At 60.5% G+C, this 57671-nt stretch carries 44 protein-coding genes (1 of these 44 running past the window's edge); 31 read left to right on the forward strand and 13 right to left on the reverse strand.

Translation table 11 applies throughout. From position 1 onward, the window contains the following. Positions 1 to 36 precede the first annotated feature (36 nt). The 4 genes from purH (at position 37) to NK667_RS24080 (ending at position 6628) form a co-directional block, all read left to right on the forward strand. Entirely contained in the window at positions 37 to 1644 is a 1608-nt protein-coding gene (purH, locus tag NK667_RS24065) for a bifunctional phosphoribosylaminoimidazolecarboxamide formyltransferase/IMP cyclohydrolase (protein WP_054044029.1), read from the forward strand. 149 nt (positions 1645 to 1793) lie between these two features. Beyond that, positions 1794 to 3089: a phosphoribosylamine--glycine ligase gene (purD, locus tag NK667_RS24070; protein ID WP_054044030.1), complete on the forward strand. Its 1296-nt coding sequence runs from the start codon at positions 1794 to 1796 to the stop codon at positions 3087 to 3089. Between the two features lie 99 nt (positions 3090 to 3188). Then, entirely contained in the window at positions 3189 to 5966 is a 2778-nt protein-coding gene (locus NK667_RS24075; protein ID WP_054044031.1) for a hybrid sensor histidine kinase/response regulator, read from the forward strand. Between the two features lie 65 nt (positions 5967 to 6031). Next, positions 6032 to 6628: a MarC family protein gene (locus NK667_RS24080; protein WP_054044032.1), complete on the forward strand. Its 597-nt coding sequence runs from the start codon at positions 6032 to 6034 to the stop codon at positions 6626 to 6628. A gap of 88 nt (positions 6629 to 6716) precedes the next feature. Here the strand turns inward: NK667_RS24080 and NK667_RS24085 are convergent, their stop codons facing one another. The 5 genes from NK667_RS24085 to cobG form a co-directional block, all read right to left on the reverse strand. Beyond that, positions 6717 to 13787 (reverse strand): TcdA/TcdB pore-forming domain-containing protein, encoded by a 7071-nt coding sequence (locus NK667_RS24085; protein WP_413786159.1) that lies wholly within the window; start codon positions 13785 to 13787, stop codon positions 6717 to 6719. Between the two features lie 306 nt (positions 13788 to 14093). Then, positions 14094 to 15791, reverse strand: coding sequence for a precorrin-3B C(17)-methyltransferase (cobJ, locus tag NK667_RS24090; RefSeq protein WP_054616352.1), 1698 nt, complete (start codon positions 15789 to 15791; stop codon positions 14094 to 14096). Further along, the gene (locus NK667_RS24095) at positions 15791 to 16525 is read right to left on the reverse strand and encodes a precorrin-2 C(20)-methyltransferase (RefSeq protein WP_161807680.1); all 735 of its coding nucleotides are present in this window, start codon (positions 16523 to 16525) and stop codon (positions 15791 to 15793) included. The genes cobJ and NK667_RS24095 overlap by 1 nt, the downstream gene beginning before the upstream one ends. Further along, a complete protein-coding gene (locus NK667_RS24100; RefSeq protein ID WP_054044035.1) occupies positions 16522 to 17148 on the reverse strand; it encodes a precorrin-8X methylmutase in 627 nt (208 codons plus the stop codon). Before NK667_RS24100 ends, NK667_RS24095 begins: the two co-directional genes overlap by 4 nt. After that, positions 17141 to 18442 carry a precorrin-3B synthase gene (cobG, locus tag NK667_RS24105; RefSeq protein WP_054616354.1) on the reverse strand — a complete coding sequence of 434 codons (1302 nt, stop codon included), beginning with the start codon at positions 18440 to 18442 and terminating at the stop codon, positions 17141 to 17143. The genes NK667_RS24100 and cobG overlap by 8 nt, the downstream gene beginning before the upstream one ends. Positions 18443 to 18586: 144 nt before the next feature. Between cobG and NK667_RS24110 the strand changes: the two genes are divergently transcribed. The 9 genes from NK667_RS24110 (at position 18587) to NK667_RS24150 (ending at position 27540) form a co-directional block, all read left to right on the forward strand. Next, positions 18587 to 19795 (forward strand): bifunctional cobalt-precorrin-7 (C(5))-methyltransferase/cobalt-precorrin-6B (C(15))-methyltransferase, encoded by a 1209-nt coding sequence (locus tag NK667_RS24110; protein WP_054616355.1) that lies wholly within the window; start codon positions 18587 to 18589, stop codon positions 19793 to 19795. Then, positions 19788 to 20885, forward strand: a complete 1098-nt coding sequence (locus tag NK667_RS24115; RefSeq protein WP_054616356.1) for a cobalt-precorrin-5B (C(1))-methyltransferase — start codon at positions 19788 to 19790, stop codon at positions 20883 to 20885. The genes NK667_RS24110 and NK667_RS24115 overlap by 8 nt, the downstream gene beginning before the upstream one ends. Continuing rightward, a complete protein-coding gene (locus tag NK667_RS24120) occupies positions 20882 to 21616 on the forward strand; it encodes a cobalt-precorrin-6A reductase (protein WP_054616357.1) in 735 nt (244 codons plus the stop codon). Before NK667_RS24115 ends, NK667_RS24120 begins: the two co-directional genes overlap by 4 nt. 254 nt (positions 21617 to 21870) lie before the next feature. Continuing rightward, on the forward strand, positions 21871 to 22182 hold the full coding sequence (locus tag NK667_RS24125) for a hypothetical protein (RefSeq protein ID WP_054616358.1): 312 nt from the start codon (positions 21871 to 21873) through the stop codon (positions 22180 to 22182). Between the two features lie 48 nt (positions 22183 to 22230). Further along, entirely contained in the window at positions 22231 to 22629 is a 399-nt protein-coding gene (locus tag NK667_RS24130; RefSeq protein WP_054616359.1) for a DUF2946 domain-containing protein, read from the forward strand. A 48-nt stretch (positions 22630 to 22677) separates the two neighbouring features. Further along, positions 22678 to 23157 carry a copper chaperone PCu(A)C gene (locus tag NK667_RS24135; RefSeq protein ID WP_054616360.1) on the forward strand — a complete coding sequence of 160 codons (480 nt, stop codon included), beginning with the start codon at positions 22678 to 22680 and terminating at the stop codon, positions 23155 to 23157. Positions 23158 to 23177: 20 nt separating this feature from the next. Beyond that, the gene (locus NK667_RS24140) at positions 23178 to 23606 is read left to right on the forward strand and encodes a DUF2946 domain-containing protein (protein ID WP_054616361.1); all 429 of its coding nucleotides are present in this window, start codon (positions 23178 to 23180) and stop codon (positions 23604 to 23606) included. Positions 23607 to 23849: 243 nt separating this feature from the next. Continuing rightward, the gene (locus tag NK667_RS24145) at positions 23850 to 25925 is read left to right on the forward strand and encodes a TonB-dependent copper receptor (RefSeq protein WP_054616362.1); all 2076 of its coding nucleotides are present in this window, start codon (positions 23850 to 23852) and stop codon (positions 25923 to 25925) included. Positions 25926 to 26163: 238 nt separating this feature from the next. After that, on the forward strand, positions 26164 to 27540 hold the full coding sequence (locus NK667_RS24150) for a PepSY-associated TM helix domain-containing protein (RefSeq protein ID WP_054616363.1): 1377 nt from the start codon (positions 26164 to 26166) through the stop codon (positions 27538 to 27540). Positions 27541 to 27579: 39 nt separating this feature from the next. Here the strand turns inward: NK667_RS24150 and NK667_RS24155 are convergent, their stop codons facing one another. After that, on the reverse strand, positions 27580 to 27849 hold the full coding sequence (locus tag NK667_RS24155) for a hypothetical protein (protein ID WP_054044045.1): 270 nt from the start codon (positions 27847 to 27849) through the stop codon (positions 27580 to 27582). Positions 27850 to 28211: 362 nt separating this feature from the next. On the opposite strand from NK667_RS24155, the gene NK667_RS24160 reads away from it, so the two are divergent. From NK667_RS24160 to ureC, 15 genes are all read left to right on the forward strand, one after another. Next, the gene (locus tag NK667_RS24160) at positions 28212 to 30332 is read left to right on the forward strand and encodes a TonB-dependent receptor (protein WP_054616364.1); all 2121 of its coding nucleotides are present in this window, start codon (positions 28212 to 28214) and stop codon (positions 30330 to 30332) included. 117 nt (positions 30333 to 30449) lie between these two features. Further along, the gene (locus NK667_RS24165) at positions 30450 to 31238 is read left to right on the forward strand and encodes an ABC transporter ATP-binding protein (RefSeq protein ID WP_054616365.1); all 789 of its coding nucleotides are present in this window, start codon (positions 30450 to 30452) and stop codon (positions 31236 to 31238) included. Further along, positions 31235 to 32182: an ABC transporter substrate-binding protein gene (locus tag NK667_RS24170; RefSeq protein ID WP_054616366.1), complete on the forward strand. Its 948-nt coding sequence runs from the start codon at positions 31235 to 31237 to the stop codon at positions 32180 to 32182. The genes NK667_RS24165 and NK667_RS24170 overlap by 4 nt, the downstream gene beginning before the upstream one ends. Continuing rightward, the gene (locus NK667_RS24175) at positions 32179 to 33189 is read left to right on the forward strand and encodes a FecCD family ABC transporter permease (protein WP_054616367.1); all 1011 of its coding nucleotides are present in this window, start codon (positions 32179 to 32181) and stop codon (positions 33187 to 33189) included. The genes NK667_RS24170 and NK667_RS24175 overlap by 4 nt, the downstream gene beginning before the upstream one ends. A gap of 353 nt (positions 33190 to 33542) precedes the next feature. Further along, a complete protein-coding gene (gene urtA, locus NK667_RS24180) occupies positions 33543 to 34808 on the forward strand; it encodes an urea ABC transporter substrate-binding protein (protein ID WP_054044050.1) in 1266 nt (421 codons plus the stop codon). Positions 34809 to 34970: 162 nt separating this feature from the next. Then, positions 34971 to 36473 carry an urea ABC transporter permease subunit UrtB gene (gene urtB / locus NK667_RS24185; protein ID WP_054616368.1) on the forward strand — a complete coding sequence of 501 codons (1503 nt, stop codon included), beginning with the start codon at positions 34971 to 34973 and terminating at the stop codon, positions 36471 to 36473. After that, on the forward strand, positions 36473 to 37552 hold the full coding sequence (gene urtC / locus NK667_RS24190) for an urea ABC transporter permease subunit UrtC (RefSeq protein ID WP_054044052.1): 1080 nt from the start codon (positions 36473 to 36475) through the stop codon (positions 37550 to 37552). Before urtB ends, urtC begins: the two co-directional genes overlap by 1 nt. Continuing rightward, positions 37549 to 38418 carry an urea ABC transporter ATP-binding protein UrtD gene (gene urtD, locus NK667_RS24195; protein WP_054044053.1) on the forward strand — a complete coding sequence of 290 codons (870 nt, stop codon included), beginning with the start codon at positions 37549 to 37551 and terminating at the stop codon, positions 38416 to 38418. Before urtC ends, urtD begins: the two co-directional genes overlap by 4 nt. Positions 38419 to 38547: 129 nt before the next feature. Continuing rightward, complete coding sequence (gene urtE, locus NK667_RS24200; protein WP_007950600.1) at positions 38548 to 39246, forward strand: urea ABC transporter ATP-binding subunit UrtE; 699 nt, start codon at positions 38548 to 38550, stop codon at positions 39244 to 39246. 30 nt (positions 39247 to 39276) lie between these two features. Beyond that, on the forward strand, positions 39277 to 40116 hold the full coding sequence (locus tag NK667_RS24205; protein ID WP_054616369.1) for an urease accessory protein UreD: 840 nt from the start codon (positions 39277 to 39279) through the stop codon (positions 40114 to 40116). A gap of 219 nt (positions 40117 to 40335) precedes the next feature. Further along, positions 40336 to 40638 carry an urease subunit gamma gene (ureA, locus tag NK667_RS24210; protein ID WP_033055605.1) on the forward strand — a complete coding sequence of 101 codons (303 nt, stop codon included), beginning with the start codon at positions 40336 to 40338 and terminating at the stop codon, positions 40636 to 40638. Positions 40639 to 40647: 9 nt separating this feature from the next. Further along, positions 40648 to 41181, forward strand: coding sequence for a GNAT family N-acetyltransferase (locus tag NK667_RS24215; RefSeq protein ID WP_054616370.1), 534 nt, complete (start codon positions 40648 to 40650; stop codon positions 41179 to 41181). 5 nt (positions 41182 to 41186) lie between these two features. Continuing rightward, positions 41187 to 41723, forward strand: a complete 537-nt coding sequence (locus NK667_RS24220; protein WP_054616371.1) for a GNAT family N-acetyltransferase — start codon at positions 41187 to 41189, stop codon at positions 41721 to 41723. Next, positions 41720 to 42028, forward strand: coding sequence for an urease subunit beta (locus NK667_RS24225; protein ID WP_054616372.1), 309 nt, complete (start codon positions 41720 to 41722; stop codon positions 42026 to 42028). The genes NK667_RS24220 and NK667_RS24225 overlap by 4 nt, the downstream gene beginning before the upstream one ends. 169 nt (positions 42029 to 42197) lie before the next feature. Then, the gene (gene ureC, locus NK667_RS24230; RefSeq protein WP_054616373.1) at positions 42198 to 43898 is read left to right on the forward strand and encodes an urease subunit alpha; all 1701 of its coding nucleotides are present in this window, start codon (positions 42198 to 42200) and stop codon (positions 43896 to 43898) included. A 55-nt stretch (positions 43899 to 43953) separates the two neighbouring features. Here the strand turns inward: ureC and NK667_RS24235 are convergent, their stop codons facing one another. After that, on the reverse strand, positions 43954 to 49098 hold the full coding sequence (locus NK667_RS24235) for a dermonecrotic toxin domain-containing protein (RefSeq protein WP_054616374.1): 5145 nt from the start codon (positions 49096 to 49098) through the stop codon (positions 43954 to 43956). Positions 49099 to 49458: 360 nt separating this feature from the next. On the opposite strand from NK667_RS24235, the gene NK667_RS24240 reads away from it, so the two are divergent. After that, complete coding sequence (locus tag NK667_RS24240) at positions 49459 to 50583, forward strand: sensor histidine kinase (protein ID WP_054044060.1); 1125 nt, start codon at positions 49459 to 49461, stop codon at positions 50581 to 50583. 137 nt (positions 50584 to 50720) lie between these two features. Here the strand turns inward: NK667_RS24240 and NK667_RS24245 are convergent, their stop codons facing one another. Both NK667_RS24245 and NK667_RS24250 read right to left on the reverse strand, forming a co-directional pair. Beyond that, complete coding sequence (locus tag NK667_RS24245; protein WP_054044061.1) at positions 50721 to 51026, reverse strand: chaperone modulator CbpM; 306 nt, start codon at positions 51024 to 51026, stop codon at positions 50721 to 50723. Positions 51027 to 51053: 27 nt separating this feature from the next. Beyond that, positions 51054 to 52001: a DnaJ C-terminal domain-containing protein gene (locus NK667_RS24250; RefSeq protein ID WP_054044062.1), complete on the reverse strand. Its 948-nt coding sequence runs from the start codon at positions 51999 to 52001 to the stop codon at positions 51054 to 51056. Positions 52002 to 52298: 297 nt separating this feature from the next. On the opposite strand from NK667_RS24250, the gene NK667_RS24255 reads away from it, so the two are divergent. Next, positions 52299 to 53573, forward strand: coding sequence for an Hsp70 family protein (locus NK667_RS24255; protein WP_054044063.1), 1275 nt, complete (start codon positions 52299 to 52301; stop codon positions 53571 to 53573). A 132-nt stretch (positions 53574 to 53705) separates the two neighbouring features. On the opposite strand, the gene NK667_RS24260 is transcribed toward NK667_RS24255, so the two are convergent. The 3 genes from NK667_RS24260 to NK667_RS24270 all read right to left on the reverse strand — a co-directional run bounded on the left by NK667_RS24260 (position 53706) and on the right by NK667_RS24270 (position 56174). Then, positions 53706 to 54719 carry an AI-2E family transporter gene (locus NK667_RS24260; RefSeq protein ID WP_054616375.1) on the reverse strand — a complete coding sequence of 338 codons (1014 nt, stop codon included), beginning with the start codon at positions 54717 to 54719 and terminating at the stop codon, positions 53706 to 53708. 290 nt (positions 54720 to 55009) lie between these two features. Further along, on the reverse strand, positions 55010 to 55315 hold the full coding sequence (locus tag NK667_RS24265; protein ID WP_054044065.1) for a PsiF family protein: 306 nt from the start codon (positions 55313 to 55315) through the stop codon (positions 55010 to 55012). A 64-nt stretch (positions 55316 to 55379) separates the two neighbouring features. Further along, positions 55380 to 56174: an AraC family transcriptional regulator gene (locus NK667_RS24270; protein ID WP_054616376.1), complete on the reverse strand. Its 795-nt coding sequence runs from the start codon at positions 56172 to 56174 to the stop codon at positions 55380 to 55382. Between the two features lie 98 nt (positions 56175 to 56272). Between NK667_RS24270 and NK667_RS24275 the strand changes: the two genes are divergently transcribed. Continuing rightward, positions 56273 to 57160: a DMT family transporter gene (locus tag NK667_RS24275; protein WP_054616377.1), complete on the forward strand. Its 888-nt coding sequence runs from the start codon at positions 56273 to 56275 to the stop codon at positions 57158 to 57160. A gap of 96 nt (positions 57161 to 57256) precedes the next feature. Here NK667_RS24275 and NK667_RS24280 read toward each other — a convergent pair whose 3' ends face one another. Beyond that, positions 57257 to 57671, reverse strand: the end of a protein-coding gene (locus NK667_RS24280; RefSeq protein ID WP_054616378.1) for an esterase/lipase family protein. 476 nt of this gene lie beyond the right edge of the window; 415 of the gene's 891 nt are visible here — the last part of the coding sequence; its start codon lies beyond the right edge, outside the window — the gene reads right to left on this strand; it ends in the stop codon at positions 57257 to 57259.

A 57671-nucleotide genomic window follows, 5' to 3' on the forward strand; every position in this document is an offset into this window, starting at 1 on the left:
TTTTTGCTGACTCCTTTGCTTTTGATGGAAATTGAAATGACCGACCAGACTACCCGCCTGCCGATCCGCCGCGCCTTGATCAGCGTCTCCGACAAGACCGGGATCCTCGAATTCGCCAAGGAGCTTGAAGCCCTGGGTGTCGAGATCCTCTCCACCGGCGGGACGTTCAAGCTGCTGCGCGACAACGGCGTTGCCGCAGTGGAAGTCGCGGATTACACCGGTTTCGCGGAAATGATGGACGGTCGGGTCAAGACCCTGCACCCGAAAATCCACGGAGGGATCCTCGGTCGTCGCGGTATCGACGACGCGATCATGAACGAGCACGGCATCAAGCCGATCGACCTGGTTGCGGTCAACCTGTACCCGTTCGAAGCCACCATCAACAAGCCAGGCTGCGACCTGCCGACCGCCATCGAGAACATCGACATCGGCGGCCCGACCATGGTCCGCTCGGCGGCCAAAAACCATAAAGACGTGGCCATCGTGGTGAATGCCAGCGACTACGCCAATGTCCTGGAAAGCCTCAAGGCCGGCGGCCTGACCTACGCTCAGCGTTTCGACCTGATGCTCAAGGCCTTCGAACACACCGCTGCCTACGACGGCATGATCGCCAACTACATGGGCACCGTGAACCAGGCCGCTGAAACCCTCAGCACCGAAGGTCGCAGCGAGTTTCCGCGCACCTTCAACAGCCAGTTCGTCAAGGCTCAGGAAATGCGCTACGGCGAGAACCCGCACCAGAGCGCGGCGTTCTACGTGGAAGCCAAGCCGGCCGAAGTCGGTATCGCCACCGCGACCCAACTGCAAGGCAAAGAGCTGTCGTACAACAACGTGGCCGACACCGATGCTGCGCTGGAATGTGTGAAGAGCTTCGTCAAGCCAGCCTGCGTGATCGTCAAGCACGCCAACCCGTGCGGCGTTGCCGTCAGCCCGGACGCCGAAGGCGGCATCCGCCAGGCTTACGAACTGGCTTACGCCACCGACACCGAATCCGCATTCGGCGGCATCATCGCCTTCAACCGTGAACTGGATGCCGAGACCGCCAAGGCGATCGTCGAGCGTCAGTTCGTCGAAGTGATCATCGCCCCGTCCGTCAGCGAAGAAGCCCGCGCGATCGTTGCCGCCAAAGCCAACGTGCGTCTGCTGACCTGCGGCGAGTGGTCGGCTGACCGCGCCGCTGCCTGGGACTACAAACGCGTCAACGGCGGTTTGCTGGTACAGAGCCGCGACATCGGCATGATCGGCAGCGAAGACCTGAAAGTCGTGACCAAGCGTGCCCCGACCGAACAGGAAATCAACGACCTGATCTTCGCCTGGAAAGTCGCCAAGTACGTCAAATCCAACGCCATCGTCTACGCCAAGAACCGCCAGACCATCGGTGTCGGCGCCGGCCAGATGAGCCGCGTGAACTCCGCCCGCATCGCCGCGATCAAGGCTGAACACGCCGGTTTGCAGGTGGCAGGCTCGGTGATGGCTTCCGACGCGTTCTTCCCGTTCCGCGACGGCCTGGACAACGCAGCCAAGGTTGGCATCACCGCAGTGATCCAGCCAGGCGGCTCGATGCGTGATGCAGAAGTGATTGCCGCAGCTGATGAAGCCGGCATCGCCATGGTGTTCACCGGCATGCGCCACTTCCGTCACTGATACACCGCTCCCCCTGTAGGAGCTGCCGCAGGCTGCGATCTTTTGATCTTGATTCTAAAAAACAAAATCAAAAGATCGCAGCCTCGTTTCACTCGACAGCTCCTACGCGGGTTTGCAGCGCCACCCACAGTTTTTTGAGGTTTTTTGAAATGAATGTTTTGATCATTGGCAGCGGTGGCCGTGAACACGCCCTGGCCTGGAAAGTGGCTCAGGATCCGCGCGTGCAGAAGGTTTTCGTTGCTCCGGGCAACGCCGGCACCGCCATTGAAGCCAAGTGCGAGAACGTCGCCATCGACGTGCTGGCCCTTGAGCAACTGGCTGATTTCGCCGAGAAGAACGTTTCCCTGACCATCGTCGGTCCGGAAGTCCCACTGGTTGCCGGCGTTGTTGATCTGTTCCGCGCCCGTGGCCTGGATTGCTTCGGTCCGACCGCAGGCGCTGCCCAGCTGGAAGGTTCGAAAGCGTTCACCAAGGACTTCCTGGCACGCCACAAGATCCCGACCGCCGACTACCAGAACTTCACCGAGATCGAGCCGGCCCTGGCCTACCTGCGCGAAAAAGGCGCACCGATCGTGATCAAGGCCGACGGTCTGGCCGCCGGTAAAGGCGTTATCGTCGCCATGACCCTGGCTGAAGCCGAAGACGCCGTGCGCGACATGCTCGCCGGCAACGCTTTCGGCGACGCCGGTTCCCGCGTGGTGATAGAAGAATTCCTCGACGGCGAAGAAGCCAGCTTCATCGTGATGGTCGACGGCAAGAACGTACTGCCGATGGCCACCAGCCAGGACCACAAACGTGTTGGCGATGGCGACACCGGCCCGAACACCGGCGGCATGGGTGCCTACTCCCCTGCCCCAGTCGTGACCGCTGAAGTCCACAAGCGCGTCATGGACCTGGTGATCTGGCCGACCGTGCGCGGCATGGCCGATGAAGGCAACGTCTACACCGGCTTCCTCTATGCTGGCCTGATGATCGACAAAGCCGGTAACCCAAAAGTTATCGAGTTCAACTGCCGTTTCGGCGACCCTGAAACCCAACCGGTGATGCTGCGTTTGCAGTCGAGCCTGGTGTTGCTGGTTGAAGCGGCCCTGGCGCAAGCCCTGGACAAAGTTGAAGCGCAATGGGATCCACGTCCGAGCGTCGGCATCGTGCTCGCCGCTGGCGGCTATCCTGGCGACTACGCTAAAGGCGTGGCGATCAACGGTCTGGACGCAGCCGCGGCACTGGAAGGCAAAGTCTTCCACGCCGGCACTGCGCTCAAGGACGGTCAGGTTGTAACAGCCGGTGGTCGGGTGCTTTGCGCCACGGCCATGGGCGCCAGCGTTGATGCGGCACAGCAGCAGGCTTACAAGCTGGCGGCCAAGATCGACTGGGAAGGCAGCTTCTATCGCAAGGACATTGGCTACCGCGCCATTGCCCGCGAGCGTGGCGAAAATCAGGAATAAGGCATCCTTTCGGCCAGGCAAGGGCTTGATGCCCTTGCCGGACTATTCCGGCGCCGCGCATAGTTATATTCTGGCATCAACCTACGAAGGGATTTCGCCGTGCGCTGGCTCAGGATTGCCATAGGACTTACCGTCACTCTGTTGACCTTGCTCTGCATGCTCCCGGCCCAGGCCGCGCAAGGCAGTGGCTGGTCGGTATTGCTCGACGAACAGGGCGACCTGGCGTTGAGCGATATCCGCTCCGCACGCTTCATCAATCAATTCAGCCCCATCGAACTCGACCGCCTCACCGCAGCCGAGCCCGACGGTGCGTTATGGCTGCGTTTCAAGCTGGCACCCGGCAAACACGAACAATTGCTGCGGGTGTTCGCCCCCGACCTGTCGCACCTCAACCTGTATGTGCTGGACGGCGACACGCTGGTCGAGCAACTGAACACCGGCACCCAACAACCTCAAGTTGATCGGCCATTGCCCAGCAGCGACTTCATGTTGCCGCTGCCCCAAAGCGACAAAACCCTCGATGTCTACGTCCGGCTGGTTTCCGAGCACCAGTTGCGGCCGTATATCACCCTGCAATCAGCAGTGATGACTGCGGCCAACCAGAACCTCACGCTGATCTACGGCCTGCTGTTCGGCTGTCTCGCCATGCTGATCCTGCACAACATCGTGCGTTACGCCTATACGCGCTCGCGCAGCAGCCTGTGGCTCGCCGCGTGCGAACTCCTGCTGATGCTCAGCCTGATCCTGCTGTTGAACCTGGCCGGGCCGTGGCTGCCGAACTGGCATGCGATCCAGACGCCGGGCGCCTATCTCGCCCTGTTGCTGACCGCGCCGTGCGGCCTGATGTTCGCCTATCGTTTCTTTGCGCCGCTCGGCGCGCATCCGCTGAACAAACTGCTGATCGGGGACATTCTGTTCACCGTAGTCGCCGGCCTGCTGCTGTTGTTCGTCAACACCCTGCCGCTGAACATCATCACTTACGCTCTGGTCGCACTGGCGGGCCTGAGCATGTTGTTCGTCAGCGCCTTTCACTGGCAAAAAGGCTATCGCCCGGCCCGATTGTTCGTGGCGGCAATGGTGGTGTTCAACATCGGCGCGCTGATCATATTGCCTGCGCTGCTGGGGTTGACCCTTGTGGCGCCGCAAGGCCTGATCATTACGCTGTTGGCCTTCATCTGCATCAGTGGCTTGTTGATGAGCATCGCCTTGGGCGAACGTCAGCGCAGCATCACCGAAGACCGTTTCAGCGTCAGCCGCGACCTGGCCGCGAGCAATGCCGAGATCAACGCCAAGGCCGAATTCCTGGCCAAGATCAGCCACGAAATCCGCACGCCGATGAATGGCGTATTGGGCATGACTGAACTGCTGCTGGGCACGCCGCTGTCAGTCAAGCAACGCGACTACGTGCAAACCATCCACAGCGCCGGCAACGAATTGCTGACCCTGATCAACGAGATTCTCGACATCTCCAAGCTCGAGTCCGGGCAGATCGAACTGGACGACGTGCAGTTCGACCTCAATGCCCTGATCGAAGATTGCCTGAGTATCTTCCGCGCCAAGGCCGAGCAGCAGAACGTCGAACTGATCAGTTTTATCCAGCCGCAAGTGCCGCGCGTGATCAGCGGTGATCCGACCCGTCTGCGCCAGACCCTGCTGAGCCTGCTGGAAAATGCCCTGAAGAAAACCGACGAGGGCGAGATCCTGATCGTCGTCGCCCTAGACGACCGCAGTGCCAAACCGCGCCTGCGCATCGCCGTGCAGGACAGCGGCGTGCCGATGGAAGCCGAGGAGCGCGATGCGCTGATGCACGCCGAACTGCACAGCAAGCATTTCCTCTCGGCGACTCGCCTGGGTGGCAACCTGGGGCTGGTGATCGCCCGGCAACTGATTCGCCTGATGCAAGGGGAATTCGGGATCAAGAGCGGCACCAACCAGGGCAGCACTCTGTGGCTGACCTTGCCACTGGACCCGGACCGCCTCGAACACCCGACTTCCGATCTCGACAGCCCGTTGCAAGGCGCTCGCGTGCTGGTGGTGGACGACAACGACACTTGCCGCAAAGTGCTGGTGCAACAGTGCAGCGCCTGGGGCCTGAACGTCAGCGCCGTACCGTCCGGCAAGGAAGCCCTGGCCCTGCTGCGCACCAAGGCGCATCTACGCGATTACTTCGACGTGGTCCTGCTGGACCAGAACATGCCCGGCATGACCGGCATGCAACTGGCGGCCAAGATCAAGGAAGACCCGAGCCTCAATCACGACATCCTGCTGATCATGCTCACGGGCATCAGCAATGCGCCGAGCAAGATCATTGCCCGCAACTCGGGGATCAAGCGCATCCTCGCCAAACCGGTGGCCGGCTACACCCTCAAGACCACCCTGGCGGACGAACTGAACCAGCGCAACAAAGGCCTGGCCGTGTCGCATCACCTGCCGGTCGGCCCCACCCTGCCGGTCAAGGTGCCGAGCGATTTCCGCATCCTGGTGGCCGAAGACAACAGCATCTCGACCAAAGTCATTCGCGGCATGCTGGGCAAGCTCAACCTGCAACCGGACACCGCCAGCAATGGCGAAGAAGCGTTGCAGGCGATGAAAGCCCAGCGCTATGACCTGGTGCTGATGGACTGCGAAATGCCGATCCTCGACGGTTTCTCCGCGACCCAGCAATTGCGCGCGTGGGAAGTCGGCAACCAGCGGATTCGTACGCCGGTGGTGGCATTGACCGCACACATCCTCGCCGAGCATAAAGAGCGCGCACGCCAGGCCGGCATGGACGGGCACATGGCCAAACCGGTCGAGTTGTCGCAGTTGCGCGAACTGATCGAACACTGGGTTGCCCAGCGTGATCAACAGAACCGAGCGGCGGCGCAAACGTCCTGAGCCGACAGACGCAGTAGCGCCTGATAGACTCCCCCTCGACTTCCCCCGCCAGTGAGCTAGCACCCATGCTCCACGTGTTGTTCAGCGTTTACCTGAAGATGCTGGTGCTCTACAGCCCGTTCTTCGTTTTGTCCTGTTTCATCAGCCTGACCCGCGGTTATTCGCGCAAGGAACAACGCCGCCTTGCCTGGAAAGTGGCGGTCGCGACACTGGTATCCAGTGTCTTGCTGTACCTGTTCGGGCGAGTGATTTTCAGCGTGTTCGGGATCACCGTGGACGCGTTCCGCATCGGTGCCGGCAGCGTGTTGTTCATCTCGGCGCTAGGCATGGCCCAGGGCAAATCGGCGGTGCAGACCGACAACGTGCAGCAGGACGTCACCATCGTGCCGCTGACCATTCCCCTGACGGTTGGCCCCGGCACCATCGGTGCGCTGCTGGTGATGGGTGTGAGCCAGCCGCACTGGGATGACAAGCTCACGGCGATTCTCAGTATTGCCCTGGCCAGTTTTACGGTGGGGGTAGTGCTGTATTTATCGAACCGGATCGAGCGGATTCTCGGCGACCAGGGTTTGCAGATTGTCAGCCGGTTGATGGGGCTGTTCGTCTGCGCACTCGCGGCGCAGATTATCTTTACCGGGGTGAAGGGCTATCTGGTGCCCTGACACCGGAAAACACAGGGCCGCCGGTTGAAAAACCCGCGGCCCTGTTGTTTCTGGCGCTTGAGGTAGCGCCGACTGTTGCTCGCCGCAATCAGCTCATGACAGGTTCATCCTGCGCAATGTCCTTGAACAGCACACTCCCCGCCGCCCCCGGTTTCGCCACCAGCGCATTGACCAGATCCGACACCGCCGTCGAACGATAACCGTCGATGGCAACGACCGCATGACCACGCAGCGTGACGTCCTTCGCATAGGCTTCACGCCAGATCAGGCTATGGCACGTGACAGGATCGAGCATCACCAGGTGTTCATCTACCAGGCTGACGATCAATTGCTCCGGCGAGTCCAGCGTCCAGTCCAGCCTGACCAGTGGCGCCGGTTTGCCCAAGGGCGGTCGGCAATCGACGATTACCGATTCCAGCCGACGCCAGGCCGCCAGTGACAATTGGCACTTGGCGCCGGCATGGCCCAGACGCAGGATCAAGGTACTGACATCGTCGGGAATCAATGGCAGCACATCATCGAGTCTCTGGTTGCTTTCGACCGTCAGCGTGTCTACATCGCGTTGCACGTAGGCCAGTGGCCCCACCGTTTCAGCGAGCGGATAGCGGCGCAAAAAGCCGTCGGCCGCATCGAACAACAAGACGTTGGTATGTCGCTGAGTGCCCAATGCAACGGATGACTCGGGGCGCGGCACTTTGGCCGCCTCGATCAAACGCCCGCTACTGCTGACAAACCACTGTTGGCGCACAGGATGAGCCACGTTGAGCAACGGGGCGCAACGCTGCGTGCTGCTCACCAGCGCCTTGAGATGTTCGACCAAGGCATCGGCGTGTTCGTGCACCCACTGGCTGTCGACGCCAGTGATCAACGCCGTTTCCTGATGGTTCAGTTCCATTTGAATGCCTTCCACGGTCGTGGCCAACAGGCCGGCACCACGGCGCGACACTTCACTGAATGCCCACGGACTCCACAGCCGTTGTGGTGCTGGCAGTGCATCAGCGACTAATAATCGAGTACTGTCGCCAAAGGCTTTCGGCAGTTGTTCGTCGTCGATAAACGCTTGGCGACAAATCTCTCCACTCGCGACGTCGAACAACCAGGCCGCCGTGTTATCCGGAATTGCACCGAGCAATCGCACTTCCTTGCCGTGCCCCGGATTGGCCAACAACAGGCGACCTTCGAGGTACCAGGCGCACAAGCGCGCATCACCGCGAGCATTGTTCAAACCGATGAGAGCCAGCGTAGTGAAAGGCACCTCGGCCACCACCGCAGGCAACTGCGACCACCATTGCGGTCGATCCTTGAACCAGACCTCCGTTACTCCTCCCAGCTGCAACTCGCCCAGCGGCGATATCTGATAAAACAACCCCTCGTCGGTCAGAGCCAGACAACCTTCTTGTGCCACCACGACGCTCTTGAGTCCCTTGAGCGTCTTCCACTCGACTGACAGCTTGACCTGTGCATCGACGATGGAACGGCGCTGCACGCACAGGCGCGAGCTGCCACGTTTGTACACAACAAACACATCTCCCTCCTTACCAGCCGGCGCCAGCAGGCTGGATTGGTTCTGCTCCTTGTCCGAATCCTTCCAGCCACGAAGGTGATGTCGCGCAGGCAGCGGCCGAATAATCAAGCCATCGCTACTGCGCACCCAACTCATATCAGAGCGGCCGTCCTCCGGCTTCCATTGAATCGAAACGAAAGCTCCCAATTGCCAGACCAACGTTTTAAAGCGCTGCTTCGAGGGCACGACGGGCCACGCGGTGTAATCTCCCAACAGCGGCTTCCAGTCAGACAGTGTCGGCGCCTGTCCGAGCACGTCTTCCAGTGTGGTTTCCAGACCGCGAGTCAGCGTATTGAGGAACACGCCGTCATCAGTGAGCAAATATTCCAGGACGTAGCTTTGATTGCCATCGATCAGTTCCTGGACAACCTTGACCCCGCCCGGCACCGCCGAACATTGTGTGACGGCGAACTCGCCACGCTTGAGCATCAACCGATAGCGGTGAGTGATCAGGCCACTGACCACATCGGTCCTGATCACCTCGGCACTTTGCGGGTGATAGAAATACGCAGAGCCCTCCACCACCGCGCCCAACAGCGGATCCTCGGGCACAATGACGTCGTCGTCCTGGATGTACAGGAAACGGTCCTCGGCCGAATCGTAGTAGGCGGTGGTGTGGCGTTCTTCCTTGGCGTCATCGAACGGGATAAGGAAATTGTGTACCGGCGTGTACGGCTGCTCCAGTCGATGCTCCCGGGCCAATGCCTTGAAGTGCGATTGCAATGTCTGGGTATCAGTACCCGGCAGTGCATCCACTTCCAGCGGGATCAACACTTGTTGACGATGGTCGACCAGAAAACGGTTGTTACCGGCCAAATGCAACGTGATATCGAACACCGCTTCGCCGCGATAGGTGATGTTGACCCCACCGACTCTCAAGGCCCCGCCATTCAGAAACTGTACGTCGCTCTCCTGCGCCCAGGTTGCCAGCAGCGTCCACTGCTGTGCCTTCAGGTTCGACGACGTGAGTCGAACATCCACGCCCTGGTTAAGCATCAGCGTGCAAGGCGCATCGCTGGCTTCGATCTCATAAGCGATCCGGCCATGCCAGCTTTTGAGCAGCGTCGGCACCACCAGCGTGCGCGGCACATCGTCAAGCCGGACATGGATCACCGATGTGGTGTGAGGCCGGTAGTACGGGTAAATATTCTGCAGAATGTATTCGCCCGGGAACGAATAGAACGTGAACAGAAACTGCCACTGCCCATCCGGCTTCTTTGTCTCCAGACGGCGAGCGACATCGAAACCCTGGTCATGCCGCCAGGAAGAGAACGGCAGTGTGTGGTAGTCATAGCCGTAATGTGTTCGAGGTGTGCACGGCAGGATAATCACCTCGCCAACCGCCGGGCGGAATGTGCCCGAGCCGGGCAGCTCGAGGCTTTGACGCAGGTTGATCGCGCGGTCGTAATCCACATCGTAATCCGGAACGCCGAAATGATCGCGCAACGGGAACAGGCGCTGACTGTCGTAAGTCACCACGCCGCTGCGCAGGTCCAGGCTCTGGACCACCAGTTTTGGGTGCGCCTGCCAGGCGTTCTGCTGCGGGCTCCAACTGAAGGGAGCACCGCGATACGCCTGATCCAGCTCATGAAAAAACAGCCCGACCTGCTTGGACCGTTCGGCCACCATGGCAAAGCCCTGGGCCAATGCGCCGACACCGACAGCGAGCCCGCCGACGATTACCGACGCCCCACCGAAAAACGCCGCCACCGTGGCAGCCGACGCCAGACCGGCGCCCATGCCCGCAGCGCCGAGCACCAGACTGGCCCAGTCGAAGGCCAATTGGGTACCAAACCGGGCGACATCCACTTCGTTGTCTGCCTGGCTCAACTGGTAAACATCGAACCCCACGTTAACCATGCCCAACACCGTGCCGACGCCTTCACCGGCCACATGCCCGAGCGCTTCGCCGGCCACCGTGGAACTGGTCTGCGCGATCAAGCGCTCCTGGGCCAAGCCCTGACGCACCAGACTGACAACGCCCACCATATCGATCACCAGACCATGGACGATCTGCGCGTAGTTCACATAAGCGTGCAGACGCACCGCCAACGTCAGGCTTCGATCATCTCCTTCGCGGCCACGTAACGCATTCATCAACGCCTGGATCGCAAACCCGGCGTTGAGGGTGTGGACCGCGCCAACGCTGGTCGGATCGAGCGCATTGACCCGGCGCGCGGTCAGTTTTTCGAAGAGTTCGGTGAGGTGATTCTTGATGCGCAGGAAGCGCTGATCGTCGGTGACAACGCGCACCAGTTGCTCGGGGATACCGGGCTTTTCGGGTTTGATCAGGCTCAGTTGATAGTCGCCCCGGGGAGTGATTTCCAGGGTTTCAAACAATGGGATAAAGTCGGCAGTCAGCTGGTTTTTGGCTTGCAAATCATGGCTGGCCTGCGTGATTTGTTGGCCCCACCAATGACTGTCCAGCTCCATCAGGCTTTTGCCCAGTCGCGAAGTGCTTACCAGCGACTGCCCCCGGACGCTGGTCAAGCGTTTTCGGCCACCGGCAGCATCCAACTCTTTCAATGTGCCAGGTAACAGCACGTCTTCGACGCGCACTTCCGAGGACAGCTCCCATTGCGCAATCTGATCGCTTTGCACTTCGACCAGATCAAACGTCAGTTGGCCGCGCTCGTGGTAGGCGCTGTAATAATCGGCCATGCCCATTTGCCCGAAAAAGTTCTGCAGGTCGCTGAGCATGCCCTCGGGGTGCGCAAAATCGAAAACGCCGAGGTTCGGATCGTAAAAGTGGTAAGTACTGCGATCGCCGACCCAGGTTTTGGCCACCAGCATGGCGTGGTTGTCGGAGTTGAGCATTAGCGTGCTGGTTGATGTCCGGGCCTTCAGCAAATCCACCACTTGCTGCAGGTTGACTCGCGGCGGAGTGCCAACCTCAGCCACCTCCGCACCGTGCAACGCGTCGATGGCGCGCACAAAGCTTTTCGAGCTGCTGTCCTCAGGCTCCACGACGCTCACGAAGAAACGCTCGCGCAGCATGGCGACCGCTTCGTCTCCTTTGGCGAGCGCCGCTGCCATGACGAGTACCAAGGGATAGCACCGCCGACCGATGGTGTCGCCGAAGCCATCGAACAACAGGTCCTGAGGGACAAAACGGGCGTTCGCCTCGCGAAAACTGCCCTTCAGTTCACCGGAGCGTTCGGCAAGCCGTTCACGGAATTCGGATTTTGCCACTTGCTGGATTCGCGCCACTTGTTGGCCCCACTGACGCAGGCTCAAGGGTTTTTCCATGGCGTTTTTCTTTAACGGCAGAGCACTCTCGGCGTGGCCCATCGGAGCGTCGATCGGGCTGGACAACCCCGCCATGAATTCAGTTGCCTTGTACTTGAACAGTTGCTCTTCAATGACCGCGTAACGTCCCGCGATGCCGTTATCATTGATCTTTCTGGCCAGGGTTTCGAGTTCACCCGCCACCGCTTCGAAGCTACGATTGTCGAGCGACTCGAGCCCCAGCAGGGGACCGAGAAACAGGCGTTGGGCGGCACTCAATTGCTCCGTCAGCAAGGAACCGCTGGCCAGGCGCTCAAGCACCTCGGTGATAGAAAGATCTCGGGTCCTGGCGTCACTGGTCACCGCCGGCGGGAATACCCTGACATCTTGAGCGATGATGGCCTGGCGATCGTCAAACCCCAGCGGCAACAACTTGTTGAACGTCACGCTGGCATCACTGCCCTGACTCATCGCCTTCACAAACGGCTCGCCGAGGTGATCAAGCAAGCGCTGGAGAATACTGGTCGAGAGTACATGCCGACCTTCGATCAGCGGCCAGCCTGCGTCGAACTCGATGGTTTGGTGTTTGAGCAGTTCTGTCATGTTTCCTGCGAAACGAGCCTTGAACAGGCCGTTCTTCCACTTTTTCTGTTCGCTGGTACCCCACTCATCCCATAAGACGATCGGCTCCTTCCAGCTGTGATCCTGTTCTTCTTCAGTGAAATAATTGAAGCCTTTCAACAGCGCCGCCTGTTGACGGAACTGTCTAGCGTCATCAGGGGTAAGGTTTGCCCTCTCATAAAGGCTCATGCCCGCAAACATGGCATCGGGGCCGGTAAGAAAAATCGTTCCATCAGCACCGGGTAAAACGCCATCCTCCATGTACCGTCCAAGCGCAGCGGCGCGTTTGTCGCCCCTCCAGAACTCCTCAACGTCACTCAACAGCAGCGGATCTTCTTTGCTCTCGAAGAACTCAATAGCCCCGCCCATCCATCTCTCATCGTTAATGGAGACACCTTGAGCTTCCATCAGGGAGGCAAATTCATCCTTCGCCTCGTACATGAATCGCACACGGTCCATTACCGCTTGAACGACCCCAGATTGTGGATGAGCCATAAGAAATGAGTTGTTCAATGCGAGATTTTCGACAAAAGCCGTGCGCAACGCATCACCGGCGACAGACCAATTTCCAGGGCTGGCAAAGATATCCTTGATAGACGGCCGGCTATTGGCGAATTGCTCCAGCGCGGGCACCAACTCAGCGGGGATATATTGTGTGTAGCTTTTATATTTCCCCGCGATCTTCGATCGCCCCGGCATCAGCTCCGGGTTACGCTCAAGTATCATTTGCAAGACACCCAGGTTGGCATTCACGCCAACAATCTTCTTTGTTGCTACCTCTCCCAGTCTCTCCACAAATGGAGGTAAATAATCAGCGTCGCTATAAATACCTGCCTCGCTGTGCATGACCTCATAACGCACGACGTCCGAGGCTGCCGCAAGATTGCCGCGAAGACCAATTTCTCGCTCATAGATATCGAATAACTGGAAGGACTCCGACAGCGGGCGAATATCGACAAGTTGCAGTTGGTCATCGGCCAGCGCCTGTAGACTTTCAACATTTCGCTGCCTGAGCGCCCTAAGGGATCTTTCGTCTTGTGCATAACCCCGAACCAGCAAGTCAATTCGTGCCTCATCAGCGCCGACGTTCGAACGGGTAATGTGATTGAACAATTGCTCTTTCGAGACGACTACCCGCTCCTTATACAAATCACCTAATGCAAAAGCGGAAGTTTCCGCGGTCTCCCCACCCGCTATCATTGCGTCGGCCTTGGCAGCTTCTACCACAATACGATTGGTCTCATACGCCAGCAGGGCATCACTGTCATACCACAGCTTGAACTCGTAGCCTTCGGTCGCCAATACTTGTTTCCAAACATTGATGTAGTCGCGCTGGATGTCCCCAATGCCACCGCCGAGCCAGACAAAGTGCATTTTTTTCGGCACGGGCGACATGCTCTTTTTCATTAGCGCAGCGCTGCTATTGGCACGAGTGGCGTATTCCCTGACCTTATCGTGTACTTCAAATACATCCTCCGCCGCGCGGCCAGGGGACAATGGCTCGTCGGTTTCTCGGCGTCGCCGTACAGCGGGGAGAATTGACTCCAACGCGTCATCCAGCAACGCCAGCGGACGAAGCAGGCTTTGGTCATCCTGCGCGTCGAGGCAGCCCTGATAATAACGAAGGATGCCAGCGTACTGATCAGATTTCTTATACGGCGCGAGTACACGCTCCAATTCGGCACGACTTAGAAGATTGGCAATGCCAACATACTCACCACCATTAACAACTTCCTGCAGACTCATAGTTAAACATCCATATTTAACAAAATATATCCATCAAGCACAGCCGAACAAAAAGCAAAAATGCTCAGCTGCACGACATTTTTAAAAAGCCAATCAGACAGTAATATATTAACCAACACCCGCCTGGCGCGATGACTGAACGCCAAACTATCGACTTACACCAAACTTTTCAAATCGCAAAGATATTCAATTAATGTCTACACAACTTGAAACTCAAGCACCGGCAATCCGGAATTGAATAACCCATACCGGATATAACAGAGCCCCCATAAAAAAACGCCTCAACAGAGGCGTTTTAATAGTTGGTTAACCGGCGGGTTTGTCGCCATACCAGCGCGGCGTATAAACCCACTCGCCGCCCTCGGCGCGCGGGAACACGCACGTGGTGGACGAGCCGATCAGCACCATGGTGCGCATGTCCACCTGATCCGGGGTCAATTGCCCCAGCGTGGTCACGCGCAACGTCTGGCCTGGACGGCCGATGTCCCGGCCCAGCACCACCGGCGTTTCGGCGGTGCGGTGTTGCGCGACGATCTCCAGCGCGCGGCCTAGCTGCCACGGACGCGAACGGGAAATCGGGTTGTAGAAGGCCAGGGCCAGGTCGGCTTGAGAGGCCAGGTCGAGGCGTTTCTCGATGATAGACCACGGCTTGAGGTTGTCCGACAGCGACATCACGCAGAAGTCATGCCCCAGCGGCGCACCGGCCTGGGCCGCGGTGGCCAGGGACGCGGAAACGCCGGGCAGGATTTCAAGATCGACGTTGTGCCAGTTCGCATCGCTGGATTCGTGCAAGGCTTCGAGCACCGCTGCGGCCATGGCGAACACGCCCGGATCACCCGACGAGACCACCACCACCGAACGCCCCTGAGCCGCGAGTTCAAAGGCGTGACGGGCACGCTGCATTTCTTCGCGGTTGTCGGTGCAGTGCATCACCTGATCGGCACGGAACGGCCCGGCCATGCGCACGTAGGTTTCATAACCCAGCACATCGTTGGCCCGAGCCAGTTCAGCCTTCACCGCTGGCACCATCAGTTCGGCGGCGCCAGGGCCCAGGCCGATCACCGCCAGTCGACCGCGCGGGCGGCCGATCAGCAGTGGATCGAGCGGTTCGGCAGCGACCACGATGGCCATCGAGTCGTTGATTTCGATAGCTGTCAGCAACGACGGCACAGCATCCCGAGCTTGCTCCAGAGCAGCTCCCGACCGAGCGCCGAACCGCAGCGGCACACCCAGCTCCAGCGCCGCTTCGCGCAATGCGCTGCTGGCCATGTCGCGCTCATCGGCCAACAAACAGGCCAGCGATTGCACAGCAATGTTCGCTTCATGCAGCGCCGCACGAATGGCTTCAGCCGTTCCCGTCGTCACCGCCACCAGCACATTGCGCGGGTAGATCAGCAGCTCATTGGCATTCGGCTGACGCTCGGCATGCCCGACATGGATCGCCAATCGCGCTTGCTGACTCTCCGGCAACTGCGCCTCGGCCAGCCACGGCGCCGGGCCTTCAATGCGCACGGATTCGCCCGCGAGCAAGTCCGACACGAAGCGCTTGCCCAGTTCCAGATCGCCGAGGGCATAACCGCTGGGCGGGTTGAGCAGGCAGGTGCCGAAACGCAATTCACCGCTGGTGGTGATCGCCGCAGCAACGTCCAGCGCGGCAGCAATTTCCCGCGCCAACACATTCACCCCGCCCAGGCCACCGAGCAGCGGCACCACGGCACTGCCATCTTCGGCCACGGCGAGCACCGGCGGCTCCGCGCCTTTCTCCAGCAACAACGGCGCCAAGGTACGAATAACAATGCCGGCCGCGCACAGGGCGATGATCGGCGTGTCCTGTTGATAGAGTTCGCGCAGGGTCGCGCCGAACTCTTGATATTCACGGTCGGCGCCGTTAACCCGCCCGGCCAGACCGTGAATCACGGCGTCCGGGTAACGCTGCTGAATCCTGCGCGCCGTAGCGAGGCTGCCATTGCCAAGAATGACAATCGCCGGAACAGGACGGCCCATCACCCTTGCCACCGTTCGCCGGGCACGATGATCAACGAGAAGTACGGCGACGACATCGGCTCGACTTCATCCAGCGGGACGATTTTCTGGTTGGCCATGGTTGCGCGTTCGACGTACAGCGCGCGCTCGTCCATGCCGAGTTCTTGCAGCACCTGACGCACCTTGGGAAAGTTGCGCCCCAGCTTCATGATCACTGCGGCATCGGCATCGGCCAGGCGTCGCTTGAGTTCGTCATGAGGCAGCACGCCGGACAACACCGACAAACTCTGATTGCGATATACCAGCGGCGAACCCAGCACCGAGGCGCCGCCGAGCATCGAGCAAACGCCCGGCACCACTTCGGCGACGTAACGTTCGGCCAGGCGATCGTGCAGGTACATGTAGGAGCCGTAGAAGAACGGATCGCCTTCGCAGATCACCGCCACATCGCGACCGGCGTCCAGGTGTTCGGCGAGTTGCTCGGCGGCGCTGTCGTAGAAATCGCTGATCACTTGTTCGTAGGACAACGGCGCCGGCAACGCTTCAGTGGTCACCGGGTACACCAGCGGCAGCAGGTTTTGCGCTTCTTGCAAGTGCGCTTCGATGATGCCGAACGCGTTGCCCTTTTTGCCTTTGGCAACGAAGTACGCCACCACCGGCGACTCGCGCAGCAGGCGCAGTGCTTTGACGGTAATCAGTTCCGGATCACCGGGGCCCACGCCCAGGCCGATCAAGCGTCCAGGTTGCTGCATCATTCGATCTCCGTAGCGAGGGCGTTGACAGCGGCGGCGGCCATGGCGCTGCCGCCCAGCCGACCTTGCATGATCACAAACGGCACACCGCGACTGTCCGCCGCGAGCATCGCCTTGGATTCGGCCGCGCCGACGAAGCCCACCGGGAAGCCGAGGATCAGCGCCGGTTTCGGCGCGCCAGCGTCGATCATTTCCAGCAGGTAAAACAGCGCGGTCGGTGCGTTGCCGATCACCACGACACTGCCTTCCAGATACGGGCGCCACAGTTCCAGCGCGGCGGCAGAGCGGGTGTTGCCCAGCTCGCGGGCCAGCTCTGGAACGCTCTCGTCGCGCAAGGTGCAGATCACTTGATTGTTAGCCGGCAGGCGCGCACGGGTCACGCCTTCGCTGACCATCCGCGCGTCACACAGGATCGGCGCACCGGCCGCCAAGGCATCGCGCCCGGCCTTGCCGGCGCCTTCGGAGAATTGCAGACCGTCGATGGCCTCGACCATGCCGCAGGCGTGGATCACCCGCACGGCGAGTTTTTCCAGGTCGGCCGGGATACGCGAGAGGTTGGCCTCGGCGCGAATGATCGCGAAGGAGTTGCGATAGATCTCCTGACCGTCGCGGATGTAATCAAGCATCTAGGGGGCTCCGTGAGCGGGCGTCGAGCAAGGCCGCGACCGCTTCAATAGTAAGATTGCGTGCGTGCAGCGCGCCGAAACCGGGCAGCGCTGCATCGCGAAAATAGAGGTCGTAGTGACCGGGGCTCACGGCCAGCAAAGTGACCGGGGCAACATGCGCGGCCGCGCAGGATCGCGGGCAGCCAGACAGGTGCACATTCAGGATCTGGCCGTGCCGTTGCAGCAATGCCGCCAGTTGCAGGGCATCGCCCTTGGTGTCGGCCAGGCCCTTGCCGCAACCGGCGGAACCGGTGCAAGCGATCAGATGCGCCAGGGCATCGTCGACCGAACAGCGCAGGCCGAGAGTTTCCAGGTTGTGGATAACTTCAGCGGCGTCGCGTTCGTGGATATTAGGCAGTAGCAGACTTTGCCATGGCGTAAACCGCAGGCTGCCATCGCCATGTAATCGGGCGAGGTTTGCGGCGCCCCGGAGCATGGCGGCGTCGAGTCGGCCCAATGGCGGAACTGCGCCGACATAGACCCGGTCGGACTCACGCTGTGGATAAGCACCGATCGGCGGCATGCTTGAGGCACGCGGCACGCTGGTGACGGGCACTAGCGGCACACGCTCGGCCAGTTGCGCGACAAACCCGGCCACCGGTTGCTCGGCCAGCAGATGACGCATGCGCGTCTGTTCGGGGCGGGCCAGGTCGAGGAACAGTTCAAGCACCGCGATCACCAGTGCGTGACCATGCTCCAGCCGCACCGCACCGATCGGCATCTCCGTCGGGCATCCGGCCAGACCGAAAGCCAACAGGCACTCGCCATTTTGTTCAACGGCGCTCAACCACAGGTCATGGTGATGATCGAGCATCGCCAGCGCTTCGCCGCCATCAAGCTGCACGGCGAACTTGGCGCTCAACTCGTGGAAACGTTCATGGCTTTGCAGGCTGGCGAGGATCTGTTCGGCCAACGGGCGCGTATCGAGCAGCATCTGCCGGTCGATTCCGGCGCTCGGGCTGAGCATCAGGTTGCGCACATCGTCACCCGCCGCCGTCCTCGGCCCCAATCCTGCGGCCAACAGGCCCTCAATCAATGCCGCCTCTTCGCTGCCAATCCCGCGAATCTGCAGGTTGGCGCGGTTGGTCGCCTCGATCACCCCGCCAGCGTAGCGCTCGGCTGCATCGGCCACTGCTTCAGCCTGTTCGGCACTGATCGAACCGCCATTCAACTTGATCCGGCAGATCCCGCCATCCAGCGCCTGGACAATACGCAGCAACCCCGGGCAGGCCGAGGGGCGTAAGGCTTGGGACATCGGGCGTTCGTTCAAGGGGGCGGCCGGCTATGTGGGAAAGGCGCTTCGCGGGCGAAGGCGCGGTATTATGCCTGCTTTGTTCGACGGCATGAAAAGCCTGCCCGTCGGAACAGTCCGTTTGCGGACTTTTTTTGAGGACGGTAGATGTCACCCTGGCTGACAGTAGTAGGTATCGGTGAAGACGGCTTCAAGGGCCTGGGCAAGAACGCCCGACGGGCGCTGCTGGGCGCTTCGCGGATCATTGGCGGCCAGCGCCAACTGGATTTGCTGCCGGTGTGCATCCGTGGCGAGCGGCAATTGTGGCCAAGTCCGTTTTCCCTGGCCCCGGTGCTGGAGCGCCATGGCGAGCCGGTGTGCGTGCTGGCCAGCGGCGATCCGATGTTCTTTGGCGTCGGCGCCAGCCTCGCGCGGCAGGTGCCTGCGGAGCAGATGCTGATCCTGCCGGCGCCCTCTTCCTGCTCCCTCGCGGCGGCGCGGATGGGCTGGCCGTTGCAGGAGGTGGTGACGCTTTCGGTGGTGGCTCGACCGGTTGCGGCGCTCAATGCGCACCTGTTCAGTGGTGTGCGGTTGTTGGTGTTGAGCAATGACGGGCAAAGTCCGGCAGCCATCGCGGCGTTGCTGTGTGAGCGGGGTTTTGGGCCGAGCCGTCTTAGCGTCCTCGAACATTTGGGCGGTGATGCAGAACGGCGAATCGACGGTGTTGCCAGCAACTGGACCGCAGAGGTTGCCGATCTCAACGTAATCGCCATCAAATGCATCGCCGAACCGCACACATCGCGCCTGTCCCGACTGGCCGGGTTACCCGACTCCGCCTTCCAGCATGACGGCCAACTGACCAAACGCGACGTTCGCGCCATCACCCTCGCCCGCCTCGCGCCGACACCCGGCGAACTGTTGTGGGACGTTGGCGCTGGCAGCGGCTCGATCGGTATCGAATGGATGCGCGCGCATCCGAGCTGTCGGGCGCTGGCCATCGAGGCGGATGACGGTCGGCAATTGTTGATCGAACACAACCGCGATGCCTTGGGCGTTCCGGGCTTGCAACTGATTCGCGGCAGCGCGCCCCAAGCACTGGCCGGGCTCGAATCCCCGGACGCGGTTTTCATCGGTGGCGGCGTAACTCGCGAAGGCGTGCTCGACACTTGCTGGGCCGCGCTGAAACCTGGCGGCCGACTGATCGCCAACGCCGTCACGCTGCAAAGCGAAATAACCCTGATGGCCTGGCGCGAACAACATGGCGGCGAGCTGACCCGCATCCACATCGCCCAGGCGCAGCCGTTAGGCGAGTTCGATACCTGGCGTCAGGCGCTTCCGATTACCTTGCTCGATGTGACGAAACCGCTCGATGCGTGACGAAACCGCCGAACAACCCGCGCCCTTGCGCAGCGGCCTGACCACCGGCAGCTGCGCCACCGCCACCAGCCTCGCTGCCGCACGCCTGTTGCTCAGCGGCCTATCGGCGGACGCGGTGGAAATCGTCCTGCCCAAAGGCAAACAGGTGCAGATGCGCCTGGAGTTTTGCCGTTTGCTCGACGACGGTGCCGAGGCTGGCACGATCAAGGACGCCGGGGATGATCCGGACGTGACCCATGGCGCATTGCTTTATTCCCACGTGCGCCTGGGTGCCGAGCCCGGCATTCGTTTTATCGCTGGCCGCGGCGTCGGCACCGTCACCCGGCCGGGTCTGGTGCTGGGCGTCGGCGAACCGGCGATCAATCCCGTACCGCGCAAGATGATCAGCGATCACCTGACCTTGCTCGCCGAAGAGATGCACTACAACGGCGGCTTCGAAGTCACGGTCAACGTCGAAAACGGAGAAGCCCTGGCACTGAAAACCATGAACCCGCGCCTGGGGATTCTCGGCGGCTTGTCGATCCTCGGCACCAGCGGAATCGTCCGGCCGTTTTCCTGCGCGGCGTACATTGCCTCGATCCACCAGGGCATCGACGTTGCGAAAACCAACGGCTACCTGCACATCGCTGCCTGCACCGGCAACGCCAGCGAAGACACCATGCGCCGGGTCTACGACCTGCCGGAAATCGCCCTGATCGAAATGGGCGACTTTGTCGGCGCGGTGCTCAAGCACTTGCGCCGCGTGCCTGTGGATAAACTCAGCCTGTGCGGAGGCTTCGGCAAGATCAGCAAACTGGCGGCCGGGCACATGGACCTGCACAGCCGCCATTCGAGCATCGACCTGCCGCAACTGGCGGAATGGGCGGCGGCGATTGGCGCTGACGAGGCGTTGCAGCAATCGATTCGCGAGGCGAATACCAGTCAGCAGGCGCTGGCCATGGCCAGTGCTGTCGGCATCGCGCTGGGGGATGAAGTGTGTCGGCATGCGCTGGAATTTGCTCGCAGCGTGGTGCCGGCGCAGGTTCAGGTCGAGGTGTTTGCGATTGATCGCCAGGGCGGGATTGTTGGCCATGCGGGAGCTTTTCAATGAAGCGGATGTTGCTGCTCGGTGGCGTGACGGAAGCGTTGGCCATCGCCCGGACGTTGGGCCCGGAGCATATTTACAGCCTGGCTGGCGTCGGTCGTGTGCCGACGGATTTGACCTGTCAGGTTCGCGTTGGCGGTTACGGCGGCGCGGCAGGTCTGGCGCAGTTCATTCGCGATGAAGGCATTGAACTTCTGCTGGACGCCACCCACCCCTACGCCGCACAAATCAGCCAGAATGCCGCAACCGCAGCGCAGTTGAGCGGCATCCCGTGCTGGGCCCTGCGACGTCCGGCCTGGCAACCACAGCCCGGCGATGACTGGCGCGAAGTCAGTGACTGGGCGCAATTGATCGAAGCCCTGAAGCCGTTCCACCGACCGCTGTTCACACTCGGCCGCGAGCCGTTGCAACACCTGCACGAAATTCCGCCCGAGCAATTCTGGACCCTGCGTGCCCTCGACGTTTACCCCGGCAACGAACGCTGCGAAGTCATCGGCGCTCGCGGGCCTTTTGTGATCGAAGATGAACGCGAACTGTTTGAACGTCGGCAGATCGACGTGCTGATCAGCAAAAACAGCGGCAGCACCGCGACTGAGCCGAAACTGGAAGTGGCGCGGGAGCGTGGGGTACCGGTGTTGGTGTTGAAGCGACCGGTGTTGGCAAAGGTTGGGCGGGAGTTTGGGTCGGTGACGGCGGTACTGACTGCCCTCAGAGTCGAGTCCCCCCCATATCTGTAGCAGCTGGCGAAGCCTGCGTTCGGCTGCGCAGCAGTCGTAATTCTGGCAACGCGGTGTTCAGGTAAACCTCAGTGACAGGATTGGCGACTGCTGCGCAGCCGAACGCAGCCTTCGGCAGCTGCTACAGGGATGCGAAACGCCCTACCTCACTATCGGACCTTACACACAAAATCATCCTAATCGACTGACTGGTGGTATTTCAGGCCCTGTTCTATGTTCCTGAGCACCCATGAGCAACCTTCCCAGAGAGCTAAATGTCAGAAAAATTCACTCGTTTCGATATCACCGAATTTCTCCAGACACCTGCCGATCTATGCAATTACATCAAGCCCTGTGAAGAAGAAGACCCAGGCGATGGGAGCCTCAATCGTGCAGCGGTCAAGGACGTCACACATACCATCCAGGCAAGAATCCAAAGTGACCCGCAATTTGCCCAGGCACTCCGAATCGAAGTCGCTACACTCTTTCATAACGGTGAGTCGGAAATTGCTCGCAGGTTGTTGCTCCTATTGATCGAGGCGCTGCGACACCACACCGCACGCCGCTTTTTTACTTATCGGCCCTGATCAGGCTAAATAGCCGCGCCTGATCGCCCACCCAACCGGATCTGTCCCATGTCCCGACAACGGCTCGCATTTGCCTGGATCGCCTGCTTTGCAGTGCTGTTCAATATGCTCGCCATGCCGATGACCGGTGCGATGGCGCAGTCGGCGAAGTCACCCGCCGAGCAGTTGTTGTGGGGCTCTTTCTGCACGTCCAGCGGCACGAAGATGGTGGCGATTTCCCTGGGCAAAATCGAGCAGAAAGCCCCGCAGAACGACGATCATTCCAATATGCAGCATTGCTGGTGCTGCTCGGGTTCCGCGCCCTTGGTGGCTCTGCCTGGGCATGTGCCGCAGTTGTATTTCGCGCGGTTCGAGGCCAGTCGCAGCCTGCCCGCCGCTTCTCTCGATACACCCACGCCGCGCCAGCAATGGCCGAGTCTCAACCCCCGCGCTTCCCCTCTGGTGTGATTCCTTCTCGCAATTGACCTGCGTTTTGAATCGTTCTGGAGAACTGCCATGTTGAACAAACTCATCGTCCTGGCCGCGTTGCTGTTGCCTGCCTGCTTTGCCAATGCCCATGAATACAAGGCCGGCGAGCTGGAAATCGCCCATCCGTGGTCGCAGGAGTTGCCACCCAACGCGCCAACCGTGGCGGCTTACTTCGTGATTCAAAACACCGGCAAAAGCGCTGACCGCTTGCTGAGTGTCGACTCGCCGATTGCCGAAGTCGCCCAGTTGCATGAACACGTCATGCAGAACGATTTGATGAAAATGCAGCAAGTGCCGAGCGTCGAAATCCCGGCTGGCGGCAATATCACCTTTGCGCCGATGGCCTATCACGTGATGCTGCTGAACCTGAAGGACCGCAGCCTGTTAAGCGACGGCAAGCGTTTCCCGCTGACCATGCACTTTGAAAAGTCCGGTGACGTGACCGTTGACGTTTCAGTGCAGAAGAAGCCGCCGGAAGACCTGCAAATGCACGCCCACGCCCAGTAATCACCTGAACCGCCAACGCCATGCGCCCGCTTAGCGCCAGGTCATCCGCACACCGTCGTCAGTCGTCAGGACTGACCCGCGGCAGCTGGATCAGCCTGTTCGCCATGCTGATGATCTTTATCGGTCCACTGATTTCCCAGTCGATGCCGATGGATCAGCGCGCCTCGATGTCCATGAGCATGAGCATGTCGATGGACATGAGCATGGACGGGCACGGTGAACAGGTTGAAGAACACTGCCCACCGCAAGCCGAACACCACGCGCTCTGGGAAAAATGCGGCTATTGCAGCCTGCTGTTTAATTGCCCGGCGCTGACTGGCGGTCAGACATTCGTCGCCTTCGATTCAACGCCCACCGCCACTTTCACCACACCCTCCCCTCGCCTGGGCCACGCCCGGCAAACCTTCTTCCCCGGAGCCCGAACCCGCGCTCCACCCATCGCCTCGTAAACACCCACCCCGATTTCACACGGTTTAGAAGATAGCCAAAGGCTCGATACCGGTCAGTCAAGGGTTTGAATACAGTTCCTGTGGGAGCGAGCTTGCTCGCGATGACGGTTGCACATTCAACACATGTGTTGCCTGTCAGATAGCTATCGCGAGCAAGCTCGCTCCCACATGGACCACCCTTGACCTTCCGGGATTGCGCAGGCTGTCGGCCGTGTCGTTTACGACTGTTCGATGGAAATTGTCATGTCCAGGTTTTCTGCTGACACACGCTTGAGTTGCACCCACGCCACCGCTGTCCTGTGCGGCGTTTTGCTGTCCCCGATGGTGCTGGCCGATGAACACGCCGGCCACACCGAAGAACTGAGCCCGACGGTAATCACCGCCATCGCCCCAAGTTCGCCGCTGACCGTCGTCACCAACCCCAAGGACCCGCGCCAACCGGTGCCGGCCAGCGACGGTGGCGATTATCTGAAAACCATTCCCGGCTTCGCCCTGGTGCGCAACGGCGGCACCAACGGCGATCCGGTGCTGCGCGGCATGTTCGGTTCACGGCTGAACATCCTCACCAACGGCAGCATGATGCTCGGCGCCTGCCCCGGTCGCATGGACGCGCCGACCTCGTACATCTCCCCGGAAACCTACGACAAACTCACCGTGATCAAAGGCCCGCAAACCGTGCTTTGGGGTCCGGGCGCCTCCGCCGGCACGATCCTGTTCGACCGTGAACCGGAACACTTCGGCGAACTCGGCACCCGGGTCAACGCCAGCGTCCTGGCCGGCTCCAACGGTCGCTTCGACAAGGTGGTGGACGCCGCTGCCGGCGGGCCTCTGGGCTATGTGCGGGTAATCGGCAACACCGCGCATTCCGACGACTACAAGGACGGCAACAACGACAGCGTGGCGTCGCGCTACGACAAATGGAACGGCGATGTCGCCGTCGGCTGGACCCCGGATGCCGACACGTTACTGGAGCTCACCGCCGGCAAGGGCGATGGCGAAGCTCGTTACGCCGGACGCGGCATGGACGGTTCGCAATTCAAGCGCGAAAGCCTCGGGCTGCGCTTCGAGAAGTCCAACATCGGCGACGTGCTGGATAAGGTCGAAGCGCAGGTCTACTACAACTACGCCGACCACGTGATGGACAACTACACCCTGCGCACACCGTCCGGCACCGGGATGATGGCGGGGCCGATGGCCTCCAACGTCGACCGTCGCACCCTCGGCGCGCGGATCAAGGCGACCTGGCGCTGGGCCGATGTGCAGTTGATCAGCGGCATTGATGCGCAGACCAACGAGCATCGCCAGCGCAGCAGCATGGGCATCGACACCTACAAGGAACTGCCGTACACCAAGGATGCCGACTTCCACAACTACGGTGTGTTCAGCGAACTGACCTGGTACGCCGCCGACCGTGATCGCGTGATCACCGGCGCGCGGGTGGACCGTGCTTCGGCCAAGGATTATCGGCAGACCGTCGACGCCGGGATGATGAGCATGCCGAACCCGACAGCCGACAAGTCCTGCGCCGACACCCTGCCCAGCGGTTTCGTCCGTTATGAACACGACCTGGCCGGCAGCCCGACCACGCTCTACGCCGGCCTCGGTCATGCCCAGCGTTTCCCGGATTACTGGGAGCTGTTTTCACCGGATGCCGGGCCCGCCGGTTCGGTGAACGCCTTCGATTCGATCAAGCCTGAGAAAACCACCCAGCTCGACTTCGGCCTGCAATACAAGACCGAAGACCTCGAAGCCTGGGCCTCGGGTTATGTCGGCCAGGTGCGCGATTACATCCTGTTCAATTACACGCCCGGAATGATGGGCACCACCTCGCAAGCGCAGAACATCGACGCACGAATCATGGGCGGAGAATTGGGTGCGGCTTACAAACTGACTTCCAACTGGAAAGCCGACGCGACCCTGGCCTACGCCTGGGGCAAGAACAGCAGCGACGGCAAGGCACTGCCGCAGATGCCGCCGCTGGATGCACGTTTCGGCCTGACTTACAGCGAAGACAACTGGAGTGCCGGGGCTTTATGGCGCGTGGTCGCGGCGCAAAATCGCATCGACCAGAACAAGGGCAACGTGGTCGGCAAGGACTTCGACAAGAGCTCGGGTTTCGGCGTGTTCTCGCTGAATGGCGCGTACCGCATCAACAAAAACTGGAAGGTCAGCAGCGGCGTCGACAATTTGTTCGGCAAGGCTTACGCCGAGCATTTGAACCTGGCGGGGAATGCCGGTTTTGGGTATCCGGCCAATGATCCACAAGCCATCAACGAACCGGGGCGCACGCTCTGGACCAAGGTGGATATGAGTTTCTAAAAAGCTTCGCGGGCAAGCCTCGCTCCTACAGGTCCAGCACCGTCCATGTGGGAGCGGGCTTGCTCGCGAAAGCGGTGGGTCAGGCGACATCAATGTTGGCTGTACCGCCGTCTTCGCGAGCAAGCCCGCTCCCACAGGGACAGCGCAATACTTGAAGGGTGAGCTGGCTCGCGATGGGTTGCGAAGGAACCGCACATCAACAACTAAAACAGATCCATGCCAAAGCGGAGCACAACCGATGAAACAGCCCAAACCGAATTTCTACAACCTGGCCTGGCGTTGGCATTTCTATGCCGGGTTATTCGTCGCGCCATTCATGGTGATGCTGGCCCTGACCGGCCTGATCTACCTGTTCAAACCGCAACTCGATCCGTTGATGTACGGCAGCCTGATGAACGTCCCGGCCGGGCATCACGCGGTGTCCGCCGATGACCTGCTCAAACGGGTGAAACTGGCGTACCCGGAAGGCCAGATCAAACAATACCTGCCGCCGCCCAACGCCGAACGCAGCGCGCAGTTTGTGGTGATCAATGCCGGCCACGAACTCAACGTCTTCATCGATCCGTACCACGGCGACATCCTTGGCGAGCAAGATGCCAAGAAAAACCTGCAAGCCCTCGCCCGGTCGATTCATGGCGAGTTGATGATCGGCACCGTCGGTGATCGACTGGTGGAACTCGCTGCTGGCTGGGGCGTGGTGCTGGTGGTGTCCGGCGTGTTCCTGTGGTGGCCGCGGGGTCAGTATGCCGGCGTGTTGTGGCCGCGCTTGAACAGTCGCGGTCGTGTGCTGTGGCGTGATTTGCATGCGGTCACCGGATTCTGGGGCGCGGCCTTTTTGCTGGTGATGCTGCTCAGCGGCATGACCTGGACCGGCTTCTGGGGCAAACAATACGCCGAGGTCTGGAACACCTTCCCGGCGGCGATGTGGGACAACGTGCCGAAGTCCGACGTCGAGGCCCGCAGCCTCAACAGCGCCACGCGCCAGACCGTGCCTTGGGCGATGGAAAACACGCCGATGCCGATGTCCGGCGACCACGCCGAACACATGGCCCACGGCACTGCACCAGCCGGCCCCGCAGCGCCGACCATCAGCCTGCAAGACGTGCAAAACATCGCCGTGCAACGCAAGGTCGAACCGGGCTACAGCATCACCTTGCCGACCACTGCCACCGGCGTGTTCACCATCGCGGTATTCGCCGATGACCCGCGCAACGACGCTACCCTGCATGTCGATCAGTACACCGGCGACGTCCTCGCCGACGTGCGCTTCGAGCAATACGGCACTGTCGCCCGCGCCACGGAAATCGGCGTGATGCTGCATGAAGGCAAGATGTTCGGTGCGTTCAATCAGATCATTGTGCTGCTGATCTGCCTGATGATTCTGCTCAGCGCGGTCAGCGGCGTGGTGATCTGGTGGAAGCGTCGTCCACAGGGAAAATTCGGCGTTCCGCCGTTGCGCCATGACCTGCCGAAATGGAAAACCGGGGTGGCAATCATGCTCGCGCTGGCGGTGATTTTTCCGTTGGTAGGCGCTTCGTTGATTGTCGTGTGGGTGCTGGATCGGCTGCTGCTGACACGTCTGAACAGGCAAGCAGAACCGGGTTCGGTCGCCTGAAGAAATGCGGACTCAGGGCCAGTATTTACGCTGGTCCTGTCAGGGCTGATTGATCGGACATGGCTTGATCTGCAACTCGCCGTTGCAGTTCTGGATGTTGACCAACTCGGCTTTATCAAGATCCCATGACTGCGTGGGCGCGCCTGCGCCGTACCAGTTTTTGCAGATGAGCGTCATGCGGCACTGGCCATTTTCCAGATCAACGAGCATCGGGGTAGCTGGATCCGGCGCGGTGGCGCTGACGTAAGCTTTACAGCTTTGGCTGACGGGATTCTGCTGCCACAGACTGAGGCAGTCCTGATCAGCCATGAGCACTGCACAGTCGAAAAAAACCAGACATCCGACCACCCTTGCAACCCCAGATACCGGCATGACCAGCGCTCCCTGTCACTGTTGACAAGGCTCAAACCTAAACCAGCCAACGGTTTTGGCCTACTGTCAGAAATGACAGTCAGCTAGATCGATTGGCCATTAAAAATGCTCGATCAACACAAACTGAATCCACCTCACCTTCATCATGAATCAGGCGAGATGCGCGCATTAGAGGGATCTGTAGACTTCGCGCGCTTAACTCTCGGTCATTTTTAGTGTTACTGTATAACGCAAATGAGCCGCCCTGCCCGCAACAGGATTGTTGCGGGTTTTCTTTGCAGAAGTGATTCACTGCCCCGATGAACAAGTACCTCTTGTCCAGCCTTTGCCTGCTCGCCTTGAACAACAACGCTCAGGCGCAAGTGCTGACCCTGCCCACCGGCACCATCACCGCGCCGACGGTTGACGATGACAGCGTCAGCCTGAACACGCCGACCACCGCTGGTTCGCGGCTTAATCTCACGGCGATGGAAACTCCGGCCAGTATTGAAAGCCTGACCGGCGAGCAGATCCGCGCCCGAGGTGATCGCAGCGTGCAGGACGCGGTATCGCGCGGCACCGGGATCAGCCGCACCGGCACGCCTGGCGATGGCGGCACGTCGTTGTCGGCGCGGGGTTTTACCGGGCAGGGTTCGGTGATGCAGCTGTATGACGGCAACCGCATGTACTCCGGCATGGGCACGGTGACGTTCCCGGTGGATACTTGGTCGGTGGAACGCGTCGATGTGCTGCGCGGTCCGGCGTCGGTGTTGTACGGCGAAGGCGCGACCGGCGCGGTGGTCAATGTGATCCCGAAAAAGCCCTTCGACGGCGAAATCGAAAACCACCTGCGGGTCGGCTATGGTTCCTACGACAGTCAGCAGCAAGCCTTCGACAGCGGCGGTTCGCTGACCGACACCTTGAGCTATCGCTTGAACCTCAATCGCCTGCGCAGCAATGGCTGGGTGGATCGCGGCGACTCCTCCAGCGACTTCATCAGCGCCGCCCTGCGCTGGCAGGCAACCGACGACCTGACCTTCACCCTCGCTCACGATTACGGCGATCAAACGCCGATGAATTATTTCGGCACGCCACTGATCAATGGCCGCTTCAAGGACAGCCTGCGGGACAAGAACTACAACGTCAGCAACGATAAGCAGCATTACAACGACCAGTGGACGCGCCTGACCAGCGAATGGCAGATCTCCGACAACATCAGCTCGAGCAACGAGCTGTATTACCTCAAGGCCCAGCGCCGCTGGCAGAACGCCGAGAACTACAATTTCGACCGCGACACCCAGCAACTGAGCCGCAGCGGTTATTTCGGCATCGGCCACACCCAGGAACAGATCGGTGATCGCCAGACCTTCACCTTCAAACACACCCTGTTCGGCCTCGACAGCCAGACCGTGACCGGCGTCGATTACAACCGCATCCGCTTCCAGCTCGACAGCAACTCGCCGTTCAACGACGTGCTGCCGAACGGGCAACCGGTGGACTTGTATCACCCGCAACCGGGTCGCTTTGAAAGTGCCGATCCGTACCGCAGTCAGTTCCAGTCCACGACCAAACAGATGTCGGTGTTTGCGGAAAACCGCACGCAACTCAGTGAGCGCTGGTCGTTGGTGACCGGTGTGCGCCGCGACTACGTGCACGTCGATCGCGACAACCTGGTGGACGGCAGCCAAAGCGACAAGACCCTGACTGGCAATAACTGGAAAGCCGGGTTGGTGTTTGCCCTGACCCCGGACACCTCGTTCTACGGCCAATACGCCACCAGCACCGACGGCGTCGGCGGCCTGATTTCCCTGAGCCCGAGCCAGCAGCAATACGACCTCGCCACCGCCAAACAGACCGAAATCGGTGTGAAGCAATTGTTCTGGGATCAGCGCGGCGAGTTCACGTTGGCGGCGTATCACATCGTCAAAAAGAAACTGCTGACCGACGACCCGGGCAACCCGACGCTCAAGCAACAGGTCGGCCAGCAATCGTCGAATGGGATTGAGGCCAGCCTCGATCTGCAACTGCCTCACGCCTGGCAACTGCAAGCCAACGCCGCCATCGTCAAGGCCAAGTACGACGATTTTTCGGCGGTGGTGAACGGTGAAACCGTCTCGTACAACGGCAACCGGCCGACCGAAGTTCCGCGCCGAACCGCCAACCTGTGGCTGAGCAAAGCGATCAACCAAGACCTGAAGGCCGGGGCTGTCGTGCGCTATGTGGATGCGCGTTATGCGGACATGGCGAATCAGAATGAGCTGCCGAGCTACACCGTGGTCGATGCGACGCTGTCCTGGAAAGCGCTGCGCAATACGACGCTGGGGTTGCAGGTGAACAATCTGTTTGACCGGCAGTATGCGCAAAGCCAATACAATGAGGGGCAGCAGTGGATTTTGGGTGAGCCGCGATCGTTTTTTGTCACCGCGGATTATCAGTTTTAAACCGTGTCGCCCCAATCGCGAGCAAGCTCGCTCCCACAAGGACTGCGCAAAACATGTAGGAGCGAGGCTTGCCCGCGAAGGCGTCCCCAGCAACACCCAATATTTCAGAGTAATTGCATGACCTCGCTCAACCTCACACACCTCGCCTGGACACCCCTGGGCCACGGCCACTGCCATCACCAGTTCCAACTGCGTGACGCCTCGCTGCACGTGGCTGCCGGTGAGTTTGTCGGGTTGATCGGCCCCAACGGCAGCGGCAAGACCAGCCTGTTGCGCTGCGCCTATCGCTTCAGCAAACCCGAGAGCGGCGAGGTCCAGCTCGATCACCACAACGTCTGGAAACAATCCTCACGCTGGTGCGCACAACGCATCGCGGTGGTTTTGCAGGAATTCCCCGACGCCTTCGGCCTGACGGTCGAAGAAGTGGTCGCCATGGGCCGCACGCCGCACAAAGGCTTGTTCGATGGCGACACGATTGAAGACCGAAACCTGGCTACTCACGCGCTGAAATCCGTCGGTCTCGAAGGCTTCGAAGACCATGCCTTCGCCACCCTCTCCGGTGGTGAAAAGCAACGAGTGATCCTCGCCCGCGCCCTGGCCCAGCAACCGCAATTGCTGATCCTCGACGAGCCGACCAACCACCTCGACCCGCGCTATCAGCTTGAGCTTTTGCAACTGGTCAAACGCCTGAACATCGGCACGTTGGCGAGCATCCACGACCTGAATCTGGCCGCCGCTTTCTGTGATCGTCTGTACGTGATCAACCACGGCCGCATCGTCGCCAGCGGCACACCGAAAGAAGTCCTGACCGCCCCGCTGCTGCGCGAGGTATTCGGCGTCGAAGCGCTGATCGATGACCACCCCCTCCACGGCTACCCCCGAATCACCTGGATAACCCAACCATGACTGTGCGTTCCCTGCTGTGCGTCGCCCTGTTGCTGGGCGCTGCCCAAGCCTCTGCCGAGGCCACGAAATACCCGCTGACCGTCCAGAGCTGCAATCGCGAAGTGACATTCAAGCAAGCGCCGAAACACGCGGTCAGCCACGACATCAACATGACCCAGATGATGCTCGCCCTCGGCCTCAAGTCGAGCATGGCCGGCTACAGCGGTGTCACGGGATGGAAGTCGGTTACGCCCGAGATGCAGACCATCCTCAATGGCTTGCCGGAACTGGCGGCCAAGTACCCGTCGGTGGAAACCCTGCTCAACGCCAACGTAGATTTCTTCTTCGCAGGCTGGGATTACGGCATGCGCGTCGGCGGTGACCTGACGCCGCAAACCCTGCAACCGCTGGGCATCAATGTCTACGAGCTGACCGAGTCCTGTGCCTTCGTGATGAAGCGCCCGGCGGCCACGCTGGAGGACACTTACAACGACCTGCGCAACCTCGGCAAGATCTTCGACGTGCAGGACCGCGCCAACGGTTTGATCACCGAGATGCAGGCGCAAGTCGCCGAGGTTCGTAAAGACCTGCCGGCGGACAAACCTCGCGTGTTCCTCTACGACAGCGGCGAAGACCGGGCCATGACCTCTGGCCGTCTCGGCATGCCGCAAGCGCTGATCGATGCGGCCGGTGGACAAAATATTCTCGATGACGTCGAGGCCAGTTGGACGCGGGTCAATTGGGAGAACGTGGTCGAGCGCAATCCACAGGTGATCGTGATCGTCGACTACGGTGAGGTCACCGCCGAGCAGAAAGAACAATTCCTGCTCAATAACAAAGCCCTGCAATCGGTAGACGCGATCAAGAACCAGCGCTTTATCGTCATTCCTTACGTGCAGGCCACGCCGGGGATCGACAACGTGCTGGCGGTGGAAACCCTGGCCAAGGGGTTCCACGGCGAATGATCGAGCGTCGCTATGCGTTGCTGCTGATCGCACTCGGCGCGCTGTTGCTGGTGTCGTGCGTGGTGTCCCTGGGCTTCGGGCCGGCGCGGGTGCCGGTGGATGTGGTGTGGCGGATTTTGCTGCACAAGATCTTCAGTGTCGGCGAGCCAGACTGGGCGGCCGGGCAGGAACACATCGTATGGCTGATCCGCGTGCCGCGCATGTTGCTCGGGGCACTGGTGGGTGCCGGGTTGGCGTTGATTGGTGCGGTGCTGCAAGCAGTGACGCGCAATCCGCTGGCGGATCCGCACCTGCTCGGCGTGACCTCGGGCGCCACGTTGGGCGCGGTGATTGTGGTGCTGCATGTCGGTGAGATTGTCGGTCTGCTGACCCTACCGATTGCGGCGTTTATCGGTGCGTTGGCGAGCATGCTGATCGTGCTGATGATCGCCAATCGCAACGGGCGGCTGGACAGTGATCGCCTGCTGTTGTGCGGCGTGGCGGTGTCGTTCGTGATGATGGCGATTGCCAATTTGCTGCTGTTCATGGGCGATCACCGCGCGAGTTCGGCGGTGATGTTCTGGATGCTCGGCGGGCTCGGCTTGGCGCGCTGGGAATTGCTAGCGCTGCCGGCGGCCAGCGTGTTGCTGGGGTTGGTGTTGTTGCTCGGGATGGCGCGGCCGTTGAATGCGTTGATGGCGGGTGAGCAGACGGCGGTGACGCTGGGCTTGAATGCTCGCACGGTGCGGTTGCGGGTGTTCTTGATTGCTTCGCTGATGACTGGGGTGCTGGTGTCGATCAGCGGGTCGATCGGGTTTGTCGGCTTGATGGTGCCGCACATTGCGCGGCGGTTGGTGGGGGCTGAGCATCGCAGATTGTTGCCCGTTTGCGTTTTGCTCGGCAGCGTTTTCCTGGTCTGGGTCGACGTCGCCGCCCGCACCCTGATCGCCCCGGAAGACTTGCCCATTGGCGTCGCCACTGCTGCCATCGGCGGCCTGTTCTTCATCGGCCTCATGCGCCGCCGGTAATCCCCAGAACCCCTCATTCCCCTGTAGGAGCTGTCGAGTGAAACGAGGCTGCGATCTTTTGATCTTTAAAAATCAAAGTCAAAAGATCGCAGCCTCGTTTCTCTCGACAGCTCCTACACAGTTCATACACAGCACCAATACAGTTCCTGCAGCACTCTTCGCCCCAATCTGGCGCAAGCCGGCGCACCAGTGCATCCTCGGCGTTCCTTCCTGGTGCGCCGCTATCCCCGCGCGACCGCTCTAACACGACATTTCCTTGCCAAAACCCGACCAGGCACAGCCCTTGCAAAACAGCCTTCAGTAGTCCGCCTCTGCCAATCAAAAAAAATACTAATGTTCATGGAGATCGCACAATGAAGCGTCGCAGCTTGATCAAGGCTTTCACACTCACGGCAAGCATTGCCGCGATGGGCATGACCTGGACTGTCCAGGCCGCCGAGACCATCAAGGTCGGCATCCTGCACTCCCTGTCCGGCACCATGGCGATCTCCGAAACATCCCTCAAAGACATGGCGTTGATGACCATCGACGAAATCAACGCCAAGGGCGGCGTGAACGGCAAGATGCTGGAACCGGTAGTGGTCGACCCGGCGTCGAATTGGCCGCTGTTCGCTGAAAAAGGCCGGCAGTTGCTGACCCAGGACAAAGTCGCCGTGGTGTTCGGTTGCTGGACTTCGGTATCGCGCAAATCGGTGTTGCCGGTGTTTGAAGAACTCAACGGCCTGCTGTTCTACCCGGTGCAGTACGAAGGCGAAGAGATGTCGCCGAACGTGTTCTACACCGGCGCGGCGCCGAACCAGCAGGCGATTCCGGCGGTGGAATACCTGATGAGCGAAGAAGGCGGCAGCGCCAAGCGTTACTTCCTGCTCGGCACCGACTACGTCTACCCGCGCACCACCAACAAAATCCTGCGCTCGTTCCTGCACTCCAAAGGCGTGGCGGACAAGGACATCGAAGAGGTCTACACCCCGTTCGGCCACAGCGACTACCAAACCATCGTCGCCAACATCAAGAAATTCTCGGCCGGCGGCAAGACGGCAGTCATCTCCACAGTCAACGGCGACTCCAACGTGCCGTTCTATAAAGAGCTGGCCAACCAGGGCCTGAAAGCTACCGACGTGCCAGTCGTGGCGTTCTCGGTAGGCGAAGAGGAACTGCGCGGCATCGACACCAAACCGTTGGTGGGCAACCTCGCGGCGTGGAACTACTTCGAATCGGTCGAGAACCCGCAGAACAAGAAATTCGTCGCTGACTGGAAAGCCTACGCCAAGAAACACAACCTGCCAGGCGCCGACAAAGCGGTGACCAACGACCCGATGGAAGCCACTTATGTCGGCATTCACATGTGGGCGCAAGCAGCTGAAAAAGCCAAGTCCACCGACGTCGACAAGGTCCGCGAAGCGTTGGCCGGCCAGACCTTTGCCGCGCCGTCGGGTTACACGCTGACCATGGACAAGACCAACCACCACCTGCACAAGCCAGTGATGATCGGCGAGATTCAGGCCGACGGTCAGTTCAACGTCGTGTGGCAAACCGAAGGCCCGATCCGCGCCCAGCCGTGGAGCCCGTTTATCGATGGCAACGACAAGAAGCCGGATTATGCGGTGAAGAGCAACTAAGCCACTGGGTGTCACGGCCCGGACACGAAGCCCGGGCCTGACGCAAATCCCTGTGGGAGCGGGCTTGCTCGCGAATGCGGAGGGTCAGGCACATTGATGTTGGATGTGCCGCCGTCTTCGCGAGCAAGCCCGCTCCCACATTGTCCGCGCAAGGCCAACGACATGCCGACTGCCCTTTACCGCCTCATCCTCGCCCTCGCGCTGTTACTGCCGATGGCCACCCACGCCGGCGACGCCGAAGACTTCGTCGCGGCCAATCCCGTGCAGCAAGCCAAACTCCTGGAAGCCTGGGCCGCGCAGCCCGATCCGGCCCGTGTCGAACTGATCAACGCCCTGCAACAAGGCGAGTTGACCGTCGACGGCCAACCGAAAACCCTGCGCCTGAATAACCGCCTGCGGGGTCTGATCGACACCGCGCTGGCCAGCCACCAATTGCTCGCCGCCGACGCCAAAATCCGTCTGGCCGCCGCGCAGCAATTGCAGAAAAGCGCCAAACCGGCGCAGCTGAAATTCCTCGACCAGCAACTGGCTGGCGAAAAAGATGAAAGCGTTCACGCCGCCCTCAGCCTAGCGTTGGCCAACCTGCAACTGGTGGACACCGACCCCGCCGTGCGCCTCGCCGCCGTGCGTTTGCTCGGTGAAACCGGCGACCCGCTGGCCCGTACGCGCCTCGAAGGTTTGCTCGAACCCGGCGTCGAAGCCGATGCCGGTGTGCGCACCGCTGCCGAAACCAGCCTCGCTCAAGTCAAACGCAAACTGCTGATCGGCGAGTTGCTCGGCCAGGCGTTCAGCGGCATGTCCCTCGGTTCGATCCTGCTGCTCGCGGCACTCGGCCTCGCCATCACCTTCGGCCTGCTCGGCGTGATCAACATGGCCCACGGCGAGATGCTGATGCTCGGCGCCTACTCGACGTATGTGGTTCAGCTGATGTTCCAGCGCTTCGCCCCACAAGCCATCGAGTTCTACCCGCTAATCGCGTTGCCGGTGGCGTTTTTCGTCACCGCCGCCATCGGCATGGCGCTGGAGCGCACGGTGATTCGTCACCTCTACGGCCGCCCGCTGGAAACTTTGCTCGCGACTTGGGGCATCAGCCTGATGCTGATTCAACTGGTGCGTTTGCTGTTCGGCGCGCAGAACGTTGAAGTGGCGAATCCGGCGTGGTTGTCGGGCGGGATTCAAGTGCTGCCGAATCTTGTGCTGCCCTACAACCGCATCGTGATCATCGCTTTCGCGCTGTTCGTAGTGGTGCTGACCTGGTTGATGCTGAACAAAACCCGCCTGGGCCTGAACGTGCGCGCCGTCACCCAGAACCGCAACATGGCGGCCTGCTGCGGCGTACCGACCGGACGCGTGGACATGCTCGCCTTCGGCCTCGGCTCGGGCATCGCCGGCCTCGGCGGCGTGGCGCTGAGCCAGATCGGCAACGTCGGCCCGGACCTCGGCCAGAGCTACATCATCGACTCGTTCCTGGTGGTGGTGCTCGGCGGCGTCGGCCAGTTGGCCGGTAGCGTGTTCGCGGCGTTCGGCCTCGGTATCGCCAACAAGATTCTCGAACCACAAATCGGTGCCGTACTCGGCAAGATCCTGATCCTCGCGCTGATCATTCTGTTTATTCAGAAACGTCCGCAAGGCCTCTTCGCACTGAAAGGACGGGTGATCGACTAATGAACCAGCCTCTTATAGTCACAGCCTCACAAAAGGCCGGCCCCAAAGTCACGATCGCCGTGGGTGCGGTGATCCTCGTTTTGCTGTTGGCGTTACCGCTGCTGTCGCTGCTATCGCCGGTCAGCGTCTTCCACGTTTCGGCCTACACGTTGACGCTGGTGGGCAAGATTCTTTGTTACGCCATCGTCGCTCTGGCGCTGGATCTGGTCTGGGGTTACGCCGGTTTGCTGTCCCTCGGTCACGGTTTGTTTTTCGCTCTCGGCGGTTATGCGATGGGCATGTACCTGATGCGCCAGGCCTCGGGCGACGCCTTGCCGGCGTTCATGACCTTCCTGTCGTGGACCGAATTGCCGTGGTACTGGACCGGCACCAGCAGCTTCCTCTGGGCCATGTGCCTGGTGGTTTTGGCACCGGGACTGCTGGCGTTGGTGTTCGGCTTCTTCGCTTTCCGTTCGCGGATCAAAGGCGTGTATTTCTCGATCATGACCCAGGCCCTGACCTTCGCCGGGATGCTGCTGTTTTTCCGCAACGAAACCGGGTTTGGCGGCAACAACGGCTTTACCAATTTCCGCACGATTCTCGGGTTTGGCATTACCGAACCGGGGACGCGCGCGGTGTTGTTTTTCGCCACGGTGGTGTTGCTGGTGGCGAGCCTGTTTATTGGTTGGCGCCTGGCGCAGAGCAAATTCGGCCGCGTGCTGACCGCGTTGCGAGATGCGGAAAACCGCCTGATGTTTTGCGGCTACGACCCGCGCGGTTTCAAGCTGTTCGTGTGGGTGTTGAGCGCGGTGTTGTGTGGTTTGGCCGGTGCGTTGTACGTGCCGCAAGTCGGGATCATCAACCCGAGTGAAATGTCGCCGACCAACTCCATCGAGGCCGCCGTGTGGGTCGCCTTGGGCGGTCGCGGCACGCTGATCGGGCCGTTGCTCGGCGCCGGCGTGGTCAACGGCATGAAGAGCTGGTTCACCGTGGCCTTCCCGGAATACTGGCTGTTCTTCCTCGGGGCCCTGTTCATCGTCGTGACCTTGTATCTGCCCAAAGGCGTGATCGGTCTGCTGAAGAAAAGGGGCGAACAATGAGAGTCACAGCGACGGCGGAATTTATGCTCGAACCCGCGTTTTTCCCGGTGGAACCGAACAAGGACGCAGGCACCAGCCGCGACAGCATCGGCTTCGGCCAACGTGTCGGCCCTGGCCTGGATACGCGCCACGGCACGATCCTGACCCTGGAAGACATCAGCGTCAGCTTCGATGGTTTCAAGGCGCTGAACAGCCTGAACCTGTACATCGGCGTCGGCGAATTGCGCTGCATCATCGGCCCCAACGGCGCGGGCAAAACCACGCTGATGGACGTGATCACTGGCAAGACCCGGCCGAGTCACGGCAAGGCCTGGTTCGGTGAAACCCTGGACCTGACGCAGATGAGCGAAGTGCAAATTGCCCAGGCCGGCATCGGTCGCAAGTTCCAGAAGCCGACGGTGTTCGAAGCCCTGAGCGTGTTCGAAAACCTGGAGCTGGCGCAGAAAACCGACAAATCGGTGTGGGCGAGTTTGCGCGCGCGCCTGACCGGCGAACAGAAAGATCGCATCAGCGAAGTGCTGGAAACCATTCGCCTGACCACGTCGGTCAATCGCCCGGCGGGTTTGTTGTCCCACGGTCAGAAGCAGTTTCTGGAGATCGGCATGCTGCTGATGCAGGACCCGCAATTGCTGCTGCTCGACGAGCCGGTGGCGGGCATGACCGATGCCGAAACCGAATTCACCGCCGAGCTGTTCAAAAGCCTGGCCGGCAAGCATTCGCTGATGGTGGTGGAACACGATATGGGCTTCGTCGGCTCGATTGCCGACCACGTCACCGTGTTGCACCAGGGCAGCGTGCTGGCCGAAGGGTCGCTGGAACAGGTGCAGGACAATGAGCGGGTGATCGAGGTCTACCTCGGTCGCTAGACCTGCGAATACACCCACCTGTGGGAGCGGGCTTGCTCGCGAAGACGGCGGCACATCCAACATCTTTGCGACAGATACACCGCATTCGCGAGCAAGCCCGCTCCCACAGGGGATTGAGGAGAATTTGAAATGCTGCAAGTCGACAAGCTGCACCAGTACTACGGCGGTAGCCACATCCTGCGCGGTCTCTCGTTTGACGTGAAGGTCGGCGAAGTCACTTGCCTGCTCGGGCGCAACGGCGTGGGCAAGACCACCCTGCTCAAATGCCTGATGGGTTTGCTGCCAGCCAAAGAAGGCGCGGTGAACTGGGAAGGCAAGCCGATCACCACCTTCAAGCCGCACCAACGGGTGCATGCCGGGATCGCCTACGTGCCCCAGGGCCGGGAGATTTTCGGGCGGCTGACCGTGGAAGAAAACCTGCTGATGGGCCTTTCGCGGTTCCCCGGCAGCGAGGCGAAAGAAGTCCCGGCATTCATCTACGAATTGTTCCCGGTGTTGCTGCAAATGAAGCAACGCCGTGGCGGTGACTTGTCCGGCGGCCAGCAACAGCAACTAGCCATCGGCCGCGCACTGGCCAGCCGTCCGCGCCTGCTGATCCTCGACGAACCCACCGAAGGCATCCAGCCGTCGGTGATCAAGGAAATCGGCGCGGTGATCAAGAAGCTTGCTGCTCGTGGCGACATGGCGATTTTGCTGGTGGAACAGTTTTACGACTTCGCCGCCGAACTGGCCGATCAGTACCTGGTGATGTCCCGGGGCGAGATCGTGCAACAGGGTCGCGGTGAAAATATGGAAGCCGAAGGTGTGCGCGGACTGGTTACGATCTAGTCTGTAGCGTCCTAACGATAATAAGACGATATGAATTTACCTGTTCCCACTGTCCTGTTTACCCCGAGCTGGCACGCCGAGCTGGAGCTGGGCTACGCCCGTTTCGGCGACAGCACGCGCCCGGTCCTGCGTCGGCACCAAGGCCCGCTGCGCGTGCAAAAGCACCTGTACGCCGAAGGACCCGAGGTGTGCCAGCACATCATCGTCCACCCGCCGGGCGGGATTGCCGGGGGTGATCGGCTGGACATCAGCGCCAGCGTCGGCAGCGATGCCTGGGCGCAAATCACCAGCCCCGGCGCCGCCAAGTGGTATCGCGCCGCCGGCCCCGCTTATCAGCAGCTGAACTTGAACGTGGCGGCCGGTGCGACACTGGAATGGTTGCCCCAGGAGACGATCATCTTCAGCGCGGCCCAGGCCGAACTCAGCACCTCGATCAACCTTGAAGGCGATGCCCGGTTGTTCTACTGGGACGTGGTCGCACTCGGTCGCCCGGCCAGTGGCGAACGCTTCGACCTCGGGCATTTCCAGGCAAAACTCGACATCCGCCGCGACGGCCAGTTGCTCTGGCACGAACGCCAGCGCATTGTCGGGAACGATGGATTGCTCGACTCGCCGATTGGCCTGGATGGGCAACCGGTGTTTGCGACGTTGCTGGTGACCGGGGAGATCGACAGTGAATTGCTGGAAACCTGCCGCTCGCTGCCCAATGACGTACGCGGGGATCTGACCCAGTTGCCGGGGCTGTTAGTGGCGCGGTGCCTGGCCAGTGAAGCGTTGTTGGCACGGGGTTGGCTTATAGATTTGTGGCGCTTACTCAGACCTGCGCTACTCGGACGAGAAGCCGTCCCCCCAAGAATCTGGAGCACCTGAACACCGATTCCCTTGTAGGAGCTGGTAGGAGCTGTCGAGTGAAACGAGGCTGCGATCTTTTGATCTTGACCTTTTTCGGAACCGCCGAAGATCAAGATCAAGATCAAGATCAAGATCAAGATCAAAAGATCGCAGCCTCGTTTCACTCGACAGCTCCTACACAGCTCCTACAGGGTGCAAGACGCAAGATTTTCATTCTGCCAAAAATGGATTCCAACGATGGACCTGACCCCACGCGAAAAAGACAAGCTGCTGATCTTCACCGCTGGCCTCGTCGCCGAGCGGCGTTTGGCTCGCGGCGTGAAACTCAACTACCCGGAAGCCATGGCCTACATCTCTGCGGCGCTGCTCGAAGGCGCCCGTGACGGTCGCACCGTGGCCGAGTTGATGCACTTCGGCACCACCCTGTTGAGCCGCGAACAAGTGATGGAAGGCATCCCGGAAATGATCCCGGAGATCCAGGTCGAAGCGACGTTCCCCGACGGCACCAAACTGGTCACCGTCCACCAACCGATCGCCTGAGGCCGCGCCATGACTTATCTCATTCGTGATGCGCTGCACGCAGACCTGCCAGCGATCCGCGACATCTACAACGATGCGGTGCTCAACACCACTGCGATCTGGAACGAGCAAGCCGTGGACCTGGGCAACCGCCAGGCGTGGTTCAGCGCCCGGCAATCCCAGGGTTATCCGATCCTGGTGATCGTCGACGCTGATAACAGCGTGCTGGGCTACGCTTCATTCGGTGACTGGCGGCCGTTCGACGGTTTTCGCCACACCGTCGAGCATTCGGTCTACGTGCGCAGCGACCAGCGCGGCAATGGCCTCGGCCCGAAATTGATGGCCGAGCTGATCGAACGCGCCAAGGGCTGCGACAAGCATGTGATGGTCGCCGCCATCGAAAGCGGCAATGCCGCTTCTATTCGTCTGCATGAACGCGCCGGTTTCCTGATCACCGGGCAGATGCCCCAAGTGGGCACCAAGTTCGGTCGCTGGCTGGACCTGACCTTCATGCAACTGACCCTCAATCCTGGCGCGGAGCCGCCGAACGCCAACAAGGAGTAACACCGATGAACGCCGCCCAACTGCGTCGCGTCAACGTTGAAAGCTTTGCGCACTATCGCCAGGGGTTGATCGATTTGCTGCTGGACGCCGTGGGTTATGGCGCCAGCGTCGGTTTCATGGCCGACCTCGATGCGACTCAGGCCCGGGCCTATTTCGATGAGGTCCAGGCCAACCTGAACAAGGGCAACGTGTTGCTGTGGGTGGTGGTCAAGGACGAGCAGGTGCAGGCCAGCGTCCAGTTGACCCTGTGCCAGAAAGCAAACGGCCTGAACCGCGCCGAGGTGCAGAAACTGCTGGTGCGCGAGCATGCGCGCCGTCGCGGCCTCGGCCAACAATTGATGAGCGCTCTGGAACTCGCAGCCCGCCAGCACAAGCGCGGCATGCTCTACCTCGACACCGAGGCCGGCTCCCCCGCTGAAGACTTCTACAGGGCGTTGGGCTACACCCGCGCCGGCCAGATCCCCGACTACGCCTGCGACCCTGCCGGCAACTACCGGCCGACCGCCCTCTACTACAAGATTCTGCAAGGAGTGAATGGATGATTCCCGGTGAATACCAGATCCAGCCCGGCGACATCGAACTCAACGCGGGCCGCCGCACCATTAGCCTGAAGGTGGCCAACAGCGGCGACCGGCCGATCCAGGTAGGCTCGCATTACCATTTTTTCGAAACCAACGACGCCCTGACCTTCGACCGCGCCGCCAGCCGCGGCATGCGCCTGAACATTCCGGCCGGCACCGCCGTACGCTTCGAACCGGGACAAAGCCGCGAGGTCGAGCTGGTCGATTTGGCCGGGCATCGGCGGGTGTTCGGGTTTGCCGGCAGGATCATGGGTGACCTTGATTGATATCTGCGGTGCCTTCAAAAGATCGCAGCCTCGTTGCACTCGACAGCTCCTACAGAGGTCGCACACACCGTAATGGTGTGAACACCTGTAGGAGCTGTCGAGCGCAGCGAGGCTGCGATAGCGAGCTACGCGAGCGGTCTCAAAAACAATTGAATTCCAAGGCGAACACATGAAGATTTCCCGTCAAGCCTACGCCGATATGTTCGGCCCCACCGTCGGTGACAAGGTGCGCCTGGCCGACACCGAGCTGTGGATCGAAGTCGAAAAAGACTTCACCACCTACGGCGAAGAAGTGAAATTCGGCGGCGGCAAAGTCATCCGCGATGGCCAGGGCCAGAGCCAACTGCTCGCCGCCGAAGTGGTCGACACGGTGATCACCAACGCGCTGATCGTCGATCACTGGGGCATCGTCAAAGCCGACGTCGGCCTCAAGGACGGGCGCATCGCCGGGATCGGCAAGGCCGGTAACCCGGACGTGCAACCGGACGTGACCATCGCCATCGGCGCCAGCACCGAAGTCATCGCTGGCGAAGGCATGATCCTCACCGCCGGCGGCATCGACACGCACATTCACTTCATCTGCCCGCAGCAGATCGAAGAAGCGCTGATGAGCGGCGTCACCACCATGATCGGCGGCGGCACCGGCCCGGCCACGGGCACTAATGCGACGACCTGCACCTCCGGGCCGTGGCACCTGGCGCGCATGCTTCAGGCCGCCGATGCGTTCCCGATGAACATCGGCCTCACCGGCAAGGGCAACGCCAGCCTGCCGGAGCCGTTGATCGAGCAGGTCAAGGCTGGCGCCATCGGCCTCAAGTTGCACGAAGACTGGGGCACCACTCCGGCCAGCATCGACAACTGCCTGACTGTCGCCGACCAGTACGACGTGCAGGTCGCGATCCACACCGACACCCTCAACGAATCCGGTTTCGTCGAAACCACCCTCGCCGCCTTCAAGGGCCGCACCATCCACACCTATCACACCGAAGGCGCGGGCGGCGGTCATGCGCCGGACATCATCAAGGCCTGCGGCTTTGCCAATGTGTTGCCAAGTTCGACCAACCCGACCCGGCCGTTCACCCGCAACACCATCGACGAACACTTGGACATGCTGATGGTCTGCCATCACCTGGACCCGAGCATTGCCGAGGACGTGGCCTTCGCCGAAAGCCGCATCCGCCGCGAGACGATTGCCGCCGAAGACATCCTCCACGACCTCGGCGCGTTCTCGATGATCAGCTCCGACAGCCAGGCCATGGGTCGGGTCGGCGAAGTCATCACCCGCACCTGGCAGACCGCCGACAAGATGAAGAAGCAGCGCGGCCCGCTGCCCCAGGACGCTGAAGGCAACGACAACTTCCGCGCCAAACGCTACATCGCCAAGTACACCATCAACCCGGCGATCACCCACGGCATCAGCCATGAAGTGGGCTCGATTGAAATCGGTAAATGGGCAGATCTGGTGCTGTGGCGCCCGGCGTTCTTCGGGGTCAAGCCGACGCTGATCCTCAAGGGCGGCGCGATTGCCGCCAGCCTGATGGGCGACGCCAACGCCTCGATCCCAACGCCACAACCGGTGCACTACCGCCCGATGTTCGCCAGTTATGGCGGCTCGCTGCACGCCACCAGCCTGACCTTTATCAGCCAGGCGGCGCAGGAAGCGGGGCTGCCCGAGGCACTGGGTTTAAAGAAGAAAATCGCCGTGGTCAAAGGCTGCCGCGAGGTGCAGAAAACCGACCTGATCCACAACGATTACCTGCCCAGCATTGATGTCGATCCGCAGACCTATCAGGTCAAGGCCGACGGTGTGTTGTTGTGGTGTGAGCCGGCGGAAGTCTTGCCGATGGCCCAGCGTTATTTCCTGTTTTAAGCCGCAAAAAAAAGCCCCGATGCGAACATCGGGGCTTGATCAATGCCAGGCTTCATCACGCAAACGGCGCGTCGTCCTTGTCCAGTCGTGCCCAGTCCATGGCGTCCTGAGTGAGTTTTTTCAGTAGCTGATCCATCTCGTCGAGCACGCTCTTGTACTCGCTGTCGAACGCTTCATCGGTCATCACCTGACCTGGTGCGAAGGCGCTTTCCGGCTTGCCCAGTTCAGCGGCCAACACGCGGATTCTTTCCTTCAAACGCTCTCGGGCTTCAGGCGTGCGATCGACTGCGGCAGCCCGTTCGTCCATGGCCATCTTGAAGTCGGTGAGGGCTTCCAACTTGCGCCGGAATGCGCTGAACAGCCGCCGGTTACTGCCCTCGGCATAGGCTTTCCAGAAGGGCAGTTCAGCGATCGCATCGCGCAGCAGATCGCCTTCCTCCAGCGCCAATACCCGCTGATAGGCCGTTTCAATCATCGACGGGGTCACGCCGGCGATTTTGCGAAACTGCATGCCCCGCGCTTGCCAGGGCAGGTTCAAGCGCTCGGCCAAATCCGTCATGAACGCCAGGTGAACCTCGACTTCATCAATCGTGCCCGTGACCTGACCTTCAGCATTGACCCGTCGGTACGTCTCCCCCGCCGCCAGCCGTTCGGAAATATGCCGACGGGCAATCGCATCGACTTGTTGCAACCGCGTCTTGCCCTTGGCCAGGCGCACCAGCCCGGCCTTGACCAGGTCCGCGTTCTGCAACTGATAAGCCTCGTGGATCATCACCTCGATACCCATGGCGTTAAACCATTGGGTCAAGCCATCGACGCATTCGGTCGGCGCCACCGCTTCGGCGAAGATCTTGTCGCGCAGCGCGGCATCCTCGGCCATGGCTTCGATCATGCGCCAGACCTTCGCGCTCAGGCCGATTCGGTAGGTGCTGTCGGCCGCTTTGAAATCCGCGGTTTTGGTGAGCTGATGGAGCTTTTCGAAAAACGCAAACGAGCTGAACTCATCTTCCAGGTTGTCCCAGATCGGTTGCAGGATTTGCCACTGCGGCTCACTCAGACCGGCGCTCCAGTTGACACTGTCGAGCGGCCCTAATGGCGCAAAAGGGCGTTCCGGGTCCAGCCCCACCGATTCGACGTACAGCTTCAACTGTTCCAGGGTTTGTGCAGACATCCAGCGCGGCTCGAGGCTGATGTGTGTGCGCGCCAGCAGTTCCGCACGGAACGAACCCGGGGCGACGTCGGGGATCAGGTTGATCGGGCATTCGCGCAAGTCCAGGAAAAAATGCCGTGGCCGCACTTGCAGGAACAGCCCTGTCGGCCAGGTGTTCACACCGGTATTGCTCATTTGCAGCATGACCAAGTGGCGCATCCGGCTGATATCGGGCAGCAAGCCCAGCGGATTGCCCATCAGTGACATGGAGCGCATTTGCGTCAGGCCCCGCAGGTTATTCAACGCCTCAACGGTCAAGACAATCTGGTTATTACTCAGCAGCAGGTTGTTGAGGCGCCTCATGCCGCCGATTACCGATGGCAGGCGGGTCATGCGGTTGTTGCGCAGGTCCAACTGACGCGCCTGACGGAAGTGATGCAGAAACGTCGCGTGGCTGTCGCGCAAGCCATTCCCCGCCAGGTTCACATTCGTCACATGGTCGAAATTCGCACTCAGTACCGGCATGCTTTCCAGATGTTTTCCAAGGTCCATGACACTCAGGTCAAGTGCCTGGGAATGCGCTTCACCCGTGACCTCGACGCCACGCGGACCGGTACGCTGCCAGCATTGACGCAGGGCCCGGTAGACTTGGTTGCGCGATTCGAACTCGGACAAGCCGCTGCGACTGAAACGAGGCGCCTCGCCGGAGTGGTTGACCCAGCGATTCATGACTCGGCTGAACGCATCGAACTCGTCTTCGAGCGCGCTTATCTGTTGTACGAGCCCGCCCCTTGCAGAAAACCGACTCATCATCTCGTCAAGATCGGCATCGGTGAATTGGGGATACAGACAACTGGCACGGTAGCGGATAGTGGCCGGGGAAGGGTTGAATCGGTATCCCAACATGCCGCCGGGGAGCTTCATGTGTTCGGGGTCATAGGCCGGTTTGAACGTGGGGTAATCTTCGAGAATCGAGCCCAGCTCTTTTTGGGCCAGCGGTTGCCGCTGCACTGTTTCCTTGAGCCTGGCGCCTTCGACAATTTCAAAACCCAACGCCTTGCGCTCGGTATCCGGCAACGCATGCAGCACAGCGCTATAAATATCGTCAGCGCCGTGCAGGTGCTGATCGCGATGATCCCGTGCTTCGAACGTCCCCTCCTCATTGAGTACCAGCACCTTGCGATTCGCGGCATCCGGCGGCCCGACACTGTCGCGCAACTTGCCCAAGATCGAGAGCTCGCGAACTTCGATGCGCACGGACAATGACCAGCCGGGCAGCGCCGCAATGCTGTGCAGCGCCAGCCGTTCAGTGTCGGCGCTCGCCAGCACCTCCAGGTACAAACCTTCGTAGGCGCGCACCGTCCGCAACTCGGCCATGGCCCGTTTTGCCAGGGCCTTGACCTGCAACGGCAGGCGATCTTTTTGATCGATGAATGCCAGGTCTTCGGGCGAAACCCGTTTGAGCATTTCACGCGCGACCGTGCCTGGCATCGTCGGATATTCCCGTTGCAGCAGCAGTTGCCGAGCATCCGCCGTCACTTCACCGGCCTTGTACAACGACTCGAATAAACGCGAGGTCTGGCGTCCGGCGTGCATGGCCAGGCGACTGCGCAACGCAGTCAGACGCTCGGCGCGCAACAGGGACACCTGATTGCCGAGGATCGCGGTGATCTCGTCTTCGTTGAGTGAATCCAGCACCCGCTCCAACAATTTGCCACTGCGCCATTGCGAGTGAGTGACCTTGATCGTCTCGCCATCGACGCCCCCGTACCTGACCGAAGTGCCGGTGTACGTCTCTCCCTTGAAGAGTTCCACGCCCCTGGATTCCGGCCAGCCGCGCAGTTCGGTGACAAAGGTCGGCAAAAAACCCTCCAGCGACTCGGGCACCTTGTTCTGCAGAATCTGCGGCCCCAGTGCATCGGCCTCGCCATAGGCTTTGAACCGCTGCAAAGTGTCGATCAACAACGCTGGCGGACTTTCCTGTTCGACGTGCATCCGGCGCAATCGGGTGTGATCGACGCCACTGACGATCCGCGCCTGTTCCTGGCGGGCGATGGGCAGTTCTTCGAACGCAGTCCCAAGACGCCGCCAGACTTTGGCTTCATCCCAAAGCTGGGGTCGTTCGAGTTCGCTGGTCCAGGCGCCGCCGCCGTTGTGAGCCACTTGCGGTTCATACGCGTTGGCGCGCGAGGGGTGGCGGATGCGATGGCCGTTGCTGTTCGGGCCTTCCTTGATTGCGTAGTGTTTGTCATCCAGCGCCAGCACGCTCTCGCCGTCGTGCAGCAACAGGCCTATCTCATTCGGCCGCACATTATTGGGCAGCGGAACCTGACGTTCATACGGAGAAAGGTCTGGGTTCCACAGGCTTGTCTTGCCGTCGGGGAGCTCAACTGCTTTCAAATTGTCGACAAACGGCGAGGGCTGAATCGACAACGCGGCTCCGGTTGGCAGCACATGCCCGGCGCCCATCAGCGCCAACTGCGCGCCGTTGATCAGCACCGAACTGATGTGCCCCGCCGCTTCTTCGCGATCGCCCTTGCTCCAGTCTTCAAAGCCCTCGGCGAGCTCTTCGACCAATTGCGCAACCATAAGACCGAGCAACGCTTCGCCCACACCCGGAATCAGCATTCCGGCAAAGTTGAATACGTTCCAGGCGATGTCCAGGTAACCGGTCAGGCGCTTCCAGCGTGTTTGCGCGTCTTCGTCGCCGGTGGGCACCGCGATATGCCGGGCATCGGCGATGACTTTGTCCCGTCGCCTTGTAAACAAAGCACTCCATACGTTGCCGCTGATGACATGGGTGAGCGGTTCCGGGTTAGCGTTCTCGATGGGTGTCTCACGCCACCAGGGGCCCATGTCCAGAGATTTGCGTTGCGCCCATTCAAAGGTCTTGAGGCGTTCGTTGACCCGGGCGAAAAATACGCCTTTGTCTTTCTGATCGACGAAACGGCTGAAAAACTGCTGATACTCGACACCGCGCAGTTGACTGACCAGGGTCTGCATAAAGTCGGTGAACGAGTCGTACTCTTTGATCGGGTGTTGCGGGTCGCCGGGGACGTAGGCAATCAGCCGTCCCGCCAGACGGTTTTGCCGATGAACATCGTCCTTGCGCGCCAGCTCTTCGGACATGCCTTGGGGGCCATTGGCGAAAAACGCCTTGATCAGTTTGAACAGCTCGTATTCCTTGCCCGGCAACACCGGGATGCGATCCGACCATTCGCTCCAGAATTTCAACTGTTCAGAGGTCAGCGCATCAATTGCCTTCTTTAACTGCGAAGGTTCGGCCACGGTGCTGAACAGCACGATGCCGGTGAGCCTGAAGCCCATCAGCGACAAGCGATGGCAGTGCATCGGCGCGCCATACCAGGAATTATCCGGTTCGCCGTCGTGCACCTTGAGCAGCGCGCCGAAACCGTGGGCGCTGACCTCGCCCTGGAGCCGCGCCAACAGTGCGGCCAGTTTGAATGCGGCCTTGTCGCTGGTGACGGACTTCAGTTGCAACTCCATCCGCGCGGCGGCCGACGTCGGGGTCAGGATGCCTTTGAGATGAGTCTGATATTGCGCGCCGAGGTCCAGCGTGCGGCACAGCGTGACAAATTGCGCGACGGTCATGGCGTGGCGCAGGGGCGCGTTTTGCGCATCGCGGGTAAACACGCCGGAGCCGTCACGGAACGCCGCTGGCTCGGCTTCGTCGGCCTCGAAGTTATGCAGCGCCGCATCGAGCAAGGTCATTTGCTTGAAATGGTCAGCCCCTCGGTCAATGCCGAAGATAATTTTGCTGGGTACATATAAGCGCAGTTCGGCTACGCGAACATCCAGCTCAACATCCAGCTGATCTTTTAATGCTTTGTTTAATAGTGGCTCGGCGAAGTCTCGAATATCAGCTTCCAACTTACCGAACAACTCATCGAGTCGTCCTTGAAGTAACCAGCGCCGACTGTAAAGATCCTTGAGTGCATCGCGGTCAATCTTTCGGGCCTTGAGATACCACGGCGCAAAAAACTCGGTTACGCCGTCCGCATGCGCCAGCAGGCTATCTGGCGGCGTCATCCCCTGCGAATCCTGGATCGCCTGTTTGATGCGATCGATATGAACACCGAGTGCCCTGGTTTCAGTGACAGTCGCTGCATCCTCCCTGATGTTCCGTATATCAGCCATGTAACAACAACCTTCCATGATTATTGGAGGCATCAGGCTAACGAACAGAGTCCTTTGATAAAAGATCAAAATCCTGCGGACAACAGGGTTAAAAACCTGCGGACACGGTAATAAATGAAATACCGGATATATATAAATACCACCTGCCGGGTCACTCAACCTGCACCCACGCATTCAGCAGTGTTTACGCGGCCGTGAAGAGGCTAAGATGCTGCTCCATCAACGGTCATTTTTTGTTCGGAACCATCGTCCATGCGCCTAAGCGAATTCATCGTGGTTGAGGTTGATCGTATCGTCGATGAGTGGGAGCAATTCGCCCGCGTCATCACGCCGGACGAAAACCTTGATCGCATCACCTTGCGCGATCACGCCAGCTCGATTCTTCTGGCAGCCGCGCGGGACATGAACACCGCCCAGACCGCTCAGGAACAAGCTGCCAAGGCCATGGGCGACGGTCCGGAGAAAACCCCCAGCCTGGATCAGGCCGCCGCCAGCCATGGCGAGTTGCGGCACAACGTCGGTTTCGATCTGGTGCAGATGACGTCCGAGTTCCGCCATCTTCGGGCCTGCGTGATTCGGCTGTGGGTCAATAGTCTGCAAGCCCCGGACCTGGCGTATTTCCAGGACATGATCCGCTTCAACGAAGCCATCGACGAAGCCCTGGCCGAATCGACCGCCGCTTATGCCGAGCAGGTCAACCACTCGCGGGACATCTTCCTCGCCATCCTCGGCCATGACCTGCGCGCACCGTTGCAGGCAGTGAGCATGTCCACCGAGTTGCTGCAGCGCAAAGTCAATCTTGAAGGCGACGCCCTGGCCTGTTTGCACCACATCCAGCGTGGCACCCGGCACATGTCGGTGATGGTCGCGGATTTATTGGAATTGGTGCGCAGTCGCCTGGGCAAGAGCCTGCCGATCGAACCTGGACCGATGGACATGGCCGACGCGGCGCATGAGGCGATTGCCCAGGCCTGCGCCGGCAACCCCGAATGCGATCCCATGCTCAATATCAGCGGCGACACTCGAGGCAACTGGGATGCCGGGCGTATCGCTCAGTTGCTGCAGAACCTGATCGGCAATGCGTTGCAACATGGCACGAACCAGCGCGATGTCACGGTGAACCTCATCGGTGAGCCCGATACTGTGAGCCTCACGGTGCATAACTTTGGCGTACCGATTCCGGAGGATGCGCTCAGCACGATCTTCGACCCGCTGGTGCGCACGGCCAGCGAAGAACTCGGGCAGCCGTCGACCAGCCTTGGCTTGGGATTGTTTATCGTCAAGGAAGTGGTGACCGCTCATCGGGGGACGATAGAAGTCAGTTCCAATGAGGTGGAGGGGACGTTGTTTACGGTGGTGTTGCCGCGCAAGGCTTGATACCGCGTTGTGGCGAGGGAGCTTGCTCCCGCTGGGTCGCGTAGCGGCCCCTCTCTTCTCTCAAAAAAAGGGGACTGCTGCGCAGTCCAGCGGGAGCAAGCTCCCTCGCCACAGGAAAGCCTTCCACAGGTTGATCGCTACTCAACCACCAACCGCCCCAACCGCTGCTTGAGCATCCGGTTCTCCGCCCGCAGTTGCTGGACCTCTTCAAGCAGGTCCAGCGCCAGGGCGACGCCTTCCCATTCCAGCTCCAGGTCGCGCCGCAGCTTGGCGGCGCGCTTGGCCAGGGCCAGTTCGTAATCGTTGAAACGCCAGTCCTTGGGCGCGGAGCCCTGAGGTTCGAGGATGCCGTGTTCGACGATTTCGATCACGTAGACGTCCGACAGGTCGGTCGCCTCACAGAATTCTGCCATGTCCAGTTGAACGATCAGGGGACTGCTCATAGTCAGTAGCTCCATAGTTCTAGCGGATCAAAAATTTTCTCTCGGGTCGAACGCGGCTTTCTTCGCCAGTTCCTGCCACAACGCCTTGGTCTCATCATCGAGGACTTTAGGCATCACAGCCTTGAGTTGCACGAACAGGAAGCCCCGCTCACCCTTTTTGTTCATCAAACCGTGGCCCTTGGCGCGCATGCGCTGGCCGTTCTGGCTGCCGGCCGGAACCTTGAGGTTGATCTTGCCGGTCAGGGTCGGCACCGCCACTTCCGCGCCCAGCGCCAGTTCCCACGGTGCCAGCGGCAAAGTGATGATCAGGTTTTCGCCTTCGACGTCGAATTTAGGGTGCGGCGCAAAACGGATGATCAGGAACAGGTCGCCATTGGCGCCGCCACCGACGCCTGGAGCCCCTTGGCCCTTGAGGCGGATACGCTCGCCGTCGGTCACACCGGCCGGGATCTTCACGTTCAGGCTTTTCGGGGTGTTGCTCACATGCTGGCCGGCCGCGTTGTATTGCGGCACCTGAAAGGTGACCTTCTTCGATTCGTTCGAGAGGGTCTCTTCCAGAAAAATCCCAAGTTCCATTTCCACGTCTTGCCCTCGACGTCCGGCACTGCGACGCGACTCACCACCAAAACCAGGACCCCGGTTGCCGAAGATCGAACTGAAGAAGTCCGAGAAATCGCCCGTGTCCTGACCGCCACCGAAACCGCCGCCACCGCCACGCCCCTGCCAACCCGGCGGGCCCTGGAACGGCTGGCCGTGCTGGCCGTATTTGCGCAAGTCGTCGTACTCGGCGCGCTTGTCCGCACTTTTCAGCGCTTCATAGGCTTCCGAGGCGTCCTTGAACTTGGCCTCGGCGTCCTTTTCCTTGCTGACGTCGGGGTGGTATTTGCGAGCCAGCTTGCGATAGGCGGCCTTGATCGTCTTATCGTCAGCGGTCGGTTCCACACCGAGAATCTTGTAATAGTCTTTGAAGTCCATCTAAGGATCACCATCCGTTATCAAAATCGCGCCACTGCCGGCAGCATGCGCGTATTAACAGCCACCGGGTTGACCGATCTCAAGATTGTGACCGGGCAGCGCATCAGAAGTTTATCGGCAGCGGCTGGCGGTTCTTGCGACCGCCAAATGGCTGCCAGGGTCGATGCAGACAAGTTTGGGGCGTCCGGCCAGCTTATCAAGGCGCTATTGATGGTGATTTAGCGGATAGTCGGCCTTCGAATCTTCGCCGCACTGACATACACTGCGCGGCCGTTTTTTAACCGGAACTCGAAAGACATGAAAAACGCATCCCCAGCCCGTGCCTGTGGTATCGACTTCGGCACGTCCAACTCCACCGTCGGTTGGCTGCGCCCCGGCATGGAAACGCTGATCGCGCTGGAGGACGACAAGATCACCCTGCCTTCGGTGGTCTTCTTCAACATCGAAGAACGCCGCCCGGTGTACGGCCGGCTGGCGCTGCACGAGTACCTGGAAGGCTACGAAGGCCGGCTGATGCGCTCGCTCAAGAGCCTGCTGGGTTCCAAGCTGATCAAGCACGACACCAGCGTCCTCGGCACGGCGATGCCGTTCAAGGACCTGCTGGGGCTGTTTATCGGCCAGTTGAAGAAGCGCGCCGAAGCGGCCGCCGGTCGCGAGTTTGAAGAAGTGGTGCTGGGTCGCCCGGTGTTTTTCGTCGACGACGATGAACTGGCCGACCAGGAAGCTGAAAACACCTTGGTCGACGTGGCCCGGGCCATCGGCTTCAAGGACGTGTCGTTCCAGTACGAGCCGATTGCCGCTGCGTTCGACTACGAGTCGACCATCGAAAAAGAAGAGCTGGTACTGATTGTCGACATCGGCGGTGGTACGTCCGACTTCTCGCTGGTGCGCCTGTCGCCCGAGCGCCGCATGCACGACAACCGCCACGATGACATCCTCGCCACCGGCGGCGTGCACATCGGCGGGACCGATTTCGACAAGCAGTTGAGCCTGCAAGGCCTGATGCCGCTGTTCGGCTACGGCAGCCGCATGAAGAGCGGCGCCTACATGCCCACCAGCCACCACATGAACCTGGCGACCTGGCACACCATCAACTCGGTGTACTCGCAGAAGTCGACCCTGGCCCTGGGCAGCATGCGCTACGACATCGAAGACACCGGCGGCATCGATCGCCTGTTCAAGCTGATCGACCAGCGCGCCGGCCACTGGCTGGCCATGGAAGTGGAAGAAACCAAGATCCAGCTGACCCACGCCGACAGCCGCCACGTACCGTTGGACCGCATCGAGCCGGGCCTGAGCGTTGAATTGACCCGCGCATTGTTCGAGTCCGCCATCGACAACCTGCTGGAGCGCGTGCGCAACAGCGTCACGCAACTGCTGAACGATGCCAACGTGCGGGTTGATCAGGTCGATACGGTGTTCTTCACCGGCGGTTCGAGCGGGATTCCGGCGCTGCGCAACAGCGTCTCGGCGATGCTGCCGAACGCACGGCATGTGGAAGGCAACATCTTTGGCAGCATCGGCAGCGGTTTGGCGATTGAGGCCATGAAGCGTTACGGCTCGATGGATTGATCTGAAACCGCAGTGCGCCCTTCGCGAGCAAGCCCGCTCCCACATTTGACCGCATTCCAAATCTGGAACTCGGTCAAATGTGGGAGCGGGCTTGCTCGCGAAGAGGCCAGATCAGGTAACACACCTCTCGAATCAAACCATCCCCGCCAGCTTCAACTCACTCTTCAGATACGCGTAATAAATCGGCCCCGCCACCACCCCAGGCAGGCCGAACGCGGCCTCGAACACCAGCATTGCCAGCAGCAACTCCCACGACTTGGCACTGATCTGCCCGCCAACAATGCGCGCGTTGAGGAAGTATTCGAGCTTGTGGATAAAAATCAGATAACCCAACGCCGCCACGGCGACCCAGATCGACAGCGACAACCCGACGATGGTGATCAGGGTGTTCGACATCAGGTTGCCGATCACCGGCAGCAGGCCGAGCAGGAATGTCAGCACGATCAGGGTTTTGGTCAGCGGCAGCTTGATGCCGAACATCGGCAGGATCAGCGCGAGGAAGATCGCGGTGAAAAAGGTGTTGAGCAGGGAAATCTTGATCTGCGCAAACACGATGTTACGAAACGCCTGGACCAGCAGGTGCAAGCGGTCGAACAAGGCAGCGGCCAGCGGCTTGCGCTTGGTCACGTCAGGTGCCCGCTGCAAGGCGATGATCGCGCCCAGCACCATGCCGATCAGCAACGTCACGAACATGTGCGCCGCGTCCTTGCCCACCAGCTGCAAATCGCTGAGGTGTTTGCTCATCCACTCGCCGATGGCCACGCGGAACTCGGCGGCGCTGGCCGGCAGGTAGGCGTCGATGAACGGCGGCAGTTGCCCGCGGGCGCGGTCGACCACGTGCATGAATTTGTCGAGGGAAGCGCCGGGGTTTTCCGCTTCGTGCAGCAGGAAGCTGATTGCACCGGCAAAGATCAACGCCAGCACACTGACCACCAACGTGCCGAGCAACGCCACGGCCAGCCAACGGGCGCGGCGACCTTCTATCAGCCGCTGCAATTGCGGCGTGAGCATGTTGACCAGTTCGAATACCAATAGCCCGGCCAGCAGGCTGGGCAGCAGGCGCAGAGGGATGACCAGTAGCAAACCACCGAAGATGATGACCCAACTGATAAACAGCAAGACGTGACGTTGAGAAAACGTTGGCATACAGCCTCAAAACGAACGGCGTAAAAGGATGGGCAGTCTGCCAGCGATCCGGGGCCAGCACTAGGGATTGTGTAGGTCGACCTTGGTCGGGGGACTGACGGCTTTTTTCGGTGCCCTGACTGGCCTCTTCGCGAGCAGGCTCGCTCCCACAATGGATCGATGTCTGCAGGACTCAATGTGGGAGCGGGCTTGCTCGCGAAAGCGGTGTGTCAGGCGAATAAGGGGCTGAATTGAAGACCGCATTCGCGAGCAAGCCCGCTCCCACAATGGATTGAGTTTAATCCAAAGGCCTACTTTTTCTTCAGGCAATCACTCATGAACGCTTTACGCGCATCGCCCTTGAGCGCCTGGGTGGCGGCGGTGGCGTTGCAGGTTTTCATCTTCTCTTGCTGCGGGGTCAAGGTTTTCGCGTCATTGGCGGCCGGAGCCGCTTTGAGGCACGTGCTCATGAATGTCTTGCGCTCATCGCCCTTGAGGCTTTTCGCGGTAGCGTCGGCATTGCAGGTGGTCATTTTGTTCTGTTGGGCCGTGGCGGCGAAGCCCTGGGAGCAGAGCAGCAAACCGATCATCAACAAAGGGACACGCAACATCTTCATGGAGTTTTCTCCTTGTTGCCGCACCGATGGATGCGGCCTCGCCCTGAAGTGTAGACAACAGCTGTTACACATTCCTGCCTTCAAGGTGGCTGCGTCGATACTGTTCCGGTGTGCACCCGGCCTGGCGCTGGAACATCGCGATAAATGCCGAACCGGTGCTGTAACCCATGTCGAAGGCGATGTTCTGGATGCTGCGCTGGCTGTCCAAAGCCTCGATGGCCGCCAGAAACCGCAGGCGTTGCCGCCATTCGCCGAAGCTCATACCCAGCTCACGCAAGAACTGCCGGGCGAGGGTGCGCTCGCTGACATGAATCTGCGCCGCCCAGTCGGCCAATGGCCGGTTGTCTCCGGGCTCAGCCTGCAAGGCTTCGAGTATCCCGAGCAAACCCGGATTGCGGGCGTAGGGCAGATAACAGGCGTGTTCGGGCGCCTGTTGTAACTGGTCCACCAGTACTTGGGCCAAGCGCACGTCGGTTTCGTGCTCCGGGATTTTCACGTCTCGGGCGGCGAAGTCCTTGAGGATCGCCTTGAGGATGTCGCTGATCGCCAGAGTGCAAGCCTGTTGCGGCAGGTCGCGACACAGCGACGGCGCCAGGCACACCGCGCGGTAGTTGATCGGCTGGTTGCTGTAGAAACTGTGCTCGGTCTGCGGTGGCACCCACACCGCGTACTGCGGCGGCGACATGAAGCGGCTGTTGCCGATTTCCATGTGCAACACGCCGTTGGCCGAATACTCCAGCGTGCCCCACGGATGGCGATGGGCCGAGGCGTATTCGTGGGTGTCGAAGTCGGCGTAGCGGAAGTACACCGGGGCCGGCAGTTCGCTGAAATCCAGCAGATCGATGTGTTTACTGCTCATGCTGTCCGTCATCCGGGGCCGATTGTCTGGATCGCAGTATAGGCTTGCATCCAGACAAGCGGATAATTGCCCCTCATCAACGTCCTGGTTTTTCCCTCATGCAATACATGTATCCCCTGCTGGCCATTTTTATCTGGGCCGGCAACACCGTAATCACCAAGATGTCGGCCGGCGCGATTTTCCCCGCCGAGATCGGCTTCTATCGCTGGCTGCTGGCCGGGATGCTGTTCACGCCCTTCATGCTCAAACCGGTGATCGCCCACTGGCCGATGATCCGCCCGAACCTGGGCAAGATTTTCATCCTCGGCGTGCTCGGCATGGCGGTTTATCAGAGCCTGGCCTACTTCGCCGCGAGCCTGACCACGGCCACCAACATGGGCATCATTCTGTCGTTGATGCCATTGATGTCCCTGGCGATGGCGATTATCAGCCTCGGCCAACGCCTGACCGCCGGCGCACTGGCTGGTGCGGTGTTGTCGTTCGCCGGTGTGCTGGTGGTGGTGTCATCCGGCAGCCTCGGCGCGTTGCTGGAACATGGGGTGAACCTGGGCGACGCAATGATGCTGATCGCGACCCTGGCCTACGCGATCTACAGCACGCTGTTGAAGAAATGGCAGCTGCGCCTGCCGCCGCTGGTGTTGTTGTATATGCAGGTGTGGGTGGCGGTGCTGGTGCTGTTTCCGCTGTTTGTGATTTCGCCGAAGACCGGCCTGACCCTGCAGAATATTCCGCTGGTGCTCTACGCCTGCCTGTTGGCCTCGATGATTGCGCCGCTGGCGTGGATGCAAGCCGTGGTGCGCTTGGGCCCGAGCCGGACCACGCTGTTCTTCAACCTGCTGCCAGTGATTACCGCGCTGATTGCGGCGGTGGTGCTGCATGAACAGTTGGCGATGTATCACCTGGTGGGCGGGATGTTGACGTTGGGTGGGGTGATTCTTTCGGAGCGCTGGACTACGGTGTTGGGGCGCAGGATTCGCGTAGCTTGAGAGGACGCCTTCGCGAGCAAGCCCGCTCCCACATTTGGAATGCATTCCCCTGTGGGAGCGGGCTTGCTCGCGAAGAACGATGACGCGGTCTGGGGGTTAAACCCCGGCGGCCTTCAACCGCGCCGCATGCTCGACAAACAACCGCACCGGATCCGCGCCCTTCCCCACCAGCCCCAGCGACTGGTTGACGATGTCGAAATGATCCAGCGGATATTCATCGCCAATCACCGTGCCCAAATGTGAGCTGTAACGCCCGACCATCCCGTCGCAATGCCCGGCTTCGCGCACGAACGTTGTCGCAAACAACCGGCAAAACCGATTGGTCCCGTCGAACAGATTGCCGCCGCGATCGGTCTTGCCCGGCTGCAAGGTGCCGGACCAGGAGTAATAACGCACACCGTTGACCTCTGCCGGCCCCTGTCCGCCCCAGGTTTCAGGCAAGCCCTGTGGATAACGCTGGTTGAACTGCGCCACGCCGTCGGTCGTCAGGGAATGATGCGAAGCGTTGATG

The organism is Pseudomonas nunensis, from assembly GCF_024296925.1.
Classification (GTDB): Bacteria; Pseudomonadota; Gammaproteobacteria; order Pseudomonadales; family Pseudomonadaceae; genus Aquipseudomonas; species Aquipseudomonas nunensis.

Coding starts and splice junctions, on each gene's coding strand:
- NK667_RS24135 (WP_054616360.1), top strand. CDS start 22,678: ATGTTGAACAAACTCATCGTCCTGGCCGCGTTGCTGTTGCCTGCCTGC.
- NK667_RS24245 (WP_054044061.1), bottom strand. CDS start 51,026: ATGAGCAGTCCCCTGATCGTTCAACTGGACATGGCAGAATTCTGTGAG.
- ureA (WP_033055605.1), top strand. CDS start 40,336: ATGGACCTGACCCCACGCGAAAAAGACAAGCTGCTGATCTTCACCGCT.
- NK667_RS24240 (WP_054044060.1), top strand. CDS start 49,459: ATGCGCCTAAGCGAATTCATCGTGGTTGAGGTTGATCGTATCGTCGAT.
- urtE (WP_007950600.1), top strand. CDS start 38,548: ATGCTGCAAGTCGACAAGCTGCACCAGTACTACGGCGGTAGCCACATC.
- NK667_RS24275 (WP_054616377.1), top strand. CDS start 56,273: ATGCAATACATGTATCCCCTGCTGGCCATTTTTATCTGGGCCGGCAAC.
- NK667_RS24120 (WP_054616357.1), top strand. CDS start 20,882: ATGAAGCGGATGTTGCTGCTCGGTGGCGTGACGGAAGCGTTGGCCATC.
- NK667_RS24155 (WP_054044045.1), bottom strand. CDS start 27,849: ATGGCTGATCAGGACTGCCTCAGTCTGTGGCAGCAGAATCCCGTCAGC.
- ureC (WP_054616373.1), top strand. CDS start 42,198: ATGAAGATTTCCCGTCAAGCCTACGCCGATATGTTCGGCCCCACCGTC.
- NK667_RS24170 (WP_054616366.1), top strand. CDS start 31,235: ATGACTGTGCGTTCCCTGCTGTGCGTCGCCCTGTTGCTGGGCGCTGCC.
- NK667_RS24085 (WP_413786159.1), bottom strand. CDS start 13,787: ATGAGTCTGCAGGAAGTTGTTAATGGTGGTGAGTATGTTGGCATTGCC.
- NK667_RS24205 (WP_054616369.1), top strand. CDS start 39,277: ATGAATTTACCTGTTCCCACTGTCCTGTTTACCCCGAGCTGGCACGCC.
- NK667_RS24175 (WP_054616367.1), top strand. CDS start 32,179: ATGATCGAGCGTCGCTATGCGTTGCTGCTGATCGCACTCGGCGCGCTG.
- NK667_RS24220 (WP_054616371.1), top strand. CDS start 41,187: ATGAACGCCGCCCAACTGCGTCGCGTCAACGTTGAAAGCTTTGCGCAC.
- urtD (WP_054044053.1), top strand. CDS start 37,549: ATGAGAGTCACAGCGACGGCGGAATTTATGCTCGAACCCGCGTTTTTC.
- NK667_RS24080 (WP_054044032.1), top strand. CDS start 6,032: ATGCTCCACGTGTTGTTCAGCGTTTACCTGAAGATGCTGGTGCTCTAC.
- NK667_RS24125 (WP_054616358.1), top strand. CDS start 21,871: ATGTCAGAAAAATTCACTCGTTTCGATATCACCGAATTTCTCCAGACA.
- purH (WP_054044029.1), top strand. CDS start 37: ATGACCGACCAGACTACCCGCCTGCCGATCCGCCGCGCCTTGATCAGC.
- NK667_RS24165 (WP_054616365.1), top strand. CDS start 30,450: ATGACCTCGCTCAACCTCACACACCTCGCCTGGACACCCCTGGGCCAC.
- NK667_RS24130 (WP_054616359.1), top strand. CDS start 22,231: ATGTCCCGACAACGGCTCGCATTTGCCTGGATCGCCTGCTTTGCAGTG.
- cobG (WP_054616354.1), bottom strand. CDS start 18,442: ATGTCCCAAGCCTTACGCCCCTCGGCCTGCCCGGGGTTGCTGCGTATT.
- cobJ (WP_054616352.1), bottom strand. CDS start 15,791: ATGGGCCGTCCTGTTCCGGCGATTGTCATTCTTGGCAATGGCAGCCTC.
- NK667_RS24095 (WP_161807680.1), bottom strand. CDS start 16,525: ATGATGCAGCAACCTGGACGCTTGATCGGCCTGGGCGTGGGCCCCGGT.
- NK667_RS24260 (WP_054616375.1), bottom strand. CDS start 54,719: ATGCCAACGTTTTCTCAACGTCACGTCTTGCTGTTTATCAGTTGGGTC.
- NK667_RS24235 (WP_054616374.1), bottom strand. CDS start 49,098: ATGACGCCGCCAGATAGCCTGCTGGCGCATGCGGACGGCGTAACCGAG.
- NK667_RS24150 (WP_054616363.1), top strand. CDS start 26,164: ATGAAACAGCCCAAACCGAATTTCTACAACCTGGCCTGGCGTTGGCAT.
- urtA (WP_054044050.1), top strand. CDS start 33,543: ATGAAGCGTCGCAGCTTGATCAAGGCTTTCACACTCACGGCAAGCATT.
- urtC (WP_054044052.1), top strand. CDS start 36,473: ATGAACCAGCCTCTTATAGTCACAGCCTCACAAAAGGCCGGCCCCAAA.
- NK667_RS24265 (WP_054044065.1), bottom strand. CDS start 55,315: ATGAAGATGTTGCGTGTCCCTTTGTTGATGATCGGTTTGCTGCTCTGC.
- NK667_RS24140 (WP_054616361.1), top strand. CDS start 23,178: ATGCGCCCGCTTAGCGCCAGGTCATCCGCACACCGTCGTCAGTCGTCA.
- purD (WP_054044030.1), top strand. CDS start 1,794: ATGAATGTTTTGATCATTGGCAGCGGTGGCCGTGAACACGCCCTGGCC.
- urtB (WP_054616368.1), top strand. CDS start 34,971: ATGCCGACTGCCCTTTACCGCCTCATCCTCGCCCTCGCGCTGTTACTG.
- NK667_RS24270 (WP_054616376.1), bottom strand. CDS start 56,174: ATGAGCAGTAAACACATCGATCTGCTGGATTTCAGCGAACTGCCGGCC.
- NK667_RS24255 (WP_054044063.1), top strand. CDS start 52,299: ATGAAAAACGCATCCCCAGCCCGTGCCTGTGGTATCGACTTCGGCACG.
- NK667_RS24145 (WP_054616362.1), top strand. CDS start 23,850: ATGTCCAGGTTTTCTGCTGACACACGCTTGAGTTGCACCCACGCCACC.
- NK667_RS24225 (WP_054616372.1), top strand. CDS start 41,720: ATGATTCCCGGTGAATACCAGATCCAGCCCGGCGACATCGAACTCAAC.
- NK667_RS24115 (WP_054616356.1), top strand. CDS start 19,788: ATGCGTGACGAAACCGCCGAACAACCCGCGCCCTTGCGCAGCGGCCTG.
- NK667_RS24250 (WP_054044062.1), bottom strand. CDS start 52,001: ATGGACTTCAAAGACTATTACAAGATTCTCGGTGTGGAACCGACCGCT.
- NK667_RS24110 (WP_054616355.1), top strand. CDS start 18,587: ATGTCACCCTGGCTGACAGTAGTAGGTATCGGTGAAGACGGCTTCAAG.
- NK667_RS24215 (WP_054616370.1), top strand. CDS start 40,648: ATGACTTATCTCATTCGTGATGCGCTGCACGCAGACCTGCCAGCGATC.
- NK667_RS24100 (WP_054044035.1), bottom strand. CDS start 17,148: ATGCTTGATTACATCCGCGACGGTCAGGAGATCTATCGCAACTCCTTC.
- NK667_RS24160 (WP_054616364.1), top strand. CDS start 28,212: ATGAACAAGTACCTCTTGTCCAGCCTTTGCCTGCTCGCCTTGAACAAC.